Annotated in this window: 53 protein-coding genes and 1 other RNA gene (2 of these 54 only partly in view); 31 read left to right on the forward strand and 23 right to left on the reverse strand. The window is 42.3% G+C overall.

Going from position 1 to position 57,671, the window contains the following annotated elements:
• The 6 genes from thiC to ACZ5O6_RS01580 all read left to right on the forward strand — a co-directional run.
• A protein-coding gene (gene thiC / locus ACZ5O6_RS01555; RefSeq protein ID WP_447092181.1) for a phosphomethylpyrimidine synthase ThiC crosses the window boundary here: on the forward strand, positions 1 to 172 show its end. 1,706 nt of this gene lie to the left of the window's left edge; 172 of the gene's 1,878 nt are visible here — the last part of the coding sequence; its start codon lies off the left edge, out of view; it ends in the stop codon at positions 170 to 172.
• Between the two features lie 573 nt (positions 173 to 745).
• Positions 746 to 1,897 carry a glycine oxidase ThiO gene (gene thiO, locus ACZ5O6_RS01560; protein ID WP_447092182.1) on the forward strand — a complete coding sequence of 384 codons (1,152 nt, stop codon included), beginning with the start codon at positions 746 to 748 and terminating at the stop codon, positions 1,895 to 1,897.
• Positions 1,891 to 2,094: a sulfur carrier protein ThiS gene (gene thiS / locus ACZ5O6_RS01565; protein WP_447092183.1), complete on the forward strand. Its 204-nt coding sequence runs from the start codon at positions 1,891 to 1,893 to the stop codon at positions 2,092 to 2,094. The genes thiO and thiS overlap by 7 nt, the downstream gene beginning before the upstream one ends.
• Before the next feature lie 169 nt (positions 2,095 to 2,263).
• The gene (locus ACZ5O6_RS01570; RefSeq protein WP_447092184.1) at positions 2,264 to 3,067 is read left to right on the forward strand and encodes a thiazole synthase; all 804 of its coding nucleotides are present in this window, start codon (positions 2,264 to 2,266) and stop codon (positions 3,065 to 3,067) included.
• A gap of 92 nt (positions 3,068 to 3,159) precedes the next feature.
• Positions 3,160 to 4,701, forward strand: coding sequence for a thiamine phosphate synthase (gene thiE / locus ACZ5O6_RS01575; RefSeq protein WP_447092185.1), 1,542 nt, complete (start codon positions 3,160 to 3,162; stop codon positions 4,699 to 4,701).
• A 142-nt stretch (positions 4,702 to 4,843) separates the two neighbouring features.
• Positions 4,844 to 5,986, forward strand: coding sequence for a mechanosensitive ion channel family protein (locus ACZ5O6_RS01580; RefSeq protein WP_447092186.1), 1,143 nt, complete (start codon positions 4,844 to 4,846; stop codon positions 5,984 to 5,986).
• Between the two features lie 11 nt (positions 5,987 to 5,997).
• Here the strand turns inward: ACZ5O6_RS01580 and ACZ5O6_RS01585 are convergent, their stop codons facing one another.
• From ACZ5O6_RS01585 to ACZ5O6_RS01605, 5 genes are all read right to left on the reverse strand, one after another.
• The gene (locus tag ACZ5O6_RS01585) at positions 5,998 to 7,173 is read right to left on the reverse strand and encodes a glycosyltransferase family 2 protein (protein ID WP_447092187.1); all 1,176 of its coding nucleotides are present in this window, start codon (positions 7,171 to 7,173) and stop codon (positions 5,998 to 6,000) included.
• 1 nt (position 7,174) lies between these two features.
• A complete protein-coding gene (locus ACZ5O6_RS01590; RefSeq protein ID WP_447092188.1) occupies positions 7,175 to 8,440 on the reverse strand; it encodes a glycosyltransferase family 4 protein in 1,266 nt (421 codons plus the stop codon).
• Between the two features lie 141 nt (positions 8,441 to 8,581).
• Complete coding sequence (locus ACZ5O6_RS01595; RefSeq protein ID WP_447092189.1) at positions 8,582 to 11,278, reverse strand: bifunctional diguanylate cyclase/phosphodiesterase; 2,697 nt, start codon at positions 11,276 to 11,278, stop codon at positions 8,582 to 8,584.
• A 239-nt stretch (positions 11,279 to 11,517) separates the two neighbouring features.
• Positions 11,518 to 12,882: an AMP-binding protein gene (locus ACZ5O6_RS01600; RefSeq protein WP_447092190.1), complete on the reverse strand. Its 1,365-nt coding sequence runs from the start codon at positions 12,880 to 12,882 to the stop codon at positions 11,518 to 11,520.
• Between the two features lie 17 nt (positions 12,883 to 12,899).
• A complete protein-coding gene (locus ACZ5O6_RS01605) occupies positions 12,900 to 13,163 on the reverse strand; it encodes a phosphopantetheine-binding protein (RefSeq protein WP_447092191.1) in 264 nt (87 codons plus the stop codon).
• Between the two features lie 193 nt (positions 13,164 to 13,356).
• Between ACZ5O6_RS01605 and ACZ5O6_RS01610 the strand changes: the two genes are divergently transcribed.
• The 8 genes from ACZ5O6_RS01610 (at position 13,357) to ACZ5O6_RS01645 (ending at position 20,582) form a co-directional block, all read left to right on the forward strand.
• On the forward strand, positions 13,357 to 14,307 hold the full coding sequence (locus ACZ5O6_RS01610) for a chorismate transformation FkbO/Hyg5 family protein (RefSeq protein WP_447092192.1): 951 nt from the start codon (positions 13,357 to 13,359) through the stop codon (positions 14,305 to 14,307).
• Between the two features lie 280 nt (positions 14,308 to 14,587).
• Entirely contained in the window at positions 14,588 to 15,148 is a 561-nt protein-coding gene (locus ACZ5O6_RS01615; protein WP_447092193.1) for a lysophospholipid acyltransferase family protein, read from the forward strand.
• Positions 15,149 to 15,176: 28 nt separating this feature from the next.
• Positions 15,177 to 15,428: an acyl carrier protein gene (locus ACZ5O6_RS01620; RefSeq protein ID WP_447092194.1), complete on the forward strand. Its 252-nt coding sequence runs from the start codon at positions 15,177 to 15,179 to the stop codon at positions 15,426 to 15,428.
• A 50-nt stretch (positions 15,429 to 15,478) separates the two neighbouring features.
• Positions 15,479 to 15,916 carry an acyl-CoA thioesterase gene (locus ACZ5O6_RS01625; protein ID WP_447092195.1) on the forward strand — a complete coding sequence of 146 codons (438 nt, stop codon included), beginning with the start codon at positions 15,479 to 15,481 and terminating at the stop codon, positions 15,914 to 15,916.
• Positions 15,870 to 16,637, forward strand: coding sequence for a LolA family protein (locus ACZ5O6_RS01630; protein WP_464283528.1), 768 nt, complete (start codon positions 15,870 to 15,872; stop codon positions 16,635 to 16,637). The genes ACZ5O6_RS01625 and ACZ5O6_RS01630 overlap by 47 nt, the downstream gene beginning before the upstream one ends.
• The gene (locus tag ACZ5O6_RS01635; protein WP_447092197.1) at positions 16,637 to 18,991 is read left to right on the forward strand and encodes an MMPL family transporter; all 2,355 of its coding nucleotides are present in this window, start codon (positions 16,637 to 16,639) and stop codon (positions 18,989 to 18,991) included. The genes ACZ5O6_RS01630 and ACZ5O6_RS01635 overlap by 1 nt, the downstream gene beginning before the upstream one ends.
• Positions 18,984 to 19,715: a 3-oxoacyl-ACP reductase FabG gene (gene fabG / locus ACZ5O6_RS01640; protein WP_447092198.1), complete on the forward strand. Its 732-nt coding sequence runs from the start codon at positions 18,984 to 18,986 to the stop codon at positions 19,713 to 19,715. The genes ACZ5O6_RS01635 and fabG overlap by 8 nt, the downstream gene beginning before the upstream one ends.
• Before the next feature lie 18 nt (positions 19,716 to 19,733).
• On the forward strand, positions 19,734 to 20,582 hold the full coding sequence (locus ACZ5O6_RS01645) for a hypothetical protein (protein WP_447092199.1): 849 nt from the start codon (positions 19,734 to 19,736) through the stop codon (positions 20,580 to 20,582).
• 56 nt (positions 20,583 to 20,638) lie between these two features.
• Here ACZ5O6_RS01645 and ACZ5O6_RS01650 read toward each other — a convergent pair whose 3' ends face one another.
• From ACZ5O6_RS01650 to ACZ5O6_RS01690, 9 genes are read right to left on the reverse strand one after another with little or no spacing between them, the layout of a single operon-like run.
• Positions 20,639 to 21,874, reverse strand: coding sequence for a beta-ketoacyl-ACP synthase (locus ACZ5O6_RS01650; protein WP_447092200.1), 1,236 nt, complete (start codon positions 21,872 to 21,874; stop codon positions 20,639 to 20,641).
• On the reverse strand, positions 21,874 to 22,341 hold the full coding sequence (locus ACZ5O6_RS01655) for a hotdog family protein (RefSeq protein ID WP_447092201.1): 468 nt from the start codon (positions 22,339 to 22,341) through the stop codon (positions 21,874 to 21,876). The genes ACZ5O6_RS01650 and ACZ5O6_RS01655 overlap by 1 nt, the downstream gene beginning before the upstream one ends.
• A 13-nt stretch (positions 22,342 to 22,354) precedes the next feature.
• A complete protein-coding gene (locus ACZ5O6_RS01660; RefSeq protein ID WP_447092202.1) occupies positions 22,355 to 23,329 on the reverse strand; it encodes an LpxL/LpxP family acyltransferase in 975 nt (324 codons plus the stop codon).
• A gap of 16 nt (positions 23,330 to 23,345) precedes the next feature.
• A complete protein-coding gene (locus ACZ5O6_RS01665) occupies positions 23,346 to 24,092 on the reverse strand; it encodes a glycosyltransferase family 2 protein (protein ID WP_447092203.1) in 747 nt (248 codons plus the stop codon).
• Positions 24,089 to 24,478: an ApeI family dehydratase gene (locus ACZ5O6_RS01670; RefSeq protein ID WP_447092204.1), complete on the reverse strand. Its 390-nt coding sequence runs from the start codon at positions 24,476 to 24,478 to the stop codon at positions 24,089 to 24,091. The genes ACZ5O6_RS01665 and ACZ5O6_RS01670 overlap by 4 nt, the downstream gene beginning before the upstream one ends.
• Positions 24,471 to 25,061, reverse strand: a complete 591-nt coding sequence (locus tag ACZ5O6_RS01675; RefSeq protein ID WP_447092205.1) for a COG4648 family protein — start codon at positions 25,059 to 25,061, stop codon at positions 24,471 to 24,473. Before ACZ5O6_RS01675 ends, ACZ5O6_RS01670 begins: the two co-directional genes overlap by 8 nt.
• Complete coding sequence (locus ACZ5O6_RS01680) at positions 25,061 to 26,632, reverse strand: NAD(P)/FAD-dependent oxidoreductase (RefSeq protein ID WP_447092206.1); 1,572 nt, start codon at positions 26,630 to 26,632, stop codon at positions 25,061 to 25,063. Before ACZ5O6_RS01680 ends, ACZ5O6_RS01675 begins: the two co-directional genes overlap by 1 nt.
• 8 nt (positions 26,633 to 26,640) lie before the next feature.
• Positions 26,641 to 27,453, reverse strand: coding sequence for a beta-ketoacyl synthase chain length factor (locus ACZ5O6_RS01685; protein WP_447092207.1), 813 nt, complete (start codon positions 27,451 to 27,453; stop codon positions 26,641 to 26,643).
• 1 nt (position 27,454) lies between these two features.
• Positions 27,455 to 28,633, reverse strand: coding sequence for a beta-ketoacyl-ACP synthase (locus ACZ5O6_RS01690; RefSeq protein WP_447092208.1), 1,179 nt, complete (start codon positions 28,631 to 28,633; stop codon positions 27,455 to 27,457).
• A 170-nt stretch (positions 28,634 to 28,803) separates the two neighbouring features.
• Between ACZ5O6_RS01690 and ACZ5O6_RS01695 the strand changes: the two genes are divergently transcribed.
• Both ACZ5O6_RS01695 and ACZ5O6_RS01700 read left to right on the forward strand, forming a co-directional pair.
• Positions 28,804 to 29,601, forward strand: a complete 798-nt coding sequence (locus ACZ5O6_RS01695; protein ID WP_447092209.1) for a 4'-phosphopantetheinyl transferase family protein — start codon at positions 28,804 to 28,806, stop codon at positions 29,599 to 29,601.
• Positions 29,602 to 29,779: 178 nt separating this feature from the next.
• Positions 29,780 to 30,694, forward strand: coding sequence for a sulfite exporter TauE/SafE family protein (locus ACZ5O6_RS01700; RefSeq protein ID WP_447092210.1), 915 nt, complete (start codon positions 29,780 to 29,782; stop codon positions 30,692 to 30,694).
• 127 nt (positions 30,695 to 30,821) lie between these two features.
• On the opposite strand, the gene speB is transcribed toward ACZ5O6_RS01700, so the two are convergent.
• The 4 genes from speB to speA all read right to left on the reverse strand — a co-directional run bounded on the left by speB (position 30,822) and on the right by speA (position 36,179).
• A complete protein-coding gene (speB, locus tag ACZ5O6_RS01705; protein WP_447092211.1) occupies positions 30,822 to 31,709 on the reverse strand; it encodes an agmatinase in 888 nt (295 codons plus the stop codon).
• Between the two features lie 98 nt (positions 31,710 to 31,807).
• Positions 31,808 to 33,013 carry a carboxynorspermidine decarboxylase gene (gene nspC / locus ACZ5O6_RS01710; protein WP_447092212.1) on the reverse strand — a complete coding sequence of 402 codons (1,206 nt, stop codon included), beginning with the start codon at positions 33,011 to 33,013 and terminating at the stop codon, positions 31,808 to 31,810.
• 2 nt (positions 33,014 to 33,015) lie between these two features.
• A complete protein-coding gene (locus tag ACZ5O6_RS01715) occupies positions 33,016 to 34,254 on the reverse strand; it encodes a saccharopine dehydrogenase C-terminal domain-containing protein (protein ID WP_447092213.1) in 1,239 nt (412 codons plus the stop codon).
• Positions 34,251 to 36,179 carry a biosynthetic arginine decarboxylase gene (gene speA, locus ACZ5O6_RS01720; protein ID WP_447092289.1) on the reverse strand — a complete coding sequence of 643 codons (1,929 nt, stop codon included), beginning with the start codon at positions 36,177 to 36,179 and terminating at the stop codon, positions 34,251 to 34,253. Before speA ends, ACZ5O6_RS01715 begins: the two co-directional genes overlap by 4 nt.
• 359 nt (positions 36,180 to 36,538) lie before the next feature.
• Here speA and ACZ5O6_RS01725 point away from each other — a divergent pair, with 359 nt between their 5' ends.
• A complete protein-coding gene (locus ACZ5O6_RS01725) occupies positions 36,539 to 36,814 on the forward strand; it encodes a restriction endonuclease (RefSeq protein WP_447092290.1) in 276 nt (91 codons plus the stop codon).
• Positions 36,815 to 37,085: 271 nt separating this feature from the next.
• Here the strand turns inward: ACZ5O6_RS01725 and ssrA are convergent.
• Positions 37,086 to 37,480: a transfer-messenger RNA gene (gene ssrA / locus ACZ5O6_RS01730) on the reverse strand.
• Positions 37,481 to 37,764: 284 nt separating this feature from the next.
• Here ssrA and ACZ5O6_RS01735 point away from each other — a divergent pair.
• Positions 37,765 to 38,280: a DsbE family thiol:disulfide interchange protein gene (locus ACZ5O6_RS01735; protein ID WP_447092214.1), complete on the forward strand. Its 516-nt coding sequence runs from the start codon at positions 37,765 to 37,767 to the stop codon at positions 38,278 to 38,280.
• A 23-nt stretch (positions 38,281 to 38,303) separates the two neighbouring features.
• Here ACZ5O6_RS01735 and smpB read toward each other — a convergent pair whose 3' ends face one another.
• Complete coding sequence (smpB, locus tag ACZ5O6_RS01740) at positions 38,304 to 38,780, reverse strand: SsrA-binding protein SmpB (RefSeq protein ID WP_447092215.1); 477 nt, start codon at positions 38,778 to 38,780, stop codon at positions 38,304 to 38,306.
• A gap of 171 nt (positions 38,781 to 38,951) precedes the next feature.
• Between smpB and ACZ5O6_RS01745 the strand changes: the two genes are divergently transcribed.
• The 3 genes from ACZ5O6_RS01745 to ACZ5O6_RS01755 are packed head-to-tail and all read left to right on the forward strand — an operon-like array spanning position 38,952 to position 41,102.
• Entirely contained in the window at positions 38,952 to 40,313 is a 1,362-nt protein-coding gene (locus ACZ5O6_RS01745; RefSeq protein ID WP_447092216.1) for a sodium-dependent transporter, read from the forward strand.
• A gap of 4 nt (positions 40,314 to 40,317) precedes the next feature.
• On the forward strand, positions 40,318 to 40,749 hold the full coding sequence (locus ACZ5O6_RS01750; protein WP_447092217.1) for a type II toxin-antitoxin system RatA family toxin: 432 nt from the start codon (positions 40,318 to 40,320) through the stop codon (positions 40,747 to 40,749).
• Positions 40,750 to 40,787: 38 nt separating this feature from the next.
• Positions 40,788 to 41,102, forward strand: coding sequence for an RnfH family protein (locus ACZ5O6_RS01755; RefSeq protein ID WP_447092218.1), 315 nt, complete (start codon positions 40,788 to 40,790; stop codon positions 41,100 to 41,102).
• 26 nt (positions 41,103 to 41,128) lie between these two features.
• On the opposite strand, the gene ACZ5O6_RS01760 is transcribed toward ACZ5O6_RS01755, so the two are convergent.
• Entirely contained in the window at positions 41,129 to 41,452 is a 324-nt protein-coding gene (locus tag ACZ5O6_RS01760) for an outer membrane protein assembly factor BamE (RefSeq protein WP_447092219.1), read from the reverse strand.
• A 94-nt stretch (positions 41,453 to 41,546) separates the two neighbouring features.
• Between ACZ5O6_RS01760 and fur the strand changes: the two genes are divergently transcribed.
• Positions 41,547 to 41,954, forward strand: a complete 408-nt coding sequence (gene fur, locus ACZ5O6_RS01765; RefSeq protein ID WP_447092220.1) for a ferric iron uptake transcriptional regulator — start codon at positions 41,547 to 41,549, stop codon at positions 41,952 to 41,954.
• A 58-nt stretch (positions 41,955 to 42,012) separates the two neighbouring features.
• Here fur and ACZ5O6_RS01770 read toward each other — a convergent pair whose 3' ends face one another.
• A complete protein-coding gene (locus ACZ5O6_RS01770) occupies positions 42,013 to 42,813 on the reverse strand; it encodes a 2OG-Fe(II) oxygenase (RefSeq protein WP_447092221.1) in 801 nt (266 codons plus the stop codon).
• Between the two features lie 126 nt (positions 42,814 to 42,939).
• Positions 42,940 to 44,622 (reverse strand): DNA repair protein RecN, encoded by a 1,683-nt coding sequence (gene recN / locus ACZ5O6_RS01775; protein WP_447092222.1) that lies wholly within the window; start codon positions 44,620 to 44,622, stop codon positions 42,940 to 42,942.
• A 329-nt stretch (positions 44,623 to 44,951) separates the two neighbouring features.
• Here recN and grpE point away from each other — a divergent pair, with 329 nt between their 5' ends.
• The 9 genes from grpE to ACZ5O6_RS01820 form a co-directional block, all read left to right on the forward strand.
• Positions 44,952 to 45,560: a nucleotide exchange factor GrpE gene (gene grpE, locus ACZ5O6_RS01780; RefSeq protein ID WP_447092223.1), complete on the forward strand. Its 609-nt coding sequence runs from the start codon at positions 44,952 to 44,954 to the stop codon at positions 45,558 to 45,560.
• A gap of 145 nt (positions 45,561 to 45,705) precedes the next feature.
• Complete coding sequence (gene dnaK / locus ACZ5O6_RS01785) at positions 45,706 to 47,631, forward strand: molecular chaperone DnaK (protein ID WP_447092224.1); 1,926 nt, start codon at positions 45,706 to 45,708, stop codon at positions 47,629 to 47,631.
• 151 nt (positions 47,632 to 47,782) lie between these two features.
• Positions 47,783 to 48,898 (forward strand): molecular chaperone DnaJ, encoded by a 1,116-nt coding sequence (gene dnaJ / locus ACZ5O6_RS01790; RefSeq protein ID WP_447092225.1) that lies wholly within the window; start codon positions 47,783 to 47,785, stop codon positions 48,896 to 48,898.
• Positions 48,899 to 49,099: 201 nt separating this feature from the next.
• The gene (gene dapB / locus ACZ5O6_RS01795) at positions 49,100 to 49,903 is read left to right on the forward strand and encodes a 4-hydroxy-tetrahydrodipicolinate reductase (RefSeq protein ID WP_447092226.1); all 804 of its coding nucleotides are present in this window, start codon (positions 49,100 to 49,102) and stop codon (positions 49,901 to 49,903) included.
• Between the two features lie 314 nt (positions 49,904 to 50,217).
• A complete protein-coding gene (locus ACZ5O6_RS01800) occupies positions 50,218 to 52,230 on the forward strand; it encodes a methyl-accepting chemotaxis protein (RefSeq protein WP_447092227.1) in 2,013 nt (670 codons plus the stop codon).
• Between the two features lie 23 nt (positions 52,231 to 52,253).
• Positions 52,254 to 54,035 carry a two-component system response regulator gene (locus ACZ5O6_RS01805; RefSeq protein ID WP_447092228.1) on the forward strand — a complete coding sequence of 594 codons (1,782 nt, stop codon included), beginning with the start codon at positions 52,254 to 52,256 and terminating at the stop codon, positions 54,033 to 54,035.
• 85 nt (positions 54,036 to 54,120) lie between these two features.
• A complete protein-coding gene (locus ACZ5O6_RS01810; RefSeq protein WP_447092229.1) occupies positions 54,121 to 54,558 on the forward strand; it encodes a response regulator in 438 nt (145 codons plus the stop codon).
• Positions 54,559 to 54,591: 33 nt separating this feature from the next.
• Positions 54,592 to 55,824, forward strand: a complete 1,233-nt coding sequence (locus tag ACZ5O6_RS01815; RefSeq protein ID WP_447092230.1) for an ABC transporter substrate-binding protein — start codon at positions 54,592 to 54,594, stop codon at positions 55,822 to 55,824.
• Between the two features lie 35 nt (positions 55,825 to 55,859).
• Positions 55,860 to 57,671, forward strand: the 5' portion of a protein-coding gene (locus tag ACZ5O6_RS01820; RefSeq protein WP_447092231.1) for a PAS domain S-box protein. Its footprint extends 987 nt past the window's final position; only the first 1,812 of its 2,799 coding nucleotides appear in the window; its start codon is at positions 55,860 to 55,862; the stop codon falls past the right edge of the window.

Below are 57,671 nucleotides of genomic sequence, written 5' to 3' on the forward strand. Positions count from 1 at the left end.
AGTGGCACACTTTTGTTCTATGTGTGGGCCAAAATTTTGCTCAATGAAAATTTCTCAGGAAGTTCGTGATTATGCGGCCGAGCAAGAATTAGCGGCAGAAGCCGAAAAGGGTATGGCGGAAATGTCGGATAAATTTAAAGAGACTGGCAGCGAAATTTATCACGAAGTGTAATGTGCGAAACAAGATAAAACGTTAACGTTTTTATCGTTATACCGGACTTGACTCCGCTTTAACCTATAGTGACTTGATTAGGTGACATGAAAATAGAAAAGAAGCACGTCATTCCGGAAAGCGTTTTTTGCTTATCCGGAATCCACTGGTTTCAGCGGTTTACTGGATACCGGGTCAAGCCCCATTACTGTCCGGAATAAAATGACAATTAATGCTGCAATAGTCGATAAAACGCGGATTATTGCTGAATAGACACTTAATATTTAAACGATCGTCATACCTGCGAAAGCAGGTATCTAAAATCCCGCTGAATAGTAGCGTGACTGAGTCAAGAACTGAGAAATACCCATAAAATAGCGGTTTTTATATCATGTAGCACAATCAGCCAATTGCAATTAGAGATACCTGCTTTCGCAGGTATGACGGCTGGGATAGTATTCCGGGCAGTAATGGGGTCAAGCCCGGCATGACGTACTGGGTCAAGCCTGGTACGGCGAGATTAAGTTAATCGGATAGTTGTGGTGCTTGATCCGGCATCTTTATTTTCCAATGTTAAGCGATAGAGGTCTTGCCTTGTTAAATCTAGCTAATAATTCTGCTATAGCCATTGCTGGTGGCGGCCTTTTGGGTCGCTTACTGGCATGGCAGTTATTGGAACTAGGGCACTCGGTGAGTTTGTATGATGCAGGCTCACTGACCGATTCGCCATCGGCGGCGCAGACCGCTGCCGGTATGATCTCGCCAATATCCGAGGCAATTGATACCGAAGCCTTGATGTATGCACTAGGTGCGGCCAGTTTAGCGCAATGGCCCACGTGGTTAGAGCAGCTATCACTCAATGTGCCGTCTGTGATTTATGCGCAAAACGGTAGTTTGATTGTGGCGCATCATCGCGACCACAGTTTGCTGCAGCAATATATTCAAGATATGCGGCAGCAAGTACCAGAAGCTGCATGGGGAGAGCTGCTTAATAAGCAAAGTATTGCCGCAATCGAGCCCGACGTTGGCGAACATTTTCAGCAAGGTTTATTTTTGCCAGAAGAAGCGCACATTGATAATCGGCAATTATTGTCAGTGTTATTGCAACGCATTCAACAGCTAGGGGGAGAGTGTATCGAACATACTCCCGTGAATGTTGAGCCTTATGCGATCTGCTTCGATAACAACAATCGCACAAAAAAATCCGTCGATTGTGTTATTGATTGTCGTGGTGTCGGTGCGCAGAAACAATGGCAAGGTGTTCGTGGTGTGCGTGGCGAAATTTTACGAGTGAGTACGAATGAAGTGAGCTTGCAGCGACCCGTACGCCTGCTTCATCCACGTTATCAATTGTATGTGGTGCCAAAAGCGAACCAAGAGTTTGTGATTGGCGCAACGCAAATCGAGAGCGAAGACCGCTCACCGGTGAGTGTGCAATCAGCACTAGAGCTTAATAGTGCGTTGTATGCCATTAACCCAGCATTCGCCGAAGCGCGAATTATAGAAATGCAATCGAATCTGCGCCCAGCGCTTAACGACAATCGACCACAAATTCAATATCAGCAAGGTTTAGTCAGTGTGAATGGTTTGTATCGCCACGGTTACTTGCTCGCGCCTGTCGTGGTGCAGCACACGTTAGCGTTGATGAGTGCAGACATACTGTCACAGCAAACTTTTGCTGATGTGTTGTATCAACCACTAGACATATCATCCGAGCTATCATCGAGAGAAACCTTAGCATGTTAAGTATTTCTTTGAATGGCGAAAAAACGTCCATAGACGCGTCGCTATCCGCTAACCGGCTTTTACAAACACAAGGTTATCAAAGTGAGAAAATTGCTTTAGCGATTAACGGTACTTTTGTTCCGCGTTCGCAATATGATGAAACGGTCATTAACGATGGTGATGAGGTTGATGTGATTCAGGCCGTGGGTGGCGGTTGATACTTACTTTAGTCAATGAACCTTTTCGTTATGCCTGCGTGAGCTTGCCACCCATCATTGAATGAAACCTAACTCGTTGGGTGGCGATTAATGTTACGCCGCTCAACAAACAAAACTCACTCGTCATGCCGGGCTTGATCCGGCATCGAGTCACTAGCGAGTAACTATTTTGACAGAAATACCCACCACTGATCCTCTCACACTATACGGCGAACAGTTTTCCAGCCGCTTCTTATTGGGTACGGCTTTATATCATTCGCCGCAAGCAATGTGCGATTCAATCGCCGCTGCCGAGTGCGATATTATCACCGTGGGCTTGCGCAGGCAGTCGCCAAAAGAAAACAGCGGCGATCATTTTTGGCGGCTGATTCGCGATACGGGCTGCACATTATTACCTAATACTGCAGGGTGTAAATCCGTCAAAGAAGCGGTGACTACTGCTGAAATGTCGCGCGAATTATTTGAGACGGATTGGTTGAAGTTAGAAGTGATCGGTGACGATTATAATTTACAGCCTGATCCTTACGGGCTGATTGAAGCGGCAGAACAGTTAATTAACAAAGGGTTTAAAATTTTACCCTACTGCACTGACGACTTAATGGTCTGCCAGCGTTTATTAGACGTTGGTTGTGAAGTATTAATGCCTTGGGGTGCGCCTATTGGAACCGGTATGGGGTTAATGAATCCCTACCAATTAAAAGCGTTGCGCGAACGTTTGCCGCATGTCCCCCTTATTGTCGATGCCGGTATCGGTGCACCTTCTCAGGCTTGTGAAGCAATGGAAATGGGTTTTGATGCCGTATTATTAAATACGGCGGTTGCTAAATCACAGCAACCACAAGTCATGGCGAAAGCATTTGCTCAATCTATTGTTGCAGGTCGCTCTGCTTATCAGGCTGGATTAATGGAGCAGCGTCAAACGGCATCGCCTTCAACCCCCGTCGTTGGTCAGCCTTTTTGGCATAATGATTGATAAGCCATAAGCCATAAGCCATAAGCCATAAGCCATAAGCCATAAGCCATAAGCCATAAGCCATAAGCCATAAGCCATAAGCCATAAGAGTCATGATGCCAACACCCACTACCGGAAAAAATACCAATCATCCTCCTATTGTATGGACAATAGCTGCTTCTGATTCCGGTGGCGGTGCCGGTGTGCAGGCTGATATTAAAACGTTTTTTGATTTAGGCGTGCATGGCTGTTCAGCCATTACTGGGTTAACCGCGCAAAATACGCAAGGGGTGCATCAGCTTAGCGTGAGTGATAATGCGATTTTTGAACAGCAGCTCGGCGTGCTAGCAAGTGATTTACCGCCTGTCGCTATCAAAATTGGTGTATTGCTTTCTGCTTATCAGGTAGAAGCGGTTGCGTCTATTATTCGTCAATTGGATACGGTATTTGTTGTTTTTGATCCTGTTTTAGCGCCCACCTCTGGAATAGATTTTTCATCGTCGGCTATACAGGCTAGTTTTGATCAGCTCTATCCCTTGCTTGATCTTATTACTCCGAATATTCCCGAAGCTGAGTTGCTCACGGGTCTGACGATAGGCAAAGACAGTGATCGGCACGCTGTGGTCGATTACTTTTTGGCTAAAGGGGTGTCGTCGGTACTCATCAAAGGCGGACACAATAAAAGCGGTGAGGGCAACACGGGCAGTAAAGCGGACGGCAATCCCGAGATATGCCAAGACTTATTGTTTAGCCATGCGAGCACCTATTGGCTTACGCAACGCCAGCAAGATACTGTGCATTCTCATGGTACCGGCTGTGTGTTATCCGCTGCGATTGCTGCTTTTGTGGCTCAAGATAAAGCGTTACATGATGCAGTAGTATTGGCTAATGCTTATATTAGTCGAGGTTTGCGCGCTCCGGTAATGCTAGATAGTTCTGGGCGAAAACGAGGTGCAGTGGGGCAAACGGGATGGCCCTGTGATTTACTGGATTTTCCACAGGTGAGTCATTCTTCTGATGCCATTTTTCTTGCGCCTTTTCCTGTGTGTGATACCCAGCAGTTAGGCCTTTATCCTGTAATCGACTCATTAGTTTGGTTAGAAAAGCTACTCGTTATTGGCGTTAAAACGATCCAGTTACGAGTGAAGAATCAAACCGGAGGCGTCTTAGACAATACCATTAAGCAGGCTGTGGCATTGGGGAAAAAACACGATGCCCGTTTATTTATTAACGACTATTGGGCGCTCGCCATCAAGTATCAAGCCTATGGTGTACACTTGGGGCAGGAAGATATGGCTGACGCAGATGTGGATGCCATACGTGCTGCGGGTCTGCGTTTAGGTGTTAGTACACACAGTGAGTATGAGTTTTCTTATGCCGCGACGTTCAAACCAAGCTATCTTGCGATAGGCGCGATTTTCCCTACGGATACCAAAGAGGTTGTTGAAGTGGGGTTGGATAATTTATATCGCTGGGCGACGATACTGGATCGCCATTATCCGCTTGTCGCCATTGGTGGGATTAACCCACATAATATTCAACAAGTGTTAGGTTCGGGTGTGGGTTCGATCGCAGTGGTGAGTGCAATTACTCGAGCAGAGGATTATGTCGTAGCCACACAGCAGCTCAGTGGCTGGATAGACGATACTCTTTGATGGCTTGAAAATAGAAAATTATTCAACGAAAAAGCCGTTCATTTTAACTAACGAAAAATCATTCATGGCTTGTTCAGAGGTTCCATATATTACCGATCAATTTTTTATTGTTTTATAAAACTTTTTAGTGAGAATTAGTATTATGTCAACGCTTGATGAAGTGCTTCATTATTTTTTATCGAAAGAACAATGGGTGTTACAAGTTTTTGTTGTTGTCTGTATTGTCTTGGTTTGTGATTTTTTTCAACGAAAAATTATGAATCGTCTGATTAAACATGCCGAAGAAAAAACCAAAAATATTTGGGACGACGCTTTTTTTAATGCGGCTAAACGACCTGTGACGTTGTTGCTTTGGGTTATTGCACTGAATATTATCAGCCGTGTGGTTGAAAGCTCCGAAGATGTTGAATTAATCGCATTAATGGGAACTGTAAGCCACGTTGGGGTCATTATTGCGATCACTTGGTTTGTGACCGAATTTATTCGTTTTACTCAACATCGTTTAATCTCAGAACAATTAGCAAAAAGCCCAGAAGATGAATCACGTATCGATCGCGTAACTATCGAGGCATTGTGCAAATTATTTCGTCTTGCGGTTATCATTACCGCCGGTATTGTGTTGCTGGAAACGCTCGGTTTTAGTATTTCAGGTGTCTTAGCTTTTGGTGGTATTGGTGGTATTGCCATTGGTTTTGCTGCTAAAGATTTATTGTCGAATTTTTTTGGCGGCTTGATGATTTATTTAGATCGACCTTTTGCTGTAGGTGATTGGGTGCGATCTGATGATCGTAGCATTGAGGGTACGGTGGAGTACATTGGTTGGCGACAAACTCGTATTCGCACCTTCGCCAAACGTCCCATCTATGTTCCTAATTCTGTGTTTTCAACTATTGTTGTTGAAAACCCCTCGCGTATGTCTCATCGACGTATCAAAGAAGTGATTGGCGTGCGCTACGATGATATGGCGAAAGTAAATAGTATCGTAGAGCAAGTGAAAACGATGCTGCAAAACCACCCAGAAATTGATAATACACAAACCCTGATTGTTAATTTTGATGCCTTTGCTGCTTCCTCTGTTGAGTTCTTCATTTATACCTTCACCAAAACAACCAACTGGATTAAGTACCACGAAGTGAAACAAGACGTGTTATTGCAAATCTCCGCTATTGTTGAAGCGCATGAGGCCGAGTTTGCCTTCCCAACGTCTACACTGCATGTGCATCGAGAAACGCCGGAGTTTGCAGGTTTGTTGGATGGTGATAATAAGGCTGGCGCTGAGAAGTAGTGTGGTAAAAACTACTTACGTGGTGTTCGTTTCCACTGTGTTTTGGTCGATGATGCAGAGAGTAGCGCGGGTAAGCGCGCTATTTTTCGCCACAAAAAAATCGGTAGTTTTCGTAATACGCTTAACTCAGTTAAGCCATTTCCGCATAGTGTTGCACCGATTACGTAGAGCGTAATAACGTAAAACCCAAAAACTGATAGCGCTAAAGTATGGGGCAAAAAAAGCCCGATGCTCAAGAGCAGTACCATATATCCGATGGGTAATAGCATTAAATCGAGCAAGGCATCGAGTGCGTGTAGCTCGCCTTTACATAAACCGGTAACAGATTTTACCAGTAACGGTAAAAAGGCGGCTTTTAATACACCTAGGCGACCGCCTTCCCAGCGGGATGATTGTATATCACTCGCGGCATCATCATTGGGCATTTCGCCATACACTCTGGCGTCATCACAGTACGATACTTTGACATCGGCTTCGACTAAACGCATATGGTATTCAAGGTCTTCTACGATGGAGTTGGCGTGAAAGGGGACGCGCTCTAAGGTATTGCGGCTTACAATAAAGCCATTGCCCATAATGCCTGCCGATCCACCGAGTGCAACACGGCCTTTGGGGCGAAGCACGTTAAAGCCTAGCATGGCCAACCGTTTAATGCTGGAGTGAGTATTGATGAGTGCTTCGTAGCGTGTTTGTACCACATCACTATGGGTACTTTGTAGAAAGCTTTGCAGTGCGTCAAAGTAATGATCGTTAACAATACTATCTGCATCAATGATTAGCGTGTAATCGTAGTCTTTGTCTTTAAGCTGTTGCATTGCCCATTGCAACGCTGCGCCTTTACCTCTTAAATGTTTGTTGGTGCGTTCAAGTACTTTAGCTTGGGTTCTTGCCGCAAGATTCGCGGTGTCGTCGGTGCAATTATCTGCAATGACATAGAGGTCAATATTTTCATTGTTTTGGCGAGCCTGTAGCAGGCTATCGATTGTTCGCTTGATAGTTTGTTGTTCATTATGGGCGGGAATCAAGACGCAGATACGTATCTTCTCATGCTTTTCTTTTTCGTTTGTAGGTTGTTTTGTTGTTTTATTTCGACGTGTTCCGATGATACCGGCAATAGTGATGGATAATAAATAAATTAATGGCGGCAGTGTAAATAATGCGTACAAACTAGCGATAAATACCCACATATTAATGGCCTATTGACGTTGTTTGTTGGTTCGTTGAGACAGAGGCGTGTTGTGTAAATATGTCGGCCAGTCGTTGATTGCTGCGGTGTATGCACCAATTTTCTTTGATCGTTGATAGAGCGGCGTCTTGGATACTTTTTCTTTTTTCTGGTTGTCGAATCAATAACTCTAGCGCGTCAGCGAGTTGTGTTGCATTACCGGGTGTTACAAGTAAGCCATCGTGATTATGTGTAAATAGTTCGGGGATGCCAGTGATATGTGTTGTAACGCAAGGTGTGCCGCTAGCCATCGCTTCCATCAATACAATGGGGATGCCTTCTGCAAAACTCGGTAAAACAAAAATATCCGCTTGTTGTTGCAGCTGTAAAATTTTGTCATGGTTGACCTTACCAAGAAATGTTACTTGTGTAGTGAGTGCGTTGATGGATGAAAATTGTTCTAACTTACCTTTGTCTGGTCCATCACCAACAAATTGTAATAAAAAGTCGATATTGCGTTGAGCGAGTAATTTTGCCGCTTGAATAAGTACGCCCTGACCTTTTGCGTTAACGAGCCGTCCTACGCACAATAATATGGGTGTTTTGTTTGCCGATGTTTTCTCTTGAGGGGTGAATTGATTGGCGTCAACCCCTAAATAATTAACATGTATTTTGCCCCAGGCAGTAAAGTCAGTATGTTTCATCACCTGACTTTTTGCAAAATCACTAATACAGACAATAAAATTTGCGGCGGTATATTTTTTTTCTAATTGTTGAGTATCTGAATGATAAAACTCATCAGGCCCATGCACAGTAATTGAGAAATCAATATCCATTATTGTTGCTGCGAGTTTAGCCACGGTGCACCCTTGTGTGGAGAAGTGTGCGTGCAATTGCCGGCTCCCTTGTTTCTTCGCGATATCGACGACAACCATTGCTTCTAACCAATAAGCTAGCTGGCGCAGCGCTGTTGTTGGTTGCTTTATGCAGGCTTTCAATGTGTCTGCCAATGATAAAAAGAAGCCTTTAGGGTGTTTTGCTAGTGATGCTACGAGATAAAAAGGCAATTTTTTGATAAGTGATGATTTAACAAAGGTGGTATGTTGGCAGGCGAGTTGTTCTTTTTTTGTCAATGCATCAAAAGGGCGGTCGGGGTTATTGATTGAAGCAACGTGAATGTTGAGCCCTTGTGCGAGTAAACCCTCAACCTCTCCTAAAATGAATGTATGCGAAATAGCAGGGTACTGGCTAACAACATAAGTAATAACGGGTTGGGAGGTAGTCGACATGAGCAAACCAAGTAAGTGATTATGTTAGGGCGCTAAGGAAATATTGGAAGACATTATACAGAAGATAGGGGGATTTTCTTCTTATTATATAAGAGGTTTTTACTTGTTTAATAAGAGGATATTTCTCCATCCCATCTTAATTTAAGCCGAAGGTTGTAAGCTTTTTACAAAGGGAGGGATGTCTTCAGGAGGGATGGGTTTGCTAAATAAAAATCCCTGAAAATAATGACAACCTTTTTCGATAAGTAATGCTTTTTGTTCTTCTTTTTCTACGCCTTCAGCGATCACGGTGTAGCCAAAATTTTTCGCCATGTTAATTATTGTTTCCGTGATGACTGCATCAGCGCGATTGTTGGTAATTTCCTGAATAAAGCTGCGGTCAATTTTCAGCTCATCCAGAGGTAATCTTTTTAAATAATTAAGTGAGGAATAGCCAGTCCCAAAATCATCAATGGATACGCTAAACCCTATCTCCTTTAGTTGCCGAATTTTTTCAGCCACTCTCTCTGGATTATCAATAATTACCCCTTCAGTAAGCTCCACCATGATGTTGTCAGGTCTTACACCTGTTTCTTTTACCATCGATGATAGGCTGCTTACAAAGCCTAATTGTTGAAACTGAATAGGGCTAATGTTAATAGAAACATGATCAAAAATAATGCCTTGTTCTTGCCATTGCCTAATTTGTTGACAGGTCTTTTTGATGACCCAGTCACCAAGAGGGAGGATGAGCATGCTTTCTTCTGCAATGGAAATAAAATCTAGTGGTGATATATAGCCCTCCTTAGGATGGATCCAACGCAATAAAACTTCTAGGCTTGGGCATTTATTTTCGTCGGTGATCTGTGGTTGGAAGGCAAGTGATAAACCATTGCTATTAATTGCATGTCGGAGATCTTTTTCCATGCGTAAGCGCTTATCCACTTTGATTTGCATGCCATCTTCAAAGAAGCAAGAACCGCCTCGGTCTGTAGATTTACTATGGTACATCGCTGAATCGGCATACTTTAATATTTCTTCAAAGCTTTTGCTGTCTTTATCAAAGAAGGTGATGCCTATGCTCGCTGTAATATGGTAAGCATTTCCAGCGAGAATGAAAGGGTTCTCTAGGCTCGTTAAAATATTCTTTGCGATGGTATTAGGTATTTTAGTTTTGTCGTGATTTTTGAAATGAGGCAGCGATAGTAGAACAAAAAACTCATCTCCGCCGAGCCTGCCTGCAATATCGCCTTTGCGTATGCAAGATTCTAAACGCTGTTTAAAGTCGATGAGTAATTGGTCGCCAATATCATGGCCCAGCGAATCGTTAACAATTTTAAAATGATCTAAATCTAGATAGATTAATGCTCCGCAGGTGCCATCTTTTTTGGCTGAAGAGAGCTTGTTTTCAATTTTTATTTTCAGCATCTTACGATTAGGTAAGCCTGTTAATGGATCATAAAATGCCAGCGAATTTACCTGTTCTTGGCTTGCGAGTAATTCATTAGTGCGTTGGTTAAACCAGTGCGCGAGCTCTCCAAATTCGCTGGTTTCTTTTACGTCGATAAAACTATCGACATCGTTTTTATCAATGTACTCTTTGAGGTTGCTCATCAATGCTTTTAGCGGATCAGCGTAGATACGCTTCAGTAATAATCCAGCCATCACTATGGCGATAAGCATGATGGCAATAATGGATAAATTAAGAGCGGTAATAAGTTGGTTAGACGATTTGGTGGCTTCGCTTAAGGGGATCACCGTGACAATGTGCCAGCCGGTTGATGGCATAGTCGTGGCGGCGGCAATAGAAGGTTGACGAAAAAAGTAGTCCTCTTCTATGGCGAAAATATGTTTATGTTGCTGATTTTTAATAGGCTTTTTTCCGGATTGTAAAATACTATGGGCAATGGAGATAGCCTCTTTAAAATCAACTTGATAGCTTTTTTCGGCAATTTTGGTGCCGATACTATAGATATTTTCATTACCGGTGTCGGGTTTGTGCCTGTGTAACTCCTGGATGTGGGTGCTGAACGAGCGAAACTCCTTGTAGCGCCGTGCTAAGTCGGTAATAGTCACGAAGGGTGTTGAGGAGGCTTGACCGTTGAGCGAGCTGGGTGTACGCGCGATGCTCTCATCAGGAAAAGATAGCAAGTGGCCATTTCTATCAATCGCAAAGGCATATCCATTAAACCGTTCGGTTGAGTTCTTAAGTAATGTGTGTAAGCCGTCGAGAGTAAGATCGATGGTTGTTGCCCCAATATATTTTTGCTGAGCAATCATGGGGGCGGTCACGGTGACCATGGCTTGTTGAGAATGAGGGTCTATATAAGACTTTGACCAGTAAACTTGTCCTGGCGCTAGGTATTGCGCAGGAACATACCATTCTTCACTATGGTATCCGTTACTCGTTGATTGATTGTAATCATCATAAAATGCCAACTCCCCACGTTCATTACGACTCCAGAAGTAGCTGTTGCGTGATTTTTTAGGGTCAAAAATAAAGGGTTCTGGCCATACCCCTCCACCGACAACCAGAGATTTTGATTCTTCATTGTTGATAAGGGGTGTAATGGTACTTTTTAAGAGTGATGGGTCTTGATAGGTTTTGATCGCCACCGCTGCTATTGCGTTTGCTAGAGTGGCGGCGATATTGGTACGCTCAGAAATGCCTGTCATTACCTGCTGTTGAGAGTGGCTAAGCTTTTCGTAGGCAATGTGCTGCGTGACTTCCTCACCCATTATGTCCATGGTTATCGTTGCCACACCGACGACAGCAATAGCTAAAGCTACGAAAAAAACGAGCGCTTTTACTCGTAAGCGTTGATACCATTTTATACGGAATTCATGGGAGTATGGCAAAGTGACATCTCTTCGTTGTCAGGAGTGATGAATTATTGTCGGCGATGAATCAAGCATAGCTAATCTTTAGTGATTTTGCCTTGCTTATAAGCAATAAAAGCGACTATTTAGTAATTAATTGCTTTCGGAGAAAGGAGCTTTGATTGCTGTAGCTGTTTGCGCCATAATTTTGCCTAACGTCATGGTGTTGGGTAGAGTGAAATCTTATGCTTATCATGCAGATAGAGTCTATGAAACAATTAGCCCTTTAACGACCTAAGAAGCGCGTTCACTTTACTTTTTAATAGTTTTCCATTGAGCTCTCTGGGGAGTGAGTCAACGACATGAATCGGCCTTGGTATGAATGCGCTATCTAAGTGCTTTCGTAGAAAGATATTTAATGCGTGTTTATCAAAACCGTTATGTAAGCTAACAATGGCGCATAATCGATTCACATCTACAGAACCCTCTGAATCCGATTGAAATATAGTGCCATCTTGCAGGCCTTCGAAACGCATAAGTGTATTATTGATTTCAAGCAGTGAGCCGCGTTTACCAGCAACTTTAACGAGATCTGAGCTTCTTCCTGAAAGGCTAAAGTGCCTCCCGTTAATGGATTCAATTTGATCTTCAAGTACTGTTGGTTTTGGTAAGTGATCGGCGCTAGCGATAATGTTAATGCCGTCGCTCTCAAAGAAAATACCTTTAAAGCGCAGCCACTTTTTTTCTTTCGCTGTTCGCCTTCCAGCCATAGAGCCTACTTCACTACACCCATAGATTTCTGTAAGTTGGCAGGAAAACTGTGATTCAGACTTTGCAGCTAACTCTTTTGTTAGTGGTGAGGTGGCGCAAAGAATGCCATAAAGGTGCAGTTTTTCGATGTTATTTGTTGTTATGGCTCTTAGATGAATCGGCGTGGAAACGAGTAGTGTTGGTGTAGGTAGCTTTTTAAGTGTATCTAAAATATCCTGTGGAAATAAGGGTTGTGCGTCACTCATACATATGCCATGAAACAACGGTAGCAATATGGATGTTTCTAGTCCCCACATGTGCTGAGCTGGCATAGTTGCTAACTGAAATAGGGTTTCATTCGTTTTGGTGATCATGTGGTGATAATTGATTGCACTACTTTCATGTAATGTTCGCCAGTATTTGAAGTTGGGCTTAGAGTTTCCGGTTGAACCGGAGGTAAAGCTGATGCAGGCGAGATGTTCATTGGCGATATGTGGTATGTCAATATCTGTCGTGAGATCGTTTTCTAACTCAAGAGTTGAGAGGTTTATATCATTAATCGAGTGATCGTCCTCCACTCCATCATGGATAATATAGCTATTCGGATAGGTTGTTTTTAGCTGTTTTTGAGCGCTTTTGTTAGGGGGGAGTAGGTTGGTGTGCCCGCAGGCAATAGCTGCACAAAAGCCCACCAAAAACAAATAGCGGTTGTTGCATAGGTTAATTACATGCTGTTCAGATTGTTGTAGTAATGTGCTAACAGCGTTTACATGCGATAAAAAAGTACGAGTAGTAACGGGCCCCTTGGTCAGGCTAAGGTTTGTAATGGGCTGAGTAAGGAAGGCAATAGGGTCGCTTAGATCTCGCGTAACCAAGGGATATGTATTTGGCATCAGGTGATAGTAATATATTATCGGTTAGCTTCTACAAATGCGGTTAGCGTCTTTAATGTAGAAAATGCTTCGCGAGTTGAATCGTTTTCTGCTTTTAATTTAACGCCATACTCTTGTGAAATCGCCACTGCTATTTCTAAGGCGTCTATGGAATCCAACCCTAACCCATCACCAAATAATGGCTCGTTAGGGGAAATCTCACTGGCCTCTGTATCTTCAAGGTTTAGTGCTTCGACGAGGAGGTTTGCCATCTTCTGTTCTGATTCAGTTTGTTGTGTCATTGTTCATACTAGCCTTAAAGTGTGTCTGCTTTGTTTTTTTCGGGCGCTAGTATAGTATAATGAAGAGCTAAATCTCAATTTTTGTATTCAGTAAAGATTAAATGCTATTGAGAGAGTGGACCCTGTTTGATAAGTGTTATTAGCCTCCTCGGTTTTTGCACTTAATTTTTTAGCTCTATAAAGCAAGTATGGAATGTTAATTCAAAATTTTTGTAGTTCACCACCCGCCCAATTATTGTCCTCTAAAGGTGTTCTTGCTGTCATGCCATTGACCAAGCACTGTGAGCCTTCTACAGTTGGGCTTATAGAGTCCGGTGTGTGTAGTGTAGGCTCTCAGCAGCAGAGTGAAGTATGGCTTGTTGAGGGAGAGGTAACACGAGGAGTGGTAAGTGGTGAGCTGGGAGTTAATCATTGGTCGAAAGCGGAGGGCGTTATTTGTGTTGCCCACTGGTTGAGTGAGGCTCAGTGCTCAGATCTAGAAGTGTCGGTGTGTAATGCCTATCTTTCCATTTTTTCTGTCCTAGAGGAGCATCAACTTTGTCATCCGTTTCGTTTCTGGAATTACTTGCCTAATATTAATGCTGGTGTAGGGGATGAGGAAACGTATAAGCGCTTTTGCACTGGACGATTGCGTGCTTTTAACGCATTAGGTATTAAGTCTGAGGGCTTCCCATCTGCTTCAGCGCTGGGGCATCATAGCCAAGGCGCTGTAATTTATGCGTTTGCGAGTGCAGCGAAGCCTGTGAACTTGAATAATAATAAACAGGTTGATGCTTATAATTATCCTCGCCAATACGGTATTACTAGTCCCTCTTTTACTCGAGCGACATCTCTTGAATTATTCGGTGAGTCTTATCTTTTTATATCAGGCACAGCCAGTATTGTTGGTCATGAAACCGTTGAAGTTGGTAGTTTAGAGCGTCAATTGGAAGTAACGTTAAGCAATATTAAGCACATACTAGAAACGGCTAATCCTAAAAAGAAAAAGCTGTCTACTTTCAAGGTTTATTTGCGGCACGCTGAGGATCTGCTTCAAACCTCTGCTTGGTTGACATTGCATTATCCGTATGTAGATACGATTATTACTCTCGCTGATATTTGTAGAAGTGACTTATTGGTAGAAATAGAGTGTTTTTGCAAGTAAAAGCTAACTTTCAGTTATGTTTTTTCATAGGTAGGCCTGTGTGATTAGTCGCTTTTTTCGTAAAATGTGGCCAATTTTTGGTGCGGCGACAAGCTATACCCTCTTCGGTCTAGGAGCCATTATCTTAGGGTTAGTTTTTCGGCTTATTGATTGTTTTCCTTTTATATCATCTATTACTAAACAAAATTGGATTAGGTATTGTATTCACATAGGTTGTTTGGCTTTTATCAATGTGATGCGGCTGTTTGGTTTGATCAGATATACTTTTAGTCTAGAGAGTATGAAGCAAATTAAAGGGCGGTGTCTTATTATCGCTAATCACCCCTCTCTTATTGATGTGGTTTTGCTTTTTGCAGTGCATAAAAACCTTAACTGTATTGTGAAAGGAGCTTTATGGGATAATTTTTTCACTGGCAGTGTTGTGCGTTTGGCTGGCTTTATTCCGAATAATTCTGCAGGTGTGGTTTCTATAGCCGTTGAAAAGTTACATGCGGGAGAAAATTTATTGATTTTTCCTGAGGGTTCTCGAAGTGAGGATGATTGTAAGTTTCGGTTTAAGCGCGGTGCCTCTAATGTTGTTGTCGCGGCCGACGTCGCCATCATGCCCGTTTTAATAAAATGTTATCCTAGTGCCTTAAAGAAAGGGCAAAAGTGGTATATCATTCCCGATGGCGGTGCTGGGTTTTCCTTAGATTCGGGTCACCTGCTTAGCTTGAGAGAGTGCATTGATACTACCAAGCCAAAGACTTTGCAATATAGGGATCTGACACAGTTTTTAGAAGATTATTATGAAGATTGGTTTGTTGCTGGTTCGCCGCCAGTGCCCAATAAAAACTTATAGCTAATTAACAACTCCTTGAAGAAATACTATGAATGAAAAAGAAGAAGAAATACTAGCGAAAATCAAAGAGATTTTGGTAGATCTTTTTGAAATGGATGAGGCGATTATTGTCCCCGAAGCTAGGCTACATGAAGATTTGGATATTGATAGTATTGATGCCGTTGATTTGCTAATTGATCTAAAAAAGACGATTGATATGGATATTTCATCAGAAAAACTTAATGAAGTGAGAACTATAGATGACGTCATTAAGGTTTGTGTTGAATTATCTAATGGGTAAGTAAAAACTGCAGTTGATATACTCTTAATAATCAATAAAGTGTGGTTTTTATGAAACGCGTCGCAACGCTGTACGAAGTTCCTTTTTTTGATGTTGATGCATATCGGGTTGTCTGGCATGGAAATTATCCCAAATATTTCGAAATTGCCCGCTGTGCTCTGCTTGAAAGAGTCGGCTGTTCTTACCTCAAAATGGAAAACGAAGGTTTCTTTTTCCCTATCGTAGATATGCAAATAAAATATATTAAGCCATTAGTTTTCCAACAAAAATTGATTTTTGAAGCTTGGTTTGTCGAATGGGATAACCGACTTAAAATAAATTATGAAATCAGAGACTCGGAAACTGATGAAGTATATACCAAAGCTAAAACGTGCCAGTTTGCTATTGCAATGCCCAATCATATAACTCAATTTGTTTCTCCTCCATTTTTAGTTGAAAGTATTGATTACTGGATGGATAAAAATGAATCTGGTGATGATAATCAATAATCGAAAATATTTTTTTTTAAGCATTACAGTATTGCTATTGTTTGTTGGTTATGAGGTGACTGCTAATGATTTGTACGCATCTGCTGCACCGGATGAAGTGACTTCGGAGCGGCAATTATTAGCTAGTATTTCTCCTGCCGCATGCCATTTTTCAGGGAAGTTCTCCCAGCAAAAAAATACACAGGGTCTTGGTTTTCCTCTGCGATCTCATGGCGATTTCTTTTTTTCGTGTGACCTTGGTTTGGTTTGGAATACAATTGCTCCTTTTGAAGAAGTAATGCTCTATATTAATTCGACAACAAGTTATAGAGCCAGTAAAGATGGCGGTGTTGAACGTATGTCTGGGATGATTCGATATGCCATCGCAAAGATTTTTTTAAAAATTTTAAGTGGTGATACTAAATATTTTTCAAATGAATTTTCGGTAATATTGGTGGGAGATGGTGTTGAGTTAAAGCCTGAAAATGATTTTTTAAAAAAAGGTATTAAGCAAGTTTTTATTACAAAAGGTAGCAATGTAGAAACGGGTACATCTCTACGTATTGATATTGAAGATGCAGTTGGCCAGCACTCACAAATTAACATTGTTGATATCATCGAGTATTCCATAGAAGGAAGGCAGGAGGCTTATCAACAGTGCCAGCGTTTGTATTTGACTCTCTTCGAGTGGTGTTCTGTTTTACGTTATCCAGATCATTACACACATGATAGCCGTTCGTGATGAATCTCTCTCCGCTATATTATTTGTTATTTATTAGAGTTGTTTTTACCTTTTTTGCATTTGGTACCGCCATTTTCTTCTTTTTCGGTTCAAGCTACATTCGAGTTGATACTGATTTGCAAGATCTTAACCCTAAGGCGACTATAGATGATGGCGCTAGGTTTTCTGCGGATCAGCTTATTAGGAATGTTGGTCATCGTTTTATTGTTTTGGTGAAAGGTAAAAGTCAGCAGAAAGTTGATGTGACGATAGAGCGGTTATATTTGCAATTTAATTCTATTCAGGGGTTGCAGGTTCTTGCGGATGATAAGATTCAAAAAGATTATTTGTCAGCGTTACTACCCTATCAATTTAACTTTCTTTCGATTTCACAAAGAGAAACGCTTAGGCAAAGAAATATTCAGAGCATAGCGGGTCAAGCGCAACGCAAGCTTTATCAACTGGACGGAGGTATTAGGCTTGTTCCATTTCAGCAGGATCCTTTGGGTTGGTTCTCTGATTACTTAATTAATCGCATAGATCGAATAAATAGTAAAACGGATATTTCCATGGCAGCTCCTGTTGCTGCTTCAGAGTATTTTGATTACATTGTTGTGTCTTTCACCGCTTACCCTGAAAGCATGTCAGGTCAGGAAGACTTATATAAAAAAATAGAAAATTCTATAGAGTTGATAAATGAAGAACGCCAAGTAGATATTTTTCGATCGGGAATGTTCTTTTTTGCTGCTGATTCTGCTCAATCAGCGAAAAAAGATATTCAGCTAATTGCTATAGGCTCATTAGTAGGCGTGCTGGTGTTAATGTTGTTAGTTTTTCGCTCTTTACTTCCATTATGTTTATCACTAATTTCTATTGTAATTGGAGTAAGTTTTGGTATAGCAATGAGTACTTTGGTGTTTGGTTCGATTCACATTTTTACCATTGTGTTCGGTGCTAGCCTTATTGGTATTGTTATTGATTATTCATTACATTATTTTTATCATTTTTTATCTGGAAATACTAAAAAAACGGTAGGAAATGAGGGCGGTGTGATTAGTCATTCTCTTTATCGAGCTATGAGTTTGAGCGTTATTACATCATTAATTGGCTATGGTGCTCTTGCACTGTCTGATTTAGTTTTATTAAAAAAAGTGGCCTTATTTTCTTGCTCTGGATTATTGCTTGCATGGTTGAGTGTCATGGTGTTGGGGCCATTGATAATTAGGCGGCCCATTGTTGCACGCCAAGGGTTGTTGAGCTGGGTGGTTCGTTTTATTCAGCGATTATTTTTTGGGCAATCGCTAAGGTTAGCTAGCATAGGCCTATTTTTGGCTCTGTCAGGAGGGGTTTATCTTATTTTCACCTCAGTTAACGTTAATGACGACCCGCGGCGATTTTTTCATATTTCTTCAGAATTACTCAAGCAAGAACATGAAGTGGCTCAGCTGACTAAGGTATACGAACCGGGCCGCTATTTTATTATAAAGGGGAAAACTAATGCACAGATTTATCAGTCATTAGATGAGTTTTATGAGGTGTTAGGCGATAAAAAAAATCAAGTGAGCAGTGTCACTGATTGGCTGCCTTCTTTTGAAGATCAGCAAGAGAACTATGATTTACAGAAGCTTTTGTATATGGATGGTGGTGTGCTTGATGTATTTTATAAAGAATTGGGAGTGAATTATTCGCAATCAAAAGCTATGAAAGCCGCTTATATTGATGCTAAAGACAATTACTTGGATTTTAATGATTTAACCGCGAGAGTGAAGTATATACCTCCCCTCTGGATTGAATATGAAGAAAATATTTATAGTATTGTTTTGATTAAAAAAGATAGTCATTTTAAACACTTGATAGAAGCTAGCCAGCGTGTGCCAGGTATTTATTATGTAAACACCTTGAAGGATGCTGTTAGTGCACTTAAAGATCAGCGAATCATGGGGGCTAAATTGTTGTTGTTAGCCTATATGTTGATAGCATTAATGTTGGTTTTATATTATCGGAAATGGTCCGCTGCCCTATTGTTGCTTATCCCTATGGCTGCTAGTGTGATTGCCCTATCACTCATCGTTTTGGTAAATCAGCCTATTACAGTATTTCATATTATGGCTCTTTTTTTGGTGTTAGGTTTAGGCATGGATTATGTGATTTTTGCTAAAGAAATGTCAGGCACGCAAGCGGTCACCCATCAAGCCATTCTGCTATCTGCAGCGACAAGTTTGCTATCATTTGGCTTGCTTGCTTTTAGTTCTATGCCTATCGTGCAAGCTTTCGGTAGCATTATATTAATTGGAAATACGATTAACTTTATTGCGGCAATAGGGCTGTTTAGTCAGTCGCAAAATAATAATTACAGGAAAAGTCCTAATGTCTGATAATAAACGAGTATTGGTTACAGGCGCCAGTGGTGGCATTGGTAAAGCTATAGCTATAAAATTAGCAGAACAAGGCTTCGCAATTGCAGTGCATTATCGTGGTGGTGAAGTGTCTGCTAAAGAAACAGTTGAAACTATTATTGCAGCAGGAGGTAGCGCTCATACGATACAGTTTGATGTTGCCGATCGTGAGTCGGCTAAAATTGCATTAGAAAGTGATATAGAAAAATTTGGCGCGTATTACGGTGCAGTATGTAATGCGGGGATTGCTAAAGATAATGCCTTTCCTGCAATGTCAGGAGAAGATTGGGAAAGTGTCGTTCATACTAACCTTGATGGCTTTTATAATGTATTGCACCCTCTTGTAATGCCTATGATACGCCTACGTGAAGGGGGGAGAATTGTTACCTTGTCGTCGGTGTCTGGTTTAGTGGGAAATCGTGGGCAGACAAACTATAGTGCTTCTAAAGCTGGAATTATTGGTGCTACTAAAGCACTGGCCATTGAATTGGGAAAACGAAAAATAACAGTAAATTGTGTTGCGCCAGGTGTAATACAGACCGGAATGATAGACGGTGTGTTTGCAGAAGAAGCAAAAAAAATTATCCCGTTAGGTAAGTTTGGTCATGTAAATGATGTGGCTAATACAGTTGCTTTTTTAATGTCTGACGGTGCCGGATATATTACTCGACAAGTTATTAGTGTTAATGGCGGTATGTGTTAGAGCGTTATATGGAAAGTTTTGAAAGGTTATATTGATTTTAAAATGAGGTTATTAATGAAGGTTATTTGTTCGATTTTTTTTGGATTACTAATGTCTTTTCATGTGCAGGCAGAACTCAGCCCTGTAGAGCAACGAATAGCCGATAGACTTTTGTCTGGAGAAATTCAGCACCTTAAAAGTGCTGCTAAAAATTCGTTTGATAAAAACATATCTAATATAGAACTAATGGATATTTTTTCAGAAATCTTATTAACAAAATACTCTACAGCATACCCTTCAGAAATGGATAGTTTGGCGTGGGTGGCTCGTGCTATCGGCGCTTCTAAAAATGATCGTTATCATACAGTATTGTCTGAGGTCGCAAATTCTTCAAATAATAAAAAATTGATCAAGCACGCAAGTAAAGCTTTAGGTAGTTTAGGTGAAGCTCAAAGTGAGCAATATGTAGCAGGTATGTATTCGTTACCCAAAGGTATATATGCTAAAGAGACCCCTGCGGCTCGCGATGAGCGAATTGTTGCCTTGATCACTGCTGGCGACTTAACAAGTTTAAAGCAGGGCGCTAAAGCAATTATTGATACTAATGCTCAAAATGTAAGAGTGACAGATATTATTGCAGAAATTCTTATCAGCTATCACGGCAGCGCATCTAGGGGGCAAGTGCAGACTTTTTCTTGGTTGGCAAAAGCTCTAGGACAGTCAACTTCTGGGCGATACGCTGATATATTAAAACAAGTGCATGAAAGTGGCTCTCATCGAAAATTGCAAAAACATGCTAAGCGCGCTTTGCGCTATCATGGTGAAGCGAAAGGCGAACAATATAAGAAAGGTATGTTAGGGCAAAAAATTGCTAGTTACGATTTTTAAGTCGTAGAGCGATACTTTAGCGGAAAGGCTTTACTTCCTGTCCGCTTTTATAAAGGTTAATATTTCTTAAATAATAACGAGGTGTTTACGCCACCAAATGCTAGATTATTACTCATAAAAATATCTGTTTCAATATTTCGGCTCTCATTCATTATATAGTCTAATGGCGCACACTTGGCATCAACGTTATTGAGGTTGAGTGTGGGTGCAAACCAATTTTCATTCATCATCTTAATGCCTACCCAAGCCTCAAATGAGCCGCAAGCACCTAGTGTATGCCCGGTATAACTCTTGATTGAGCTAATAGGTTTCTTTCCCATCACTTCATATGTTGCTTGGCTTTCTGCAATATCACCATGTGAGGTTGCAGTGCCGTGTGCAGATATATATCCGACGTCGTTTGTACTTACCCCGGCATCCTTGAGGGCGGCGCTCATAACGCGTTTAACGGTATCTAAGTTGGGCTTTACTAAATGCGCGCCGTCTGTATTCGTAGCATAGCCAATGATTTCAGCGATAATGTTTGCCCCGCGGGCTTTAGCGTGTTCATAAGACTCCAATATCAGTGTGCAAGCACCTTCACCTAAAACCAAGCCGTCTCTATTTTCGTCAAAAGGTCGAGGTGTGAGTTCGGGTGTGCTATTTTTTCTACTAGCGGCAAATAGAGTATCAAAAACAGCAGCTTGAGATGGACACAATTCTTCTGCGCCGCCAGCAATCATGATATCTTGTTGACCCGAACGAATGGCCTCGTATGAATATCCAATTGCTTGGCTCCCGGCTGTGCACGCACTTGAAGTGGTATACATGCGACCCTGGGTGCCAAAATATACGCTTATGTTAACCGCTGCGGTGTGTGACATCATTCGCAAATATGTGCTGCTGTTAATGCGAGAGGTCGATAGATTTTCAAGCATGGGAACAAACTCTAGAGCTGCTTCGCTACTGCCTGTAGCCGATCCAAATGCAACGCCGGTAGAGCTTGATTTAATTCGAGGATCTCCATGTAAGTTTGCGTCAATAAGTGCTCGCTCTGTTGCGAGAACGCCAAATTGAGCAACGCGACCCATGCTACGCTTTTTCTTTTTTGTGTAGTGAGGAGGCAGCTCAAAATCATTGACGGGTGCTGCAAGATAGGTACCTAGGCCTTCATACTTTTGCCAGTCCTCCATAAAGCAAACACCAGACATCTTAGATTGAATGGTTGTTTTGATGTCTTCCCAATTGTTACCTAGGGAAGATACGACGCCTGCGCCCGTAATAACGACACGCTTATAATTATTCTGGTTCACTATGAATCTCCTTGGGTAATTGGACGACGGAAAACTGATAAGCTAGATGTAGCCAAGAGTTTTTCGCTATCAGTCTCTGCATCATAATTTGCAATTTCACAGTCAAATTTAGTAAATCCCTCTGCAACAATGGTGCCCTCTATGCAGCTTACTTTTAATGTTGTTCCTGGTTTGAAATAGCTAACCTCTGCGTTGTAGGATCGGGTGCCAATTAAAAAACCTAGATGTGGCTCGATGAGCTTTTTCATTAAACGATGCCCTGCGATAAGCGCTGCTGTTTGCCCCATATATTCAATGCCTACCCAGGCGGGTACGCCTTTACCTTTTTCAAAAAATGGCGTTTCTGGGTCGACAAGAACTAATGATGATGAACAATTAATATCTACATTTAAAATACGATTAATAAGTAGCATTGGTGGTCGATGTGGGATTAAATCGAATATTCTGGAGTCGAAGCGATTATTCATGATTGTGCTGTTTTCAAGGTTGTTGAGAGATTGATTTAGAGGTGCTTTTTTCCGGATTCCAAAAATCATAGAAATTAAACCACTGATAAGGCGCCTGTATGCTATGTTCTGTTAGTTTGTCGGCGAATAGCTGGGCGTAATGTTTAATATCTTCCATTCTATTTTTTCTTGAAATGGTTAGTTTTTCGCATACAGGGGTGACATCGAAGACCACCTTATTGTTTTTTGATTTCATGCGATAGGCGAACATAAACGTTACGGGGCAATTCATTGCTTTTGCCAGCATGTAGGGCCCTACAGGAAATGGTGCCGGTTCGCCTAAAAAGTTAGCGTATACAGAACGTTCTAATCCAGTAAGGGGAATGCGGTCACCTGCAATAAAAACCCATTCGCCAGAATCAATTTTTTCTTTTAATGTCATTATGGTTGTGACGTCAAATTCATCTACCTGAAATATTTGTAGTCGAGAGTCAGGGTTCTTTTTTTGCATGATTTTTACAAAATTGCCGGCATGCTTGTCGTATAATAATACATTTATAGTTTTGTCTTTATATCGTTGCATAAAGCCTCTGCAGAACTCTAAGTTGCCGAAGTGCGACCCAATGATGAGTTGCCCTCTTTTATCATTGAGCAGTTGTTCGACACATCTGGGATCGGTCAATATGAACTCGTCTTCGTTAATATCAATCAGCCACCCTAGTACCTTATCTAATATGACGTCTGAAAAACTTTTAAAGTGTAGTAGTGTATGAAAATGGTTTGGCTGAAAACGCCATTTTTTAGGGCTGTATTTGTAATGTGTGAGTAAAAAATGATGGGATGCTTTGCGTTGATCGTGACGAAAAAAAACAAAGTAGAGTGCGATAGGGTACATGGCTAATGAAAAAATATAGCGCCCAAAAATTTTGTAAAGTAAATATAAAAAACGCATTCCATTATATGTGCCGGCTTCTTTTATACTTGACCAATGCTGTGAATTATTTGCCATTATTTTTTACTATGGATTATGGTTGGCTTGATTTTTTAATTTTTCTGTATAAAAAGTAGGGTAGTCGTATAAGCATGCCGGTTATTAACCGTATGTGTAGCTTTATCATTGTGTGGTTATCTCTAATGTAGTTGAAATGCGATACTGTGTTTTTGTGATAGATCACTTTTGTTGGAAAAAATTTAACATCCACCCCTGACCATATTGACTTGACTAAAAATTCAGAATCAAAATCCATGCGTGCCCCAATAAAATGATTGTCGATCACTTTTTCAAATGCTTTGATAGGGTAAACTCTAAAGCCGCATAGGCCATCTTTGACTTTTAAAGATAGTGTTTCAATAGCATTAAAGAATACTGTTAATTTTCGACCGTATACTCTAATCTTTGGGGCGGAATCATCAAAGTAAGGTTGGCCGCATACTATCGTTTCGGTATGCTGCTCGCTGTATTCAAGCAATTTTGCTATATCATCAACGTTATGCTGGCCATCAGCATCAATTTGTAAAAAATGTGTAAATCCCATTGCGCTGGCATGGTGACATCCAGTAACTACAGCTGCGCCCTTTCCTCGATTATTTTGATGCGCTATTAAATAAAATTTTGCATGTGGTTCTAAGGACTTTCTCAGTTTTCCAAGACTTTCTTTGCCGCTGCCATCGTCGACCACAATACAGGTCTTGTTTAACGCGATTAGCTTTGGTAGGAAGTTAGAGAATAACATTTCATGTTTGTAATGGGGGATGACAATGCAGCATTTCATAATGTTAAAAACTTGATCGTTCCCATTGAAAATGATTCAGACTGACTAAAAAAGTGAAATTTAATACTCCCTTTTTTCATGTCATATGATAATTCTAATTCCATGTTAGTGTTAGGCACGACTACGCTTTTAAATTTTATATTAGATAGTTGCTTAAATTCCCCTATATCTGCAAATAAAGCTTTGGCCAGCTTTCCTGCCCAATCAACTTGCACTACACCTGGTAGTATTTTTTGTTCTGGAAAATGACCATCAAACCAAGATAAATTATTGGGTACATGTAGTCGCACAGATGCAAAAGTTGATGAAATATCTACTCGTTGAATATCGGGCCCTTCATTGTTACTAAATAAGTGGGCAATTTTTTCTTGTTTGTTATTAGTCATCAGTTATATTGCGTGTTTTTTTGTAATGTCCCCGATAAAACCACTCGCAAGTGGCAAAACAGGCTAAAAGTACATAAGATATAAAGCCATTGTAAAGCATCCAAGTGGATAAGCTGGCATACCATGCAGTGTAAGCAGATATAATTGCATTGATGCCAAGCAATATTCCCCATAGTAGTGTGAGTATTCTCAGGTAGTTGCTAGCTTTGGATGGTGGTTTTTTGCCACTAAGTCTTACTAAATTTTCGATAAGGCAGCGCTCGTCTGTTAATGAAATAATAAACATAAGACTCATTCCTAGACTCATCAGCACTGGATAAAACTTTAGAAGCTGCGCGCTTTCAAATATACTTGCAATTAAACAAAATACACCAACGGCACTATACAGTATGCGATCACTATTTTTATTCATACTGCTTAGAATAAAAAAGCGTAGTGTAAATAACGTGAATAATATACCAGCAAACCATTGAGGGTTAACACTTTCGATGTATCGATGTACTAAAAAAGGATAGGCCAGCATCAACACAATAATTAGTGATGATAACAGTGTGTTAGATAGCGTTGATATTTTACGGGTCATTATGCGAGAACATGTTCTCTGTAGCGTCCCAGTATGGCCATTTCTTCTTTACTAATGTCAATCGATGATTCATCTGCTAACATTTCTTCAAGATAGGGTGCAACTTTCTCCATAAGATCGACATTAGATTCTAGTGTATTTGCAATATTGGTCGCTTCAGTTTTGAGTACATTGTTGAGTTGTTTTAAGCAAGGCACTAAAAACTGGTCCATAAATAAACCTTTGGCGGGTAGAGTTTCACGTTTTTGCGCACGCTTATTCATCAGCGCTTGCATTTTTTTGTTTAATTTTTGTGCTTTTAAGAGCTGAGGGTTAAGTGAATGCATTAATTCAATGTCGGTTATTGAGTCATTGAAAAATAGCAGCGTTAATATGCCCCAATAGTAAGTGTAATCCCATACAAGTTTGACCGACATCATTCTTCTGTCTCCAAAGCCGCCATATTGATGCTTGTATAAAGATAGTGTGTTTTCGAAGAATGAATTATAAAATTTTTGAAAAAGTATGCTTTCTAGTTGTGTATCCCCGCCTTGCATATCTATCTCAATTAAGCGTGTAATAAAAGTATTCCCTAGCGCAATGAAATCACTACCTGGAGAATAAAAGGGATCGGCGAAGGCGCCAGCTTCTCCCGTTAATGCCCATCCATCATTGGAAAACATTTGTTTGCAGTCGTAGGAGTAATCTTGGATAACTTTAAAGTCTAGTAATTTTGCACCTTCTAACGAATCTGCACACCTAGGGTGTTTTTTGCGTAGCCATTTCATGGTGCAGTCAAATGATTGAATATTACTGTCTGTAAGTGCCTTATCATCCATAACAATACCGAAGCTGGTAGCACCAGAACCTAGCGGAATGATCCAAATCCAATATCCTGCCCCCATTAAATGGTTGGTGCTTAACCATCGTTTTCCAGGTTCACATACTCGCTGTTGCCATTCAAAGTTGTTTGACCATTCATCAATAACTATAGTTTTTTCTACCCGAAAGAAGACAGCGTTACCTTTATGACCGCTGCTTTTTTGCAAATTAAGTTTGTTTTTAAGTAAGGATTGGCGCCCCGCCGCATCTATTATCCAGCGGCTTTTATAAAGAGTTTCTTTGTTGTTTTGTTGGCATATTACTTGATGATTTTTATTGCCGATATCTATACTTTTAGGTGTGGCGCCATCTGCAAAGTGAACGCCTTTGTCAGTCAGGAGTTGGTAAAGATGGTTTTCTAAAACTCCTCGCTCTATTTGATAGGTAGGAATGCCGAAAAGCTCGCTTACCCCAAGTTCATCGTGTGCACTATAGTCACCGTTTGCATGACCGAAAAAGCACCGAAGTCCATACTTTTTTAAATGATTCTTCTGGAAATGCTCCTTGAGATCCAAAACTTCAGTAAAATAATGAGAGCCAATTTCTACTGTAGACTCCCCTACTTTTGCGGTTGTATCGGGAACTGGGAAGGTATTTTTTTCAATAATTACAATATTAAATTTTGGCAGTTTATTGTGCACCTGTAGCGCTAAACTCATACCCGCAAGGCCGCCACCAATAATAACTATATCTGTATTAATACTTTCCATATTAATGCCTATAAAAATTTAATAGATAATGATGAGCTCAAGCTTAATGGCATGTTGATGGTATTACTCGAACTGCCATTATTATCAAGATATTCGGCCAGACATAAGATTCTGGCGCTAGGGTTATCATTATAAAGGGATTGGATGTATTCGTGGTTACAGTTCAATTTTGGCCAAGCTGTAATATTGGTGTCTATTGTAGCTTCAACGGCGGTTCCATCAATATCGTGTGAGGCTGGAAATAAAATTAAAGAAAACGCAAAACTTTCCCTGTTTAACATTAGAGGCTTTAACATGGTTGATGCTGGGGAATCATAAAATGTCACGAGCATAGGTGTATTTTCTGACTCGCATTGAACCATAGCTTCAAAGATAGCTAAAGCAACAGAATGTTTATAGCCTGCTACGGAATTCGCAGCAGTCATTGTATTGGTACTGATAGTCCAGTAGCCAGCCGCCGCGTTGTGTACTGAGTTATGGAATTTGGTAGGTGATAGTTCTTTGTTGTCAGAGGCAAGGGTCTTGCACATGTAATCAGTGAGATCTGTATCACCTAAGCCGGACACAAAAACACAGGTTAGTGCCTCTGGAGAGATGTTGGCGCTTTGGGTTGCTTGCCAAGAGCTTTCCACCGCTAAGCGAACAGGTAAGGGGGCTCTGCGGCGTTCATTGCTAGGGATTATACTAGGTTTAGGCCCTTTTAACTTTTCATCGGGTAAGTTGCCACCTTGTAGTATTGCTTGTAATGCTTCCCAGCTTTCAAAATATCCTCCCCATGCTCCAATGCCTACAATTTTGCATTGTAATTTCTTTGCTTGCATTTTAGCGACTCCGACTAAAAAGAAGTGTGCAATTGTTACCGCCAAAACCAAAAGAATTTGTCATCACATGCTCGCAATGCCTAGACTGGCTACTGGCTTGAATAGAAAAGTGTAGCGCTTCATCCAAATGCTCTAGGTTTTTTGATCCAGGGATAAAGTTTGTTTGTAATGCATCGATAGCAATAATGGCTTCGGTAATGCCTGCCGCGCCTAGTGTATGTCCCATCCACGCTTTGGTTGAAGAGCATAGCGTTGTTTGTGGGAATAGGTCGGATATGAGGCTACCTTCGATTAAATCATTCGCTCGACTAGATGTTCCGTGTAGATTGATGTAATCAATATCCCTGGAGGTCAAATTTGCGCTGTGCAATGCTTGCTGTATCGATAGGCGTGCACCGAGGCCGTCAGGGTGAGGGTGAGACATATGATAGGCATCCGAACTCTCACCATACCCTGCTAGCTTGATGCCTAAGCTTTTATCACTATCACCAGACCGCTGTAAGATAGCGAAACCTGAAGCTTCGCCTAAATTAATACCATCGCGGTAATGATCGAATGGTTTACAAGGATTTGCTGACAATAATTGTAATGAATGGAACCCATGAAGAACGCTTAGGCATAAAGTGTCTACTCCTCCCACTAGTACGGCATCGACAAGACCGTATGAAAGCCACCTGGAAGCAGTCGCGAATACCTTAGCTGAAGATGAGCAAGCGGTATTAATGGTTAGTGAAGGACCTTCGATCCCAGTGTAGTATGCAGCAAATAGACTCGGTGCGTGGGGGTTGTGTACGAGTGGTTGCTGGTATTCTGGCTTGAGGCTGCCTGAGTCATTCAGATCGGTATAGGCTGTTTCGGTACGATCAATGCTTGATGTGCTAGAGCCCATTACAAGCCCAATGCGAGTGGAGCCATATCGTTTGATTAGATAAGATATGGTACCAAGTAAGCTGCCTTGTTCCAGCCCTAACGCTGCTAATGCGTTGTTGCGGCTTTGCCATTGGCCTAGGTCGTTGACATCATCAATGCCGCTGACTTTGCCTATCCAAGTGTCGAGGCTTGATCCGGGAATATTATTTTTAATTAATCCACTTTGATCTTGTTGCAGAGCTTGGCGCAATGCAGCTAAATTCACCCCTGCTGCAGAGCATGATTCATAGTCAATGATTTCTATATCCATTTAGTTCTAACTTTATGAAAAGCCCTTAAAAATAGTAGGCGAGTTTAAGTCATGTATGTCAACGATTCAAGAATATCGATGGATTATTCTGTATAGTATTTAACTCTTACGAAGCGATAAGTTGTCTTTTCGAAGATTCTTATATAATCATATTGCTGTCTGACGTTGCCATGTCCAAACCACTTGACCCCCTATTGTCATCAATGACTTTGAAGCCTAATGAGGTTCACTTGTGGGTAATCAATGAGTATGACGCATTAGTCGCAAATATGTTTGATGTATACCTGTCATTGTTATCGCCCAATGAATTACACCGATTGTCAGGCTTTTCATCAGAACAGCGTAAACAGCAATATCAAACAACGTATGCAGCATTGAAATCGATAACTAGTGCTTACATCCCGGTTGCTAGCCGAGATAATATCCAGTTTGTGGCTGATCGCTTCGGTAAACCTAGGCTGATTGATGAGTCGATACCTTTACAGTTTAATTTGTCTCATAGCGAGGGGCGAATTGTCATTGGTTTTGCGGCTCAGCAAGCAATAGGTATAGATATAGAAAAAATACAGGCTAGGCGAAATATGCGAGCTATTGCAGAGCGCTACTTCCATAGTGACGAATGGGAGAACCAGGTGCAGCAAGATGCTTTGGGGGCAGAGCGCTATTTTTACAAACTCTGGGTATTAAAAGAAGCATTTATCAAGGCAGAGGGTAAAGGGTTTGCTATACCGTTACATCAGTTTTATTTCGATTTCTCCAAAATGGACGCCCCTGAATTAGTTCAGTTATCGTCTAAGCGTTATTCTAAAAAGAAATGGATTTTTCAACATCGGTTTTTAGAGTCTAATTATAGTCTGGCGTTTGCATTAGAAGCGATAGAAAATAATAGCAAAATTAAGGTTGTTGTTAGACAATATATTCCTCACTATTCTGTATCAATAATGAATAATTTTAGCAGTAAAAAGTAAGCTTAACTATATTGTTGCTTTTGTTCGATATTCTTAATGTTACGTTTTCGCTAGTTCGCTTAATGGTGAATGTAGATTAATTAGAATCACCCATAACCTCTCTTATTTGACAATGAAATCTGTGTATTTACTCCGGCAGCACTTTTTATTTTTTGGGCTATTACTGCTTTTATTTTTTTTGTGGATTTATAGTGTTCATGCTGAAAGTCTTTGGTATTTGTTCCATGATTACTGGCATTTAAGTATTACTATGTTGTTTGGCTCTTTTGTGGCAGGAAGCACCCCAACAGGAGGGGCTGCCGTCGCTTTTCCTGTATTTACCAAGTTGTTTCAAATTTCTTCCTATGAAGCCAAGGTGTTTGGGTTAATGATTCAGTCCGTAGGCATGTCGATGGCATCAGCTTATATATTTATATATAAAGTGCGTGTGCTGCCAAAAGTGATTGTTTTTGTTTCATTAGGTGGTTTAATCGGGATTTTATCCGGAACCTTATTTATTAGTGTTTCAGGTAGTGTTCCGAAAATTATTTTTTCATATTCCGCTACCTCATTAGGCGCGGTACTTATTGTTCAGTTTTGGTATTTCAAAAGGCCTGTTTTTTTTAATGTCAATGTTTGGGATATGAAAATAAGCAGTTTATTTTTTATTATCGGTATTTTTGGGGGAGTATTTAGCGGGGTAACTGGGTCGGGAATTGATATGATCACGTTTATAGTATTGGCTTTGGCATTTGGTATTCATGAAAAAGTCGCTATTCCAACATCTATTGTTATTATGGCTATTAACTCTTTGTTTGGTTTCTTTCTGCATGGTGTCATTAAGCAAGATGTTGGTGTTGTCTGGAATTACTGGATAGTGTGTATTCCCGTTGTTATTTTGGGGGCCCCTCTAGGTATGTTTGTCATTGCTAAATTAAAAAGAAGTTTTATATTATTTTTTTTACTAACATTGATTGCTTTTGAGTTAATAACAACATTAATATTTCTTCCATTTGACTCGACTTTTATTCGTGTTTCTATTTGGACGGTAGTTATATTGGTGCTGTCTTATAGCGGTCTTATCTTTCTTTATCACAAACGTGTTGGGCATTAAAACTGTATTTTTTGCATCAGTAATAGATTTTTGAAAGTTGTTATGTCTTATGTTTGATACTTTTAGAGCCCTTGTTGTTGGTATGTACTAATGATGATCTGTATCGCTCGCGAGCTAAGGTGTGTACTTAAGAATTATTCGTGCGCTGTACAATGCCCATTAATTTATAACTTAGCAGTGCTGCTGCAAAATCGTAGGCGTGAAATCCCTTTAGTGGCGAAAATTCCATAATATCGAAACCGATAATTTGTCGTTGTTTTGCGACAGATTCGAACAAATTTAGGGTTTGATACCAGCTAAGACCGCCGGGTACAGGAGTGCCGGTTGACGGAAACACGGATGGGTCGAGGCCATCAATATCAACGGTGAAAAAAACATGGTTGGGAAATTCGCTGGGCAATTGAATATGTTGAATTGCTTGAGGCACGATGTCATCGGCATCGCTGTAATAGATGTGCGGGTTGCTTTCCCGAATGGCTTTTTCTTCCTCACAATAAGCTCGAATACCTAGCTGATACAGAGGGATACCTTCATCACAGATGCGCTTCATGACGGAAGCGTGACTCAGAGGATCACCTTCATAGGCTTCACGCAAATCGGCATGTGCGTCTATCTGCACGACACCGAAGTCCTTTATGCCGGCATCAAGATAGCCTTTGATCACACCGTAAGTTACCGTATGTTCGCCTCCCAACACCACGGGCATACTGCCCGTATCAAGGATGCGCTTGACTGCCTTGGCAATATTGTCGATAACTGTTTCGGCTTTACCGGAGCAGTCGACCGCAGCGCAGGTATGAATGCCCAGAGACGAGGGGTTGGATTGGCCGTCCCATGTTTCCAGTTGATCGGATGCATCCAATATGGCGGCAGGGCCTTTTGCTGCGCCCGATCCATATGAAACCGTCTTTTCATAGGGCACAGGTAGTACGCAAAAAGCGGCTTGCTCGATGGGGCATTGATCAATTTCTGAAGCTAGATAAATATTGGTTGGGGTTTGCTTATCGTTCATCATACTGCTCTTTTATCATTCTTATTTTAGCCAGCGAAAAATCACGCATGACTTGTTCAGCGGTTCCTTATCTCTCATTGCTAAGGTGTCGCGCAATGCGCTCACGAAAGCCGATTTTTAAAGTCATCATAATCAAATTCACGCACAATTCGTAAGTCATCGGTGGCCGAATTCCAGATCGCAATGGCCGGTAATTGGGTGCCATTAAAAGTTGTGGTTTTAACCATGGTGTAATGGGCCATATCCTCAAACATTAAGCGATCACCAATCGCTAACGGTTTGGCAAAGTGGTAATCCCCCATCACATCACCTGCTAGACAGGTCAGACCGCCCAAGCGATACGTGTGTGACGCGGTGTGATGAGGTGTGCTGTTTGCTTTCACCTCACCGATAATATCTGCTCGATAAGGCATTTCTAGTGTATCGGGCATATGACAAGTAGCAGAGGTATCTAAGATCGCCTGAGGCAACTGATTGAAACTGATGTCTAGCACTTCAGAGACCAGCACGCCCGTGCCGATAGCGATCGCTTCTCCCGGCTCTAGGTATACTTCCATTGGGTAGCGTTGTTTAAATTGCCGGATACAATCGACAAGACTGTCTAGCGAATAGTCTGGGTGAGTGATGTGATGGCCGCCACCAAAATTGACCCAATCCATTTTAGCTAATATCGTTGAGAACTTTTCTTCCACCGCCGCTAAGGTGCGTTGCAAGGGCAAAAAACCGTGTTCACAGAGTGTGTGAAAGTGTAGCCCTGAGATTAAGGTAAAGGCTTCTCGAAAACCCTCTTGCGCTAAATATTGATCCAGTTGTGTGCGAGTCACCCCTAAGCGCGAGCCTTCTGCACAAGGGTCGTAGAGGTCAATCGTGCCTTCTGAGTGTTCCGGATTAATGCGCAAGCCAAATTGTAGTTCTGGACGTTTTTGCTTTGCCTGAACACAGATGGTTTTAAACCTCAGTAATTGTGAACAACTGTTGAAAACAATATGGTCGGCAAACTCTAGCAGCTGGGTAAGATCTTGCTGAGAAAAGGCGGCGGAGAATACATGCACTTCACCGCCGTAATGGGCTTTACCCAGTTTGGCTTCATATAAGCCACTGGCGCAGCTACCTGATAGATACTGTCGGCTTAGTGGTGCGAGTGACCAAAGTGAAAAAGCCTTAAGAGCCTGTAATACTTTAGCGCCACTGCGTTGCTCCACCTCGTGCAATATTTTTAGATTGCGCTCAATGGCGACCTCATCAACCACAAAGCAGGGAGATGGCAAACGCTGTAGATCTAGCAGAGTAAAATCGGTGAATTGCATACTTAATTGATAGACTCTTCATCAAGGCTGAAAGCGTCGAGTTCAACCACTGTCCACGGGAGTCCGTAGTGGTTCATCGCTTCCATAAAAGGGTCGGGGTCAAATTGCTCTATGTTAAAGACGCCGGGCTCTAGCCACTGCTGCTCAAGCATTAGCTTTGCGCCAATCATTGCAGGTACTCCGGTGGTGTAAGATATCGCTTGTGACTGTACTTCGCTATAGCAGCGCTCGTGATCACAGATTTGATAACAGTACATCACTTTTTTCTTGCTGTCTTTGATACCTTGCACAACGGTGCCAATACAGGTTCTACCTTTGGTTCTGGGGCCAAGGGTAGAAGGATCGGGTAGTAATTTGGCTAGGAATTGAATGGGAACAATTTTCTGCCCTTCATACTCTACTTCATCAATTCCAGTCATACCGACATTCTCTAGTACTTCCAGATGCTTGAGATAGTTATCTGAAAAGCTCATCCAGAATTGGGCACGTTTGAGGCTGGGATAATGCAAAGCAAGTGACTCCAGTTCCTCATGGTACATACGGTAAATATTGTAGGTGCCTACTTCTTCAGGGCACGTAAAAGAGGCTTTTTTGCTCATGGGTGGTGTTGTTATAAATGAGCCATCTTCCCAATGTCTACATTCTGCGCTCACTTCACGAATATTAATTTCAGGGTTGAAATTGGTCGCAAAGGGGTAGCCGTGATCACCGCCATTAACATCAATAATATCCAGTGTATGAATTTCATCGAAATAGTGCTTTGCTAAATAAGCGGTAAATACATTGGTGGCGCCGGGATCAAAGCCGCTGCCCAGTAAGGCGGTCAGACCCGCATTCTTGAACTTTTCTTGATAGGCCCACTGCCATTTGTACTCAAATTTGGCCGTATCTATCGGCTCATAATTGGCGGTGTCCATATAGTGAACCCCTGCCGCTAGGCAGGCGTCCATAATATTTAAATCCTGATACGGTAGGGCGACGTTAATCACCAAAAATGGTTTTTCAGTTTGCAGCATCGCGGTTAATTCAGGCACATTGTCGGCATCAACCTGCGCGGTACGAAGAGTGATACCAGTGTTCTTTTTAACGCTTTCAGCAATCGCCCGACATTTTGATTGCGTTCGACTGGCGAGAAGAATTTCAGAAAATGTTTCCGCTTGTTGTGCGCACTTATGGGCAACCACATTACCGACACCGCCGGCACCGATAATGATTACCTTCTTCTGGGTAACGTTAGTCATTCGTGATCCTCTTTCTCAAAGTAAGTATAACCATCAAGACTGGCTTTAAAGGCCTTCATCATTTGTTTGCGTTTTGCTGGAGTGATTTTTCCTTGCTTAATCGCTTTTTCTGCCCGTTGGCGAAATTCTTCGGTCATTATTTTAGTATCGTATTCCACGTAAGAAAGCACATCGGCAATACTGTCGCCGTGAAATTCACGTACAAAATCATAACTGCCATCCGCATTAATATGTACACTGACCACATTAGTGTCGCCAAATAAATTGTGTAAATCCCCCAGTGTTTCCTGATAGGCACCCACCAAAAAAACACCAAGATAATATTCTTCACCGTCATTCATTGAATGTAATCGTGTGGTTCCTCTCACGCCGCTGGCATTGGCGAAGTGGTGAATCTTGCCGTCGCAATCGCAAGTAATATCGGCAATTAATGCATCTCGATCCGGTTCTTTGTGTAACCGATGAATTGGCATCACCGGAAACACTTGGTCTATCGCCCAAGCATCGGGTAAAGACTGAAATAGACTGAAGTTACCATAATAGGTATCGGCTAATACTTCCGGTAGCTTGTCCAACTCTGGTGAGTGTTTATGGGTGTTTTTGAGTTCTGCCGCCACCTTTTCTAGTACAGCCAAAGTGATGTTATCGGCCATGGCTCTATCGCTTAAGCTGACTTGGCCACGTCGAAATAGCTCACGGACTTCGTCACGATAAAACAATGCATCGTTATAGCACTCCTGAAAATTATCGGCGGCGACAGACTGATTAACCTGCCATAGATTACTGACCAGCTCATGGCTGTTTTTTGGCAAATTATCCGGCAGAGGCACGGGGCGATGATCGCGAACATCAAGTACGTTAAACAGCAGCATGGAAGAGTAGGCGACGGTAGATCGGCCAGACTCAGAAACAATAACTGGGTGTGGAATGGATAGTGGGTCAAGACACTCGCAAATCGTTTCAACAATATTTACGCAATACTCATCGAGTTGGTAATTCATGCTGTGGTGGTGATTACTGCGAGTGCCTTCATAATCCACCGCGAGACCACCGCCGAGATCAAGAAATCCCATCGGTGCTCCTTCTTCAATCAAGCCATTATAGAAGCGGCAGGCTTCCAGCACGCCGCTGCGAATATTACGGATATTCGGTATTTGTGATCCTAAGTGGCAATGTAATAACTGCAAACAATGCAGCTTATCACTCTGCTTAAGTTGCTCGACCACCTTGATCAGCGAGGCGGTTGATAAACCAAAAATAGAACGATCGCCACTGTCTTCATTCCAGTGCCCATCGACAACCACGGAGGGGCGAATGCGCACGCCTAATAAAGGTTCTATGCCGAGCTTATGGCTGCACTCAAGAATAGTCGGTAATTCTGAAGGTGTTTCCAGCACAAAAAAGCATTGTAGGCCCATTTCTTTCGCGTGAAGCCCCAGCTCGATAAACTCTGAGTCTTTGTAGCCGTTACAAATAATCAAGCTTTGCTCATCTTTGAGTTTGCTCAGGGCAACTATCAGCTCGGCCTTACTGCCTGCCTCAAATCCATGATGATAGGCTGCGCCATAGTCTGAAATTTCCTCAATGACATGGCATTGCTGGTTGACCTTGATAGGGAAGACACCGCGATAGACATTCTGGTAATTGTAATTATTGATCGCGCGCTTAAATGCTTCATTCAAGGCTTTAATACGATCATCTAGCAGGTTTTCAATACGTAGAATGCTCGGCATTTCGATGCCGCGTTCTTTCATGCCTTGGATAATATCGAGCAGGGCAACCTGGCGAGTTTGATCGCCCGACGGCAGTTGTACGACTAGTTCACCGGCAGAAGAAATATCAAAATAGCCTTCCCCCCAGTCGCGCACACCATAAAGCTCAAGGCTCTGGGCTGTCGACCAAGACGGGTCGTGTGAACTGTTCATCAATGGCGGTGTAGATTGAGGCTTAAGTACCATCAAACATTCCTCACTATAATGGCGTCTATTTGTGGCAGCTAACTATGAGCAATAAGGCCAGAAACAAAACGTCGCTGTATGCTTGTGTGTCTTCTTATTAGCAAGAAAACGCTTGGACTAGGAGTGTATAAATCCTCTAGAGAGGTTTAAAAAGTGGGCGAATTTTAGGCATAATTCAGCAGAAATCAAGAAAAATATAAGGTGGTTCGTATAGGTGTTTAGAAGCTGGGCTAAATTGGGGTTCTGCTCAAGTATCGCCGCGCAAATGTGTTGAAATAGTGGTTCTATTGCGAGTGTGAAAGTTGATCCTACATCATTAACGATTTATTAAACTTGAAGAGCTTGTTACGCATATATTGGTATGTATGGGCTATAAAGCACGGGTATCTTCAAGATTTGGCGATGGTGGCGTGGATGTTACTGCGTATAAAGGTGAGCTAATTTTTGCCCGCCCCATTATTAAAGTGCAATGTAAAAAGTCTATTAGCTCTAACGGTGAACCAGAAGTGAATAAACGGCTAGGAGCATTGGGCGAAGGCGAATATGGTTTGTTTTTAAGCTTGAGCTCGTATTCACGACCAGCCAGATTGTTAGAGAAATAAAGCCAAGTTGCGTCTAATTGATAGGGGTGAATTAGTCGATGTAGCGCTAGAATATTATGCTAAATTACCACTTTAGTACCGTGTAGTATTGCCATTAAAACAAATTTATGTGGCAGATTTGACGTGATTTTTGATGGGGCATCGGGGCGATGTACAATTAAAAAATCATAAAGAATTTGATGTGTGATTCTGATCTCCGAGCTCAAACTAAATACTCATTGTTCAAACAATAAAAAAGCCCCAACCTAATAAAAGGTTGAGGCTTGTTAAATGGTGGAGGCGGGGGGATTTGAACCCCCGTCCGTCAGCACTCCGTCCTCGGCTCTACATGTTTAGATTCCGTTAATTAATTTAACCGCATACAGCCCAACGGGCAGGACGTAATTGGCGATCTTAGTTAAGGTTTAACAGCGCAACCCTAAGCGTGAATTGCTGCGATTCTGTTCTATATGACAGTCAATAGCGCGATACAGACACCTTGCTAAAGACCGCTAGGACCGAAGTCACTAGAAATGGGTTTCAAAAAACTGCTTACGCAGCTAGTTGAGCACCATCGTAGTTAGCATCATTTGCAACTATAAATTTGCAGCTTTGGATTTACGTGATTGCTACCTTCACGACATGCACCTTGGGTTTTGTCACCGGCGTCGAATCCTAATCGCCCCCTTTTCTTCGCATAACCGCCAAATACTGCGTTGCGCCACGGTCTCAGAAATGCTCATGGACTACGACCACCATGGACGGTGGAAGTGCAGGTTATGCAGGAGCAATCACCTGCTAGTCCACTGCGTTTTCTTCGCCTTGCGCGCCTTGTCTTTGGCGATTCTGCTTCGAAATATTTTCTTCGATATTGCCTTTGCTTAAGGCGGTCAGTTATTCTACTTGGTCTGTAATGGTTTCGCACGCTTTGTGTGAGACTTATTTTTTGTGGGCTCTGTTAAGGTGAGGATATGATTCGAGGCTTGGGTTTGATCGCGGTGCTATTGGTAGTTATGCTTGCGGCAAGAGTGCTGATGCTCACGCCAGAGCCTATAAGGGTCTCCAGTGGTATGGTTGAGGCGATACCTGATTTTATGTTGGTTGACGGTATGACCGATGAAGTCATAAATCGTGGCGATATTATTGGCGAGAAGTTCTTGTTAAATGTATGGGCTACGTGGTGTGTTGCCTGTCGAGAAGAGCATGACTTTTTGATGGTGCTGGCGAACCAAGATGTGCCAATTTTGGGTTTGTATTATCGAGATGCGCCTCAATCTGCTATTGAGTGGCTAGAAACCAAAGGTAATCCTTACCGTAAAAATGTGCTCGATACACGAGGTATGCTGGCCGATAAGTTTCCCGTGCGTGGAGCCCCAGAAACTTACTTTATTGACCGTTATGGCTATGTGGTTTATAGGCATTCGGGCATCATTAATGCAGAAAACTGGGCAAATGAATTGTCGGCCATTTATCAGTCTATGAACTAAATACGCCGTGTGTGCTTACGGCGCTATCTTTGTGTATGCTGCATAACTCGTTGCTTTTGGCGATCCCAATCTCTTTCTTTTTCTGTTTGACGCTTATCGTGTTGTTTTTTACCGCTGGCAATAGCGATTTGGCATTTAACCATGTGTCGCTTCCAGTAAATGGCTAGAGCAATGGCAGTATGGCCTTTTTGCTCGGTAGCAATTTCCAATTTACGAATTTCTTTGCGGTGTAACAACAGCTTTCTTTGTCGATTAGGTTCGACGACAAAATGAGTTGATATTGTATTAATGGGTTGGATTTGCGCATTTAGGAGCCAAGCTTCGCCATTTTTCAAAAAAACATAGCTGTCGGTAATTTGCCCTTTACCTGCGCGTAGGCTTTTGACTTCCCAGCCTTGCAGTGAGAGTCCCGCCTCTATTTTTTCGTTAATTTGATAGTCAAAGCGCGCACGTTTATTTTGTGCGATGGTATTGTCGAGTGTTTTGGGTTTCTTAGCCATAGCCGTAAATTATAGCGTCTGCTGTCCGCGAAGGATATATTTTTGCTACTGACGGTCTCGTTTTATGCGTGTTAAGATGCCATTGTGCCGCCATAAGCGGTTTGATTAAAAAAATAGGGTACTTATCCGTACTTCATATAATAACAAAACGAGTTATCTCGGGAGAATACAATGGATATTCAGCAGAAAACAAATGGTGTCTGGGGCACCCGTTGGATCTTTATTTTGGCGGCTACAGGCTCAGCTGTTGGTCTAGGTAATATTTGGAAGTTTCCTTACATTACGGGCGAAAACGGTGGTGGTGCGTTTGTATTGGTGTATTTGGCGTGTATTGCGTTAATTGGTATTCCCATCATGATTGCAGAAGTTATGTTAGGGCGCCGCGGCCGGATGAGCCCAATTAATAGTATGTTACAGCTTGCTCGTGAGTCCAACGCATCTCGTTGGTGGGCAAGTATTGGCTGGTCAGGTATTTTGGCGGGTGTGTTTATTCTTTCTTTTTACAGTGTGATCGCCGGTTGGGCGTTACATTATATGTCGTTAGCCGCCGGTGGAGATTTTCATCAAATTACCGGTGAAGCATCGGGTGCAGCCTTTTCGGGTTTGCTTGAAGATGTTGGTTCGTTGATCACATGGCATACCGTATTTATGGTTGTAACCTTAGGTATTGTGATGGCCGGTGTTGTTAAGGGCTTGGGTAAAGCTATTTCTGTGATGATGCCGCTACTATTCGTGCTATTGCTTATTATGTTGGGCTACAGCGTGTTGGAAGGTAACTTTGCTGAAGGATGGAATTTTCTCTTTGCTTTCGATGCTTCAAAGCTTGAATGGAATTCAGTATTGGTGGCATTGGGTCATGCTTTCTTCACATTAAGTTTAGGTATGGGCGCAATTATGGCGTATGGCTCGTATATGCCAGAAGAGAAAGTTTCTATTGGTAATACGGTCATCATTATTGCTGTGCTCGATACACTCATTGCGCTAGTAGCCGGTTTGGTTATCTTTCCAATAGTTTTTGCTAGCCCGGGCATTGAGCCGGGTGCGGGTCCGGGCTTGTTGTTCGTGAGCCTTCCAGTGGCGTTTGGTAATATGGCGGGTGGTCAGCTATTTGGCTTTATGTTCTTTGCGTTAGTCGCATTGGCAGCATTAAGTTCAGCGATCTCTATTATTGAGCCTACCGTTGCTTGGTTGGTTGAAAGTCGTTTAGGGTCGCGCATTAAAGCGACACTTGGGCTAGGCTTTGCGATTTGGCTAGTGGGTCTGGGAACCGTCTTTTCTTTCAATCATTGGGCTGATTACACTTTGTTCGGTAAAACCTTCTTTGATAGTTTGGATTTCTTAACGGCGAATATTATGTTGCCGCTAGGTGGTTTGCTGATTGCTATTTTTGTGGGCTGGTTTATGAAAACGGATGCCATTGTTGATGAGCTTGGGCCTATTGATCAGGGTGGTTATAAATACTGGTTGCGTACGTTGCGCTATGTTTCCCCAGTATTGTTAGCTATCGTTTTTGTGATGACATTAATAGGTTAATGATATGGTGACTATTGCGCGCTCTGCGTTGGTTGAATATTCGTCCCAACAAATGTTTGACCTGATCAATGATATAGAGGCTTACCCGCAGTTTATGTCTGGGTGTCTCGATGCAGTGATCATCGCACAAGCAGAAGATAGTGTTGAAGCTCGGCTAACATTAGGGAAGTCGGGTTTTCAACAAAGTTTTGTGACGCGCAATACTCTGATTCCTCCTAGCACTATGTTGATGCATTTTGTCGAAGGCCCATTCAAAACATTCGAAGGGCGTTGGCAGTTTGATCATTTATCCGATAAAGCCTGCAAGGTTAGTTTGCACTTGCAGTTTGAGTTTGCCAGCCCCATATTAGCGATGACATTAGGTTCGTGGTTCGAAAAAAAGGCCAATCAGCAAGTCGACGCCTTATGTCAACGAGCAGATGATGTATACGGCTGATTGTTAATATTGCCTTAATGGCTAACGTGGTAAGACAAATGCAAAACAGTGAAATGATAGAAGTAGAAGTCGCTTATGCATTGCCGGATAAGCAAAAGATATACGGTTTGCTTGTTGAGAAAGGGACGACGGCACTCGCAGCAGCAAAGCAGTCAGCAGTGTTAAAAGACTTTGGAGATATCGATCTAGATAATGCCAAAATGGGCGTATTCGGGCAAACGATTAAAAAGCCTTCTGCTCATGTACTTCAGGCTGGCGAGAGAGTAGAAATCTACCGCCCGTTAATCGCCGACCCTAAAGCAGCTCGCAGGCAGCGAGCAGAAAAAGCGGCGTTGAAAAAAGGTGACGGCTAGTTCTCTCGTCCGGAGGCCATCTTTTTTTAATTGCTGTGTTCTATTATCTCTGAAACCACTTCATCACTAAAAACGATGGTGATGTGATGCTCTATAGAAGTTCCCTCGCTCGTATCTACACTGTAAAAATAATCCCAGCGGTTTTGGTTGAAGGTATCTACTAATAATGGAGATCCTAATATGCGCTGTACTTGGCGTCGATTCATCCCTAAGCTAATCGATTCTACTTTCTCTTCTGTAATAAGATTGCCCTGCGGTATATCGATACGATAAGAGCCAGGAAGCAAGCTGGAGCAGGCAGACAGCAATAAGACAACGGCTAAGGTAGTAGCAGAAGAGAAAATTTTCATTGTTAGGGTTCCACCTAGTAGTGCGATCATAGATAATGATGAGATGAATCGCTAATTTGACGTAAGCAGAAAAAAAACGCAAGGGTTTAATGGTATGTCGACTGAAAATAATGAGTTACGTAAAGCAGGACTTAAAGTTACTCTTCCGCGAGTAAAGATACTGCAGATATTAGAAACCTCGCGTCAGCGTCATTTGAGCGCTGAAGATGTTTACAAAGAGTTGTTAGATTCTAACGAAGATGTGGGTTTGGCTACGGTCTATCGTGTATTGACCCAATTTGAAGCAGCGGGGTTGGTCGAACGCCACAACTTTGATGGCGGGCACTCGGTATTTGAATTAGATCGCGGCGAGCACCATGATCATATGGTTTGTGTCGAGACCGGTAAGGTTATCGAGTTTCATAACGAGCAGATAGAAATGTTACAGCAGCAGATCGCCCAAGAAAGTGGCTATGAGCTTGTTGAGCATAATCTAGTTCTTTATGTGAAGCCGGTAAAATAAATTTTGCGTTTTTGGCTATACCGCAGGTATTAAATTCGCCTAGCGGTAATAGCCTTGCTTATCCTTTGATGATAGCGGAAATTTTCTGCTTTATTCGTTTCAATATGCTGGGGCGCCCAAGCTCATCTCTTCTTCCTTTTTCATCGACAAAAACAGTACCGTGATTGCCTTTTAATTGAAGCTCGTCTTTATCAACGGTGTAGTAGTAGAGAGCGAGTGATTTTCTTGAGCGGTCGGGTGGGCATGTCAATGGTTCTGGGTGCCCATGAAAGCTGGTGCCGGTAGTATTAAAGATCGCCATGCGGTTAAAAATAGGTAGTATTTTTGCTTTCTTTGCCCCTTTGGGGTCACTCCATAACTCAAAATGTCCGCCAAATGATTCTTCCCAGTCTTCATTTAAGTAGACGAGTACATTAATTCGACGGTGTAATTTTAAGTGTTTGTTTTGGTTGAAGTCCGTATGAATACCTAATTTTCCACCGGGTTCAATTTTGTGTAAGCCCCCGCCTGCTAAATATGGATCGGCAATTAATCGTTCAATGCCAGTTAACTTTTCTAAAAATGTTAAGAAGGTGCCGGAATTTAAACTATGAATAAAGGCACGCGTATTAGGCCCTAGACTATCGTCTTTACTTAGCTGTAATTTTTTCTCGTACTTAGTGTCGTATTCTTTCCACTCTTCTTTAGTCTCAAACTCATTCAAAATACCGTGCAGTATTGAGGGGTTAAATACGTTGTCGAATACGCCATGAGCATGTGGTTGCGCATTTTTATAATGCTCATGTTGCTCTTCGGCGAGTTGATAAAGTTTCTCTGTCGGTAGAATGTCATTGTAAGTGGACATGTCTATAGTGTTCATGGAAAGCCTTTCTATTAAGAATGGATAAGAGCGAATGTGCTACGTGCGTTCACCTTCGCTGATTACATGTGATTATTATAGCTCTTCCGGATAAGTCCATATATCGATTCGATCAAATAAGTATGATTAAGCACCTTCGAGCATGACTTTGGCATGAGCTAATGACTGTTCAGAGACATCGCTGCCGCTCATCATGCGTGCAATTTCTTTAATCTTCTCTTCTTCGTTTAAGGCAATAATTGTACTTGACGTTTTGGCGGCCGATTTTTTATGCTGGTCGTTAGTCGATGACTTACTTACTCGCCAATGTTGGTGGCCTTTGCTGGCCACTTGCGCAAGGTGAGTAACACACAAGACTTGGCTACGTTTCCCTAGGTTGGCGAGTAGTTGCCCGACCACATCAGCCGTGGCGCCGCCAATACCAACGTCGACCTCATCAAATACTAGCGTTGCGATATGAGATGCTTGGGCTCTAGCGACTTGTATCGCTAAGCTGACACGCGATAGCTCACCTCCTGAAGCGACTTTGCTAAGCGGCTTATGTGGCTGCCCGGGATTGGTACTAATCATAAACTCAAGCTGATCAATTCCTTGTGGAGCGGCGTTATCTTCGTTGCTCGTGACAGCGACGATAAAGTCTGCGTTAGCCATAGCTAGTGTGGCGAGTTGCTGGTTGACTTGTTGAGTGAGTTGTTTTGCGGCTTTTTGGCGTTGTGCCGATAGTTTTTTGGCATGCTTCAAAAACGTTGTTTTGGCTTTCTCGGCATCGTCGGCTAATTGTGTGAGTGCATCGTCTCCACCAGACAGTGAATCAAGTTCTTCGGCGAGCGATAGGTGTGTTTGAGGTAATGCCTCCGGTGCAACATGGTGCTTGCGAGCGATCTCGTAGCAAGCAGAAAGGCGCTCACTGACTTCGTTTAAACGCTCAGGGTTAATGGTGGTGCTATCCACTTGATGTCGAATTTCGGCGTGGGCTTCTTCGACATGAATAAGTGCGTTGCTGAGTAATTGCTCGGCATTAGTGAGCGTCTTGCTTTTGGGCTTAATGTCGCCTAAAAGGCGCAGTGCCTGTGAAAGATTGGCTTGTAATCCATGTTCTTCATGATCGCAATATTCGGCAAGTTGCAGGCTTTTTTGGATAATACTTTCAGCGCTTTCTAGTGTTTGCTGCTCCGCTTCTAATAGTGGGAGTTCGCCATCACTTAGGTCTAGTTGGTCTAGTTCATCGACTTGGTAACGCAATAGTTGATATCGAGCACGTGTCTCATCGGCATTATCTCGATGAGTTATCCATTTAGCGTGTAGTGTTTGCCAAGTTTTATATGCTAGCTTAACCGTATCAGCAAGGTTTTGATGTTGTGCAAATTCGTCCAGTAATCGCAAATGCGTTTGTTTTGATAGTAGCGACTGGTGTGCATGCTGGCTATGAATATCAATTAAATGCTCACCTAGTGCACGCACTTGCTGCAAGGTGACCGGTTGAGCATTAATAAAGCAGCGAGAACGCCCCTCGGCAGTAATAACACGTCGTAACAGGCATTCATCCTCAACACTGAGATCATTATTAATGAGCCACTGTTTGGCATCGTGTAGGTCGTTTAACGAAAATGTGGCGGTAATATCGGCGCGTTCACTTCCGTAACGGACACGCTCAGCGTCAGCCCTTTCGCCCAGTGTCATTGCTAAAGCATCCAGTAAAATTGATTTCCCTGTACCCGTTTCACCGGTGATAGCGGTCATGCCAGAACGTAAGTCGAGATCCAGATGTTCCACTAAGGTGAAGTTGTTGATCGTAATGTGTGTGAGCATGACGGACTCTCTTGGGGTAATGTGGTCAACGATACATGTTTGTTTATACAGTATTTGTGGGCGACTGCCAACTATTTCATCTCCGTTGTTGTGCTGCTTCTAGATGGGTATTATTTTTTGGGGTGTTGGGCGAGTTAGATGAGGGTGAGCTAAAAAGTCATTAGAAAATATAAGGCAATGCTTGAATCTGCATAAATCGTCCTTATATATGCGGCAGTAGAATTTGCTGAGGCTTGTAGCTCTCAGCGGTTGGTTACTTGAAAAAGCGCTTCTTTAAGAGTCGATATCAATGCTAGCGCTTAGCGAGAAAATATAATTAAGTAGTGGAGATGCCTGTGACTAATGAATCAGAAGATAAAGTAATCGATGAAGTGTCGTCGAGCGACACGCCATCAGACGCTGTTGAAGAAGCCGTAGATACGGCCGATGGCATTGACGACAGTCGTGCCGATAATGACAGCAGCGATATTGAGCAAGAAGATTCTGTTGGCGATGTATTGAGTGAAGAAATAGCGTCCCTTAAAGAGCAGGCGCTGCGTGCGCAAGCAGATGCCCAAAATACGCGTCGACGAGCAGAGCAAGATGTAGAAAAAGCGCGCAAATTTGCCTTAGAAAAATTTGTTTCTGATCTATTGCCTGTGGCAGATAACTTAGAGCGTGCTATTGCTGCGGGCAATCCAGAAGACGAAACACAAAAAGCAGTGATTGAAGGTGTGGAGCTAACGCTTAAGTCGCTGCAGGATACTCTTAAAAAGCACAAGGTCGAGATGGTTAATCCCGCCGGTGAGCCATTTGATCCTCAGCTACATCAAGCGATGACCATGGTGCCTAACCCTGATATGGAACCGAACACCGTGATGGACGTGTTCCAAAAAGGTTACACATTAAATGGTCGTCTCGTGCGCCCAGCTATGGTTGTAGTATCTAGCGCGCCTTAAGATTTTTTTTCATTGGCCTTGAAATTACTGATCGCAGGCCAATATTAGAACCAACGAAAAAAATCCCTGTAAAAAGGATGGTTTTTCGACCCTTTTATAATCCGTGTACATCGTACACAACAGGTAAATTTAGTGGAGACCCCTAATGGGTAAAATTATTGGTATTGATTTAGGTACAACCAACTCATGTGTTGCTGTGCTGGTAGATGGTAAAGCAAAAGTTATCGAGAATGCAGAAGGTGATCGTACGACGCCTTCTATTGTGGCATTTACAGACGATAGCGAAATCTTAGTGGGTCAAAGCGCTAAGCGTCAATCGGTCACTAACCCTTCAAATACACTTAACGCCGTTAAACGTTTAATCGGCCGTAAATTTAAAGATGATGTTGTGCAAAAAGACATCTCTATGGTGCCGTATAAAATCGTTGGCGCAGATAACGGTGATGCTTGGGTAGAAATTAAAGGCGATAAAAAAGCACCGCCACAAATTTCTGCAGAAGTATTGAAGAAAATGAAAAAAACTGCCGAAGACTACTTAGGCGAAACCGTTAGCGAAGCGGTAATTACTGTACCCGCTTACTTTAATGACTCGCAGCGTCAAGCCACTAAAGATGCAGGTAAAATTGCGGGTTTAGAGGTTAAGCGTATTATTAACGAGCCAACCGCTGCTGCGTTAGCTTACGGTATGGATAAAGAAAAAGGCGATAAAACCATCGCAGTTTATGACTTAGGTGGTGGTACTTTTGATATTTCAATTATCGAGATTGCCGACGTTGATGGTGAGCACCAATTTGAAGTGTTAGCCACTAATGGTGATACCTTCTTAGGTGGTGAAGATTTCGATATGCGTTTAATCGAATATCTTGCGGACGAATTTAAGAAAGACAGTGGTATCGATCTTCATAACGATCCATTAGCACTACAGCGTTTAAAAGAAGCCGGCGAAAAAGCCAAAATCGAGTTGTCGTCTAGCCAGCAAACCGAAGTTAACTTGCCTTACATCACGGCTGATGCGACAGGGCCTAAGCACTTGGTGGTTAAGCTGACACGTGCAAAACTAGAGTCATTGGTGGAAGAGTTGGTAGCACGCACTATCGAGCCATTAAAAGTTGCATTGGCTGATGCTGACTTATCCGTTGGTGAAATCGACGATGTTATCTTGGTTGGTGGTCAAACACGTATGCCTTTGGTTCAAGCAAAAGTTGCCGAATATTTTGGTAAAGAGCCACGTAAAGATGTAAATCCTGATGAAGCCGTTGCGATGGGTGCTGCGATTCAAGGTGCAGTATTAGCGGGCGACGTAAAAGACGTATTGTTGCTTGACGTTTCTCCGTTAACCTTGGGTATTGAAACTATGGGCGGTGTTGCGACACCGTTGATCGACAAAAACACGACGATCCCAACGAAAAAGTCACAAGTGTTCTCTACTGCCGACGACAATCAGTCAGCCGTTACTATTCACGTGGTTCAAGGTGAGCGTAAGCAAGCGGGGCAGAATAAATCACTGGGTCGATTTGACCTCGCTGATATTCCACCTGCGCCACGCGGTATGCCACAAATTGAAGTGACTTTTGATATCGATGCTAACGGTATTCTCAATGTAAGTGCGAAAGACAAGGGTACAGGCAAAGAGCAATCTATCGTTATTAAAGCGTCTTCAGGTTTAAGTGACGACGAGATCGAAGCAATGGTTGCGGATGCAGAAGCGAATGCAGAAGCGGATCGTAACTTTGAAGAGCTTGTCACTGCACGTAATACCCTTGATGGCCTTATTAGTGCTACCAAGAAAACTTTAGAAGAAGCGGGCGATAAAGCGACTGACGAAGAAAAAGCCGCGATTGAAGCTGCGTTAACTGAAGCCGAAGAAGCGGTGAAAGGTAATGACAAGGAAGCGATTGATGCAGCAACAACTAAGTTAACTGAAGCCTCTAGCTCATTAGCGCAGAAGATGTATGCGGAACAGGCGGGTCAGGCTGAAGCGGGTGCAGAAGCTGCTGGCGCTCAACAATCCGAGCCTGCCGACGAAGGTGTGGTTGAGGCTGAGTTTGAAGAAGTTAAAGACGATAAATAATTATCGTGAGTAAATAGGGGGCAGAGTAACGTTTTCTAAAAAGTTGCTTTGGCCTCAGTTTTACACTTTTATTACGCGGGCTTCTTAGTCCGCGTTTCTTGTATTTATACATCTCTCTTTACACAATGAAATATTACGGTAAATAACCATTATGTCTAAACGCGACTACTACGAAATATTGGGTGTTGATAAAAACGTTTCAGAAAAGGATTTGAAAAAAGCCTACCGTCGTGTGGCGATGAAATTTCATCCTGACCGTAATCCAGACGACAAAGGTGCGGAAGAAAAATTTAAAGAGGCGAGCGAAGCCTATGAAATTCTTTCCGATGCACAAAAGCGTAATGCCTACGACCAATATGGTCATGATGGCGTGAACCCGCAAATGGGCGGGGGAGGCGCAGGTTTTAATAACTTCAGTGATATTTTTGGCGATGTTTTTGGTGATATTTTTGGTGGTGCAGGTGGTGGCGGCCGTAGCCGTGGAGGGTCGCAGCGCGGCTCAGATCTACAGTACACATTGCAAATTGATTTAGAGAAAGCCGTAAAAGGTACCACAGCAAAAATCCGTGTGCCTACATTGGTTGCTTGTAAAAAGTGTGATGGCTCGGGCGCTAAGCCGGGCTCAAAGCCAGTAACGTGCTCAACCTGTGGTGGTGTTGGTCAGGTGCGTATGCAGCAAGGCTTTTTCTCTGTACAGCAGGCATGTCCTACTTGTCACGGTCAAGGTACTATTATTAGTGATCCTTGCGATGCCTGCCATGGTCAAGGGCGTGTAGAAGAATCAAAAACGCTATCAGTGAAAGTGCCTGAAGGTGTTGATACCGGCGATCGTATTCGTTTGTCTGGCGAGGGTGAAGCTGGCCCAGCCGGTGGGCAAGCGGGTGATTTGTATGTTCAAATCTCCGTAAAGCCGCATGATATTTTTGAGCGTGATGGTGCCAACTTATACTGTGAGGTGCCCGTTAACTTTGTTGATGCTGTGTTGGGTGGTGAGCTAGAAGTCCCTACTTTAGATGGTCGTGTTAAGCTCAAAGTCCCTGCAGAAACACAAACAGGTAAGCTATTCCGCTTGCGAGGGAAGGGGGTCACACCTGTGCGAGGTGGTGCCAAAGGCGACCTCATGTGTCGTGTAGTTGTTGAAACGCCGGTTAATTTGAGTAATAAACAAAAAGAAATACTGAAAGAGTTTCGTTCAGCGACCACTGCGGATAAACATTCCCCGCGTCAAAGTAGTTGGTTTGAAGGGATGAAAGAGTTTTTTAATTAAAGGAACCTCTTATTAACCGCTTTTGTCATTCCGGGCTTGACCCGGAATCCCTATAAATTGAGCATGTATAGATTCCGGCATACGCCGGAATGACGGTTAATCAGAGGTTTCTAAACACTTCGGTGTATTTCTTTTATATGAGTGCAGTTTAGCTCACAATGCCCTACAGGTTATTTTATTTCTACTTACAGGTGATTCATTATGTCAACGCGTATTGCGGTAACAGGGGCGGCAGGCCGCATGGGGAAAATGTTGATCGAGGCGATTGCTGTGTCAGCATCGGCCACGTTAACGGCCGCTATTGAGCAGCCTCATTCTAGTTTAATCGGCGCTGACGCCGGTGAGTTGGCCGGTCTTGGTAAAAATGGGGTCTCTGTTGTCAGTGATCTCACCGCAGTTGTTGATCAATTTGATGTATTAATAGATTTCACTGCGCCAGCCGCTACGATAGTGAATGCTCAGTACTGTGCTGAACATGGAAAAGGTATCGTCATAGGCACTACAGGGTTCTCCGTTGAGCAGTTAGCGACATTGGAATCGCTGTATCAACAATTACCCATTATTAAAGCCGCTAACTACAGTACTGGTGTGAACTTGTCCCTTAAGTTACTTGAGATGACAGCTAGCGTAATGGGTGAGGATTGCGATATTGAAATTGTCGAAGCGCATCATCGACATAAAGTCGATGCGCCTTCAGGTACGGCGTTAGTGATGGGTGAAGCCGTGGCTAATACCCTGAATCGTGATTTATCGAAAGTGGCTGTTTATGGTCGTGAAGGCCAGACTGGAGAGCGAGATAAAGAAACCATTGGTTTTGCGACCGTTAGAGGAGGCGACGTGGTGGGTGATCATACGGTGATGTTTATGGCCGATGGCGAACGTCTGGAGATTACTCATAAGGCATCCAGTCGTATGTCATTTGCCCGTGGTGCCGTGCGTGCAGCAGCATGGTTGGCGGGTAAAGATAAAGGCTTTTACTCAATGCAAGAAGTGCTGGGCTTATAAGTACCCCTCTCTGGTAAAGCACTTACAAGCGGTTGAGCGTTAACTCAACCGTTATTTATCCTCTTCTACGCTAAGTTTCTTCCCCCTTTTTTTATTAAGGTTGTATTTTCCCTCCTGCTTCAATTCTACAGCTGTTGGGTGATGTGCTTGTTTAGTTCTGCGCCATTACCCCCTGCGGGCAGTAATATTCTCTCAATATTCGTTAAACGCCCAATCTCTGTCTATACTTTTTGTTATAGCGTTGTGCCTGTCGTGCATGCGGTGCCTTTGCGGAACAGTTAACAACTGTTTCGGTTCCTGAGTGAGCAATTATTATGCGTTTTTTGAATAAAGTTTCTGTAAAGCTAAAAATAGCGGCCTTAAGTGTATTTTTTATCCTCTTTTCTGGTGTGACAACATTAAGTGTCGTGTCAACACTTAAGCAGCAGCGGCTAGATGGGCAAGTCATTAATATTGCTGGGCGGCAGCGCATGTTGTTGCAGAAAATCACGAAAGAGCATGTTATTCAGCATACTCAATCGGGTGTGAGTATTGATTTATATAATACTAAAACGCTGTTCACGACCTCCTTAAATGCATTGTTAGCGGGTGGAGAGACTTTTGTTGATTTGCAAATGACTCAGCCAATTGCCTTGTCGGCACCGGTTTATCCTGAGGTTATCGAAAGTTTGGAGCGTGTTGAATCATTATGGTTTGAGCATGATGAGCGTCTATCCGCCTTCTCTTCTGCGAAAGATGAAACGGTTAGTCAGCTGGAAGAGCTTAATAGAGCATCCGACGAACTAGTTGGAGAGATGCATCAAGCGGTTGGTGTTTTAGCGAGCAAATCCAGTGAGAAAATCGATGCGCTTATAGCAGAGGTGGTGATCTTATTTGTGTTATCAATAATTTTAGGTGGTTTACTCAGTGTGGCTATTATTCGTTTGGTGACTCAGCCATTGGATACATTACGAGCGTTTGCGAAAGACATTCGTTTGGGGCGGTTGGATGGTGAATTGCCGGGTCATTATTTTGAAGGGAAGAATGAAATCGCTTCTCTATCGCTGTCAATTGACGAGATGCGTAATAGCCTTGAGCAATTTTTTGGTTCGATGAAATCTAATAGCGTACATATGAAAAATACTGCGCAACAAGTCTCTCGAATCTCTAAGACGATTATCACCGCATCGGCAGAGCAAGACGCAAAAGCAAGCTCAGTGCAGGTATCTATCGAAGAGCTGATGTCGATTTCTAGTGAGGTTAAAGATTATATTGAACAAGCATCGGCATCAGTGAATGACAGTCAGAAAAAAGCGGGCGAGGGCATTATCTCTGCGCGCAAAAACATTGCAGACTTAGAAGGGGCTGTCACTGGAGTGAGTGCGGCTTCTGATATGATGACAAGCCTAAGTGAGTCGGCAGAAAAAATGCATGCGATTGTCGACTCTATCCAAAACATTGCGGCCCAAACTAATTTGCTGGCACTCAATGCCGCTATTGAAGCTGCCCGCGCGGGTGAGCAAGGCCGCGGCTTTGCCGTTGTTGCTGATGAGGTAAGAACCCTTGCAGCGAGAACATCGACATCAACCGGAGAAATTACAGAGCTAATTGATACTTTTAGTACTAAGGTCGGAGCGTCGGTAGGGGCAATGTCATCCTTGGTTGAGCAGGTCAATACGATTCAAGAAAGTTCTCAAGCAACCATCAGTAACTTTGAAAAAGTCAATGAAGATGTTGAGCTAACCGCTAATAATAACGCGCAAGTGTTGCAGCAAAATCAATTGCAAACGAATAGAATCAATGAGCTTTCCTCGGGCATTGAAGACTTATTTTTAGTGCTAAAAAATAATGCTAGCTCGGCTGATTCTACAACGTTAGTCAGTGAAGATTTATATAAAACTGCAGATACGTTGGGCGAACAATTAAGTGATTACACAGTGAGACCTACGCCATCGCATAGTGAGGTGATGGGAAATGAGCAAAGGAATAAGCCTAGGGTTCGATCAAACGTTGTAGCGAAACTCTTTGCAGGTGGTGAAGAAGTGCAAAACAGTATGATAGAGGATGTTAGTCTTTCAGGTTGTCGTTTAGTGACAAAAGAACCGTTGATTAGTAAGAGTTCGGCGAAAAAAATACTACGTATCGAAATGCAAATGCCCGATGATTCTGGGGATGCCTCGCAATCGTTGTTAAATTTGAAAGCCGAGATAGTAAGGTCAGAAGATCGGCAAGAGAAAATAGTAGACGATACGCGATATATCTATGGCCTGGAATTTTTATCAGTTAATGACGATAAAAAAGAAAAATTGAAAAAAATTGTTAACTACTTTAGCACGTCTATTCATTAACAGAGTATTGATTACCGTTATTTATGGGTACTCACTCAGCATTAGATCAGCGTGAAAACGCAGGCATTCTTATCATTGATGATAATATGGCTGATGGCACGCTGTTCTCAGAATTAATTGATTCTGACGCACCGTATGCTCAAGGTGATATTTTGCATGCGCATTCTTGTGAGGAGGCGTTAGTATTATTAGAAAAATTTCGACCCGTATGCTGTTTAGTCGATTATATGCTGCCGGGTGCCGATGGTGCTGAATTTATTAAATCGATTCGCCAGCAGGGCCATAACAAACATATTCCTATTATTATGATGACAGGGGAAGGGAATGAAAAAGTGGCTGTGGAGATTATGCGCAGCGGCGCTCAAGACTACCTCATTAAAGGCGAAATAACAGAGAAATTGCTTAATCTAAGTATCAAAAATGCGATACAAACATGTGAGCTGCAAGACCAACTGCATTATTTGGCGCACTACGATACATTAACGGGACTAATTAACCGCAGCTTGTTTTTAGATCGCTTGCAGACCACGGTTGATAAATGTGATCGTTATAACAATAGTTGTTCTGTGATGTATATCGATGTTGATAACTTTAAATATATTAATGATAGCTTTGGTCATTATGTTGGCGATGAAGTGTTGTCGTCAATTGCAAAACGAATGAAAGAGAGTTGTCGGGTTACCGATAGCTCCGCCCGTTTAGGTGGGGATGAGTTTGCTATTTTACTTGACTCTATTACAGAAGATGATGCGAAAAAAACGGCAGAAAAAATACTACATTCTGTGTCTAAACCGATTATTGTTGATGGTCAGTCATTCAATATTTCAGTTTCTATTGGTTTGGTTTTTTACCCCAAGGCTGCGAAAGATATGCATGAGCTATTGAAGCAAGCCGATGAGGCAATGTATCAAGCCAAGCAATCAGGTAAAGCAGGTTATAGCTACTTTTCTGATGATTATCGTGCCAAATGGGAGCGTACGAAACAACTTGAAATAATGTTGCCCGTCGCTATTAAAAATAATGAGTTGTCGCTGGCTTATCAGCCAATACTCAATGTTAGCGATTGTTCTCTTTACGGGTTAGAAATATTAGCGCGCTGGCGCCCCGAAGGTTTTGAGGTGTCAGCCCAAGAAATGGTGGGCATGATTGAACGGCTAGATTTGTTCGACCCGTTTCACTCGTGGTTAATGAATGCTGCGTTATCGCAATGCGCACAGTGGGAGGCGTTGGGTAGCGACATACAATACTGCCTTAACATCCCCGCCAATCATGTGCATAGTGAGTGGTTAGTGCATGCCTTACATAAAGCCTTGCAAGCCTATAGTATCGATCCTTTTCATATATCGCTCGAAATTACCGAAACAACTTTGATGGATAGTGCTGAGCCGGCGGCCGAATTATTGGGTTTATTGCAGAATGAAGGTGTGTCAATCTCAGTTGAAGATTTTGGTGCGGGAAAAAGTTCTATGGCGTATTTAACCTCTTTGCCGTTAGATGTCATAAAAATTGATCATCAATTTATTCAGGGTTTGTCGGTTAACCCCGCTAATCGAAAAGTCGTCGAGGCCATTACCGCATTAGGGCATAGTATGAATTTACAGGTAGTCGCAGAAGGTGTAGAAACCCAAGAGGATTTTGATGTTTTGCAGACCATTGGTTGCGACTTGGTACAAGGGTTTTATTTTAGCGCACCTAAAACAGCGGATGATATTTGGCGTACGTTTTCAAATGGTAAGGGTTGTGTTAATCAGTATTCAAATCTGTCGCAAGCATCGTGCTCCAATAATGCCTCGTTCAATCGTTAATGGCTTGTGTGGTAGTTTCCATTTTATGATTGTGCTTTAATCTCTGGCTTACCTATGCCACCCATTAATTACAGGGGTTTATAATATGTCACAACCGATACAAATACTGATGGTGGAAGATAATCCTGCCGATGTTGAGTTAACGAAAGAAGCGTTTAGCGATGGAAAGCTCAGTAACTCTTTGCATATTGTTCATGACGGTGAAGAAGCGTTAGATTATTTGTATAAAAGAGCACGTTTTGCCAATGTTGAAACGCCTGACATTATATTGTTAGATCTTAACTTGCCGAAAATTAGTGGGAAAGAGGTGTTGGCTACATTAAAAGGCGACGCGAGCCTTTCTTCTATTCCGGTCATTATATTGTCAAGTTCCGAAGATAGTGAAGACATTAAAGCCAGTTATGCATTGAATGCGAATAGCTTTGTTACAAAGCCCGTTGCCATTGATGATTTTTTGGCGGTTGTTAAAAGTGTCGAACACTTTTGGGTTGAAGTTGTTAAATTACCGTTTGATAAACGATAAGTTTTCTTTGTTTGCGCTGAGGGTGTAGAAAGTATGTGTGAATACAGAAAAGTCCGCATTGGACTGGTGGCAGTCATTGCTCTTTCATTTTTTTCGTTACCTATCTCGGCGGAAGAAAAAGTGCTGCGTTTATATCACGATGCTGATTGGTCTAACAATGTGGAGTCCGCTAACGCCATTTGGCAGGGTGTACACGTGGCACTTGATGAAATAGATTATCAGATACAGGGCTATAAGATTGAGATAATTAAAAAAGATCATCGTGGTAATGTGGTTCGTAGTAAGCGGCACTTGGATGCTTTTTTACAAGACCCTTCTGCGCTGGCAGTCGTATCTGGTATTCATTCTCCACCACTCATTAAACACCGAAAGTATATTAACGAAAACGATATTCTCACACTGGTGCCATGGGCGGCCGGTGGTCCAATTACGCGCTATCCTTCTACTGAAAACTGGGTGTTTCGTTTATCTGTTGACGATACTAAGGCGGGGGGCGTGTTGGTTAATTATGCGCTTAATCAGCAGGCTTGCCGGTCTCCACATTTGTTTTTAGAAGACGGCCCTTGGGGGCAGTCTAACCTTGCGAATATGAAAAAAGCGCTGGAGGCTGCCGGAATTACTTATAAAGGTGTGACACGTTTTGGTTGGAATATGAAACGGCATACGGCTTCGCATGAATTAACAAAAATGGTTGATGCCGGTGCAGATTGTGTGCTGCTAGTGGCCAATGTCTACGAGGGCGCTCAAATTGTCAACGCCATGGCCGCTTTGGAGCCATCGAACCGTATGTCTATTATTAGTCATTGGGGCATAGTGGGGGGAGACTTTCATCAGCGCGTCGGGGTCGAACAGCGCAAGAAAGTCGATTTACATTTTATTCAATCCTGCTTTTCATTTTTGCAAACGCCGATGACAGAGAAAGGTCAATCTGTTTTTGAAAAGGCGATGCAGCGCTTCCCTGAAGAAATTTCGTCATTCAAAGATATTCGTTCGCCGAGTGGTTTTATTCATGGCTACGATATCACGCAATTATTGTTAGCCGCGCTGGCGAAAGTAGAACTTAATGGTACCGCTAAAGACCATCGTGATGCGGTGCGTGCTGCTTTAGAAAACCTGCAGCAGCCAATATTGGGGCTCGTAAAAACGTATCACGTGCCTTATCGCCCATTTAGTGACGCTGATCCTGATGCGCATGAAGCACTTAACCGCGAGGATTTTTGTATGGGATATTACGACGATCAAGATAGCGTCATTGTTTTAAAATAATAGATTTTTTACCGCTATAAATAGACGAGAATTTTATGCCTTCATCCGTAGATGAGATATCCAAAAGTAAACAATCTATAGTTAGATTGTTTGTTGCTTTTGTGGGCTTTTCATCGGTTTTGTTTTTTGCAGTGATCTCCTTATTTCTTATCCCTTTAGTGAATGATAGTTTTGATGCGTTACAGCAAAAATCGGAAGCGCAAACGTTAGATAGTTATGCGTTAAAGTTTTCAACATATATTGATGGTCGTGTTCTCTTGCTTAATGATATTGCGTCATCACCATTGGTAACTAACGCTGCGTTGATTGCTAACAATACGCCAGCACTAGCCGACTTTGTCAATGATGTACGTGTACTGGGTGAAGATCCAGAACTTGCAGTTATTGACATTAATGCAAGGGTCTTGATTGCTGAAAACGAAGCGGATAATTCTTATGGGTGGGTGCAGCCATTACTGAGTGAAGGCGTTGATAGTGTAGTTCGCCTAGTGGAATCAAGAAAGACAGATTCCGGTATGACGACGCCAATATTTGAACTAGCTGTACCGATTATTTATCGTAACGGTCGTGAGGGTGTATTAGTGGGGCGTATCAATGCAGCGCCCAATCGTATTTATTCAGAAGAATTGTTATTGCCGGAAGAATCAGCAGTTCGATATTCCTTGGCAGGGAAAAACATAGCGTCCTCAATGGAACTGATAAAATCTCCGAGTGAAAAAACAGCAATTATTGAGCCTTATGGTATTGCATTAACCCATATTTCTAGTAGTCAAGAAGTGGCCGAACGTAAAAAGTATTTATTTTTTCGCTTTTTATTAGGGGCTGGAATTTCGGCTGTTGTTATGTGTTTGGCGCTATTTTTAATTGGTCGAAAAGTGATTCTTCAGCCTTATATTAAACTGGCCGGTTTGCAAAATGCAGTGTCAAAAGCCGTTGAGGGTATCTCTTTTATTGATCCGTCAGGTTGTTATCAGGCAGTCAATAATGCTTATGCGGGTATAGCAGGGTATAAGCCACAAGAGTTAGAAGGAAAGCAGTGGGCGATTACGGTTCATCCAGAAGACTTGCCCGGTTTAGAAAATGCTTATAAAACAATGTTAAACGACGGAATTGTCACAGCGGAAGCACGAGGTATTAACAAAGAAGGGGAGATCTTTTATAAGCAAGTTACGCTGGTTGCCGAATATGACGATGTGGGTGAGTTAAGTGGGCATCATTGTTTTATGAAAGATATTTCTTTCCGTAAAGAGAATGAAAAAAAGCAAGAGGATCTTATTCAAGCGCTAGCAAGAACTAATTCTCATTTGTTAGAGGAGCAAGAAAAGAATTTGCTCGCAGAAAAAAATATCCGCACTATGTTTAATTTTCAGCAGGTAGTGTTTGATAATGTGCCGGATATGTTGTTTGTTAAAGATGAGAAATTTCGTATTGTTCAGGCCAATAAAGCATTTTTAAATGTATACCCTAGTGATATGCGCAATCAGGTGATAGGGACAACGACATTGGAGTCGTATCGTGAAGATGAAAGAGAGGCATTCTTAGTTAACGATAGAAAAGCATTTAAGGATGGATTGTCTCAAGTGGAAGAGTCGCTACTGTTTCCAGATGGCGAGTTTCGTACACTGATAACTACCAAGGTGCGGTTTTATGATGAGTATGGTGATGTTTTTATTTTGGGTGTGGCGAGTGATATTACCGATATAAAAACAGCACAAACAGATTTGTTAAAAAGTGAGCAGCGTTATGAATTGTCGGTGAAAGGTTCCTCCGTGGGCCTGTGGGATTATGATACGGTAAGTGGAGAGCTTTACTGGTCAGATCGTTTCAAGGAAATGTTAGGTGTGACC

The sequence above is a fragment of the Eionea flava genome (genome assembly GCF_055393785.1).

What these genes read in the sequence shown, in the direction of transcription:
- thiS (WP_447092183.1), top strand. Translation starts at nt 1,891, where the DNA reads ATGTTAAGTATTTCTTTGAATGGCGAAAAAACGTCCATAGACGCGTCG.
- thiE (WP_447092185.1), top strand. Translation starts at nt 3,160, where the DNA reads ATGATGCCAACACCCACTACCGGAAAAAATACCAATCATCCTCCTATT.
- ACZ5O6_RS01580 (WP_447092186.1), top strand. Translation starts at nt 4,844, where the DNA reads ATGTCAACGCTTGATGAAGTGCTTCATTATTTTTTATCGAAAGAACAA.
- ACZ5O6_RS01585 (WP_447092187.1), bottom strand. Translation starts at nt 7,173, where the DNA reads ATGTGGGTATTTATCGCTAGTTTGTACGCATTATTTACACTGCCGCCA.
- ACZ5O6_RS01590 (WP_447092188.1), bottom strand. Translation starts at nt 8,440, where the DNA reads ATGTCGACTACCTCCCAACCCGTTATTACTTATGTTGTTAGCCAGTAC.
- ACZ5O6_RS01600 (WP_447092190.1), bottom strand. Translation starts at nt 12,882, where the DNA reads ATGCCAAATACATATCCCTTGGTTACGCGAGATCTAAGCGACCCTATT.
- ACZ5O6_RS01605 (WP_447092191.1), bottom strand. Translation starts at nt 13,163, where the DNA reads ATGACACAACAAACTGAATCAGAACAGAAGATGGCAAACCTCCTCGTC.
- ACZ5O6_RS01610 (WP_447092192.1), top strand. Translation starts at nt 13,357, where the DNA reads ATGTTAATTCAAAATTTTTGTAGTTCACCACCCGCCCAATTATTGTCC.
- ACZ5O6_RS01615 (WP_447092193.1), top strand. Translation starts at nt 14,588, where the DNA reads ATGAAGCAAATTAAAGGGCGGTGTCTTATTATCGCTAATCACCCCTCT.
- ACZ5O6_RS01620 (WP_447092194.1), top strand. Translation starts at nt 15,177, where the DNA reads ATGAATGAAAAAGAAGAAGAAATACTAGCGAAAATCAAAGAGATTTTG.
- ACZ5O6_RS01625 (WP_447092195.1), top strand. Translation starts at nt 15,479, where the DNA reads ATGAAACGCGTCGCAACGCTGTACGAAGTTCCTTTTTTTGATGTTGAT.
- ACZ5O6_RS01635 (WP_447092197.1), top strand. Translation starts at nt 16,637, where the DNA reads ATGAATCTCTCTCCGCTATATTATTTGTTATTTATTAGAGTTGTTTTT.
- fabG (WP_447092198.1), top strand. Translation starts at nt 18,984, where the DNA reads ATGTCTGATAATAAACGAGTATTGGTTACAGGCGCCAGTGGTGGCATT.
- ACZ5O6_RS01655 (WP_447092201.1), bottom strand. Translation starts at nt 22,341, where the DNA reads ATGAATAATCGCTTCGACTCCAGAATATTCGATTTAATCCCACATCGA.
- ACZ5O6_RS01660 (WP_447092202.1), bottom strand. Translation starts at nt 23,329, where the DNA reads ATGGCAAATAATTCACAGCATTGGTCAAGTATAAAAGAAGCCGGCACA.
- ACZ5O6_RS01665 (WP_447092203.1), bottom strand. Translation starts at nt 24,092, where the DNA reads ATGAAATGCTGCATTGTCATCCCCCATTACAAACATGAAATGTTATTC.
- ACZ5O6_RS01670 (WP_447092204.1), bottom strand. Translation starts at nt 24,478, where the DNA reads ATGACTAATAACAAACAAGAAAAAATTGCCCACTTATTTAGTAACAAT.
- ACZ5O6_RS01675 (WP_447092205.1), bottom strand. Translation starts at nt 25,061, where the DNA reads ATGACCCGTAAAATATCAACGCTATCTAACACACTGTTATCATCACTA.
- ACZ5O6_RS01680 (WP_447092206.1), bottom strand. Translation starts at nt 26,632, where the DNA reads ATGGAAAGTATTAATACAGATATAGTTATTATTGGTGGCGGCCTTGCG.
- ACZ5O6_RS01685 (WP_447092207.1), bottom strand. Translation starts at nt 27,453, where the DNA reads ATGCAAGCAAAGAAATTACAATGCAAAATTGTAGGCATTGGAGCATGG.
- ACZ5O6_RS01690 (WP_447092208.1), bottom strand. Translation starts at nt 28,633, where the DNA reads ATGGATATAGAAATCATTGACTATGAATCATGCTCTGCAGCAGGGGTG.
- ACZ5O6_RS01695 (WP_447092209.1), top strand. Translation starts at nt 28,804, where the DNA reads ATGTCCAAACCACTTGACCCCCTATTGTCATCAATGACTTTGAAGCCT.
- speB (WP_447092211.1), bottom strand. Translation starts at nt 31,709, where the DNA reads ATGATGAACGATAAGCAAACCCCAACCAATATTTATCTAGCTTCAGAA.
- nspC (WP_447092212.1), bottom strand. Translation starts at nt 33,013, where the DNA reads ATGCAATTCACCGATTTTACTCTGCTAGATCTACAGCGTTTGCCATCT.
- ACZ5O6_RS01715 (WP_447092213.1), bottom strand. Translation starts at nt 34,254, where the DNA reads ATGACTAACGTTACCCAGAAGAAGGTAATCATTATCGGTGCCGGCGGT.
- speA (WP_447092289.1), bottom strand. Translation starts at nt 36,179, where the DNA reads ATGAACAGTTCACACGACCCGTCTTGGTCGACAGCCCAGAGCCTTGAG.
- ACZ5O6_RS01735 (WP_447092214.1), top strand. Translation starts at nt 37,765, where the DNA reads ATGATTCGAGGCTTGGGTTTGATCGCGGTGCTATTGGTAGTTATGCTT.
- smpB (WP_447092215.1), bottom strand. Translation starts at nt 38,780, where the DNA reads ATGGCTAAGAAACCCAAAACACTCGACAATACCATCGCACAAAATAAA.
- ACZ5O6_RS01745 (WP_447092216.1), top strand. Translation starts at nt 38,952, where the DNA reads ATGGATATTCAGCAGAAAACAAATGGTGTCTGGGGCACCCGTTGGATC.
- ACZ5O6_RS01750 (WP_447092217.1), top strand. Translation starts at nt 40,318, where the DNA reads ATGGTGACTATTGCGCGCTCTGCGTTGGTTGAATATTCGTCCCAACAA.
- ACZ5O6_RS01755 (WP_447092218.1), top strand. Translation starts at nt 40,788, where the DNA reads ATGCAAAACAGTGAAATGATAGAAGTAGAAGTCGCTTATGCATTGCCG.
- ACZ5O6_RS01760 (WP_447092219.1), bottom strand. Translation starts at nt 41,452, where the DNA reads ATGAAAATTTTCTCTTCTGCTACTACCTTAGCCGTTGTCTTATTGCTG.
- fur (WP_447092220.1), top strand. Translation starts at nt 41,547, where the DNA reads ATGTCGACTGAAAATAATGAGTTACGTAAAGCAGGACTTAAAGTTACT.
- ACZ5O6_RS01770 (WP_447092221.1), bottom strand. Translation starts at nt 42,813, where the DNA reads ATGAACACTATAGACATGTCCACTTACAATGACATTCTACCGACAGAG.
- recN (WP_447092222.1), bottom strand. Translation starts at nt 44,622, where the DNA reads ATGCTCACACACATTACGATCAACAACTTCACCTTAGTGGAACATCTG.
- grpE (WP_447092223.1), top strand. Translation starts at nt 44,952, where the DNA reads ATGCCTGTGACTAATGAATCAGAAGATAAAGTAATCGATGAAGTGTCG.
- dnaK (WP_447092224.1), top strand. Translation starts at nt 45,706, where the DNA reads ATGGGTAAAATTATTGGTATTGATTTAGGTACAACCAACTCATGTGTT.
- dnaJ (WP_447092225.1), top strand. Translation starts at nt 47,783, where the DNA reads ATGTCTAAACGCGACTACTACGAAATATTGGGTGTTGATAAAAACGTT.
- dapB (WP_447092226.1), top strand. Translation starts at nt 49,100, where the DNA reads ATGTCAACGCGTATTGCGGTAACAGGGGCGGCAGGCCGCATGGGGAAA.
- ACZ5O6_RS01800 (WP_447092227.1), top strand. Translation starts at nt 50,218, where the DNA reads ATGCGTTTTTTGAATAAAGTTTCTGTAAAGCTAAAAATAGCGGCCTTA.
- ACZ5O6_RS01805 (WP_447092228.1), top strand. Translation starts at nt 52,254, where the DNA reads ATGGGTACTCACTCAGCATTAGATCAGCGTGAAAACGCAGGCATTCTT.
- ACZ5O6_RS01810 (WP_447092229.1), top strand. Translation starts at nt 54,121, where the DNA reads ATGTCACAACCGATACAAATACTGATGGTGGAAGATAATCCTGCCGAT.
- ACZ5O6_RS01815 (WP_447092230.1), top strand. Translation starts at nt 54,592, where the DNA reads ATGTGTGAATACAGAAAAGTCCGCATTGGACTGGTGGCAGTCATTGCT.